Origin of the sequence: Cupriavidus sp. D39, from assembly GCF_026627925.1 — a bacterium.
Classification (GTDB): Bacteria; Pseudomonadota; Gammaproteobacteria; order Burkholderiales; family Burkholderiaceae; genus Cupriavidus; species Cupriavidus ulmosensis.
Window position 1 is genome coordinate 508,195 of sequence record NZ_JAPNLE010000009.1, and the last position, 57,246, is coordinate 565,440.

A 57,246-nucleotide genomic window follows, 5' to 3' on the forward strand; every position below is an offset into this window, starting at 1 on the left:
TATGAGCACGGCTACTGGGTTCCACCCACCGTCCTTGGCGATATCGTGCCGACGATGACGGTCGCCCAGGAAGAGATCTTTGGGCCTGTTGCATGCCTGATGCGCTTCAAGACCGAGGATGAAGCCATCGACATTGCAAATGGTACGGCCTATGGGCTGACCGCCGCGATTGTTACGACAGACGAGGATCGTGCATGGAAGCTCGCGCGTCGCCTCGAAGCCGGCATGATCTTCGTTAACAACTACATGCGCAGGGCTTTCCTTGGATCGCCATTCGGCGGCGTGAAAGGAAGCGGGTATGGTCGTGAAAACGCGACCGAAACGCTAAAGGAGTTTGTACGCTCCAAGAATGTTCGTTTCCCGTCCGGCAAGACGCCGATTCCGACGTGGCCGCCTAAAGACTAAGCCGCCTGCCAGCGGATGACTGATGTATTGAATGCCGGGGTCGCTCCTGGAGACAAACGCGACACCGGTGTCCGGACAAATACACCACGGAACACACCAATGAAGAAGATTCTCATTCAGAATGGGTACGTCGTAACCGTTAACGGAAGGCGCGAAGTTTTCGAGCGTGGCGCGGTTGCGATCGAAGGCAAGCGAATAGCTGGCGTCTACGCAAAAGAAAATACGCCGACCGGCGAGTTTGACGAAATCATCGATGCCAGCGGCTGCCTGGTCATTCCTGGCCTTATCAATCTGCATCAGCATCCGTGGTATTCGATGTTCAAAGGGATCGCGGACGGACTGCTGCTCGAGGACTGGATCAGCGACCTGGTCTTTCCGCTCGTCCGACATCTGTCAGAAGACGCGATGCGGCTCAGTGGCTACCAATGCGCCCTCGAGATGCTCGCCACTGGCACGACGACTTCATTCAACCACTCCGTATCGGTAAGCAACGACGCGATCGTCAAAGCGAGCGTCGAATCCCAGGCCGAAGTCGGTATCCGTCAATTCTTTGGCAAGGAACTGCGATGCCGTAACAGCCGGTTCCTCGACCATCCGCTTTCGCTGGATGAGTCGTTGGCTGCTGCTGAAGAAGATATCCGTCGCTGGGATGGCAAGCAGGATGGTTTGATCCGCATGGGCATGGTCATCGAGGCCAATGCCCATTGGACTTCATCTGGCATGAGCACGGAAGAGCTCATCATTCGGGGCACGGAACTGGCGCGAAAGCTGAACGTTCGCATCAGCAGCCACATTGCGGCAGGTACGTTCTCCACGGAAAAGGGGTTCCTGAAGCATCTGCGTGAAACCGGCCGTACGGACGTGCGCTACCTCATGCAGCTTGGTGTCCTGGACGAGCAATGGATGTTGATTCATGGCATCCACTGCACCGAGCTGGATCTCGAGCACATGGCGCATGTGGGTGCCGGCCTCGTACTACACACCCACCAGCGAAGCAATGCGCGGTGGCGGCATTGCGCCCGCGGCAAATGCGCTGCGGGCGGGGGTGGCGACGGCTCTTGGCACCGATGGCGCCATGGTCGATTACACGAACGACATGCTCGAACAGGTTAAGGCATGCGTGCTTTTTCAACACCAGCGTCATCTGGACCCGACACGCATGCCGTTTGAGCGTGCATTGGAAATGGCAACCATCAACGGTGCACGTGTCCTCGGCGTCGCAGACGAACTGGGTTCGCTCGACGCGGGAAAGGTGGCCGATATCGCGGTCTTCGACATGCGCGGCCCTCACGTCGGATCACTTCAACGCCCACTATCCGCATTTCTCGGTGCCGGTAAGGGAACGGATGCAAAGTATGTCGTGGTCAATGGCGATATCGTCTATCGCGAAGGGGAGTTCACGAAGTTCAGGGAGCGCAAGGAAGTGCTGCGCAACGTCGAACGGCTCGCGGCGGAGATCATCACGAAGGCCGGGCTTGCATCCAGGCTGAATGTCACCTGGTTGGAGAAAAGTCCTCCACTTTTTCCCCGCGTACCTCGGCCTAACCGGACACCAGCGATTTCAGCGTCATGGCATACGTGAAATTCATTCTCGCCTTCGCCTTCCTCTCGGCTGCGGTCGTCAACCTGGCAGGTCCAAAGGCCATCCGCGCCGAGTTCGCCAAATGGGGTTACCCGGATTGGTTCAGAGTAGCAATTTCGGCCGTCGAACTCGGCGGAGTGATTTTGCTTTGCATCACCGGAGCAGAGTGGATAGGGGCATCCATTCTGCTGGTCGTCACGCTGGGAATTTTGATGTCGTTCACCAGATCGAGAGAATGGATGCGAATGCAGTATCCGTTTGTGTTGTTCCTCCTTCTGGCGGCAGTTCTCCAGCAACCCCACGCTTGATGTCTTCGAGCGCCAAGGCGACGCCGAACTCGTCATGAAAATATGTCGGCGGTGGTAAACCCTCATCATCTTATGCAATCGATTGCATATATGATGACATCATCCGCTCCCTGATGAAGTTGTTATTGTCAGAAACACCCCGTTGCAACAGGAATTTGCGATGCTCTTCCGACCCATTAACGTCAGAACATTGATCAACGAACGACCGATGTCGCGGTTCCAGATCCGGACACTGGTCCTGTGTTTTCTCGTCCTGGTGACAGACGGATACGACACGGTCGTTCTCGGATTTATTGGCCCCTCGCTTAAGTCCCACTTTGGAGCAAGTCCGGCGCAACTCGCCCCCGTGTTTGGCGCCGGCTTCTTTGGTTTGGCGGTGGGGTCATTTCTATTCGGACCTTTGGCCGACCGCTTCGGAAGAAAGGCGGTGCTGTTGACAACCGTCGTCATGTTCGGGCTTCTGAGCTTGGTATCGGCGTGGGCGCCTTCGCTCGAAATACTGATTGTCCTTCGGTTCCTCACCGGATTGGGACTCGGCGGTGCGATGCCCAACGCCTACACACTGGCCGTGGAGTACTGCCCCGATCGTTTGCGATCGACGCTCGTGGCGCCGCTAGGCTGCGGAATCTCGGCGGGTGGGGTGCTGGGTGGCTTGATTGCGCCGCATATGATCAGCGCTTTTGGCTGGCAGTCCATGCTGGTCCTCGGCGGCGCATTGCCGATGCTCGTCGCCCTCATCCTTTGGGGGGGCTACCCGAATCGGTGCGTTACCTGGTTGCGAAAGGCCGCCAGGACGAGGCTCATGCGATTGTCAAACACATCGATCCGGCCGTTCCGAGGGAAAGGGCACTCGTTCTTGACGAGGATGCCGCCAAGGGGTTCCCGGTTTCCCAACTGCTGCATCCGAGCCTTCGGGGCGGAACGCTGCTCCTGTGGGTCACGGCATTCATGGCATTGCTCGTTGTCTACTTTCTGGGCAACTGGTTGACCATGCTCGTTCAGGAGGCCGGTGTGCCGTTCAGCCAGGCGTCGCGGATGACCGCGCTCTACCTGACCGGCAATGCGCTTGGTGCGGTCCTGCTGGGCTTCCTGATGGACCGGATGAACCCGCAGTATGTCGTGGCAAGCGCGTTCCTGTGCGCCGCCATTAGTCTTGCTTCGCTCGGCCATCTGGCAGGCGTGCCGGCCATTGCCGTGGTTGCGCTGCTGATCACGGGCGTTGGCACCGGCGGCGCCATGACCGGCACGAGTATCCTGTCGGCAGGCTTCTATCCCACCGTTTCGCGCGCCACCGGTGTGGCGTGGACGCTGGGCATGGGGCGCGTGGGCTCGATTGTGGGTTCGATGGTGGGCGGCGCAATGCTGGCAGCCCACTGGGCGCCAACTCTGATGTTTGTGGTCGTCGCGGTGCCAATTGCGGTGGCGTCAGTCAGCGTCTATAGCCTGGGGATCTTTCGCCGTCGCCATGCGCAACGGCCATTGCCGCCATCGACGCGAGAAGGCGCTTCAGGTCATGAGTCGGCATCCGAAGCATGAATACCTGTTTCATCGGAGACGCGACGGGCAGGGGCATCGATGGCCGGAAATCGTCGCTGCCGTCAGCCTACCGCAGGAAAGTTCGAGCGTTTCGATGTCTCGTACGCCAGTGTAGAGGCCGACCTGATGGTCAACCAGCAGCAGGACGGCGTTGTCGTGGGCCAGGCGGTCATACAGGTGGGGCGAGTTCATGGTGAGGGGTTCCTGAGGGGACTGGGACGTGGGTGCTGCCGCGGTAGCGGCGCCACTGGCGCCGATCGCAGTAACAGCGATTGCGGTGTTGGACTGGTTCAAAAACTGGCGGCGGTTCATTTTTGGCTCCTGGATCGCGTATCGGGGTGGAACGAAATCTAGTGTTGAGACAAACCGATAGAAATCCGGCCAAAGGGAAACAATCGTCCATCAAGTGGGACAATCCGCCGGCGCGTCGCGCCGCTACCATCAAGCACCTGGGTCCAGCGATGCTCGATCTGAACGACGTCTACTACTACGCCAAGGTGGTCGAGCACCGCGGTATCACGGCTGCGGCGCTGGCACTCGACAAGCCAAAATCCAGCATCAGCCGGCGCATCCTTGCGCTGGAGGCGTCGCTGGGCGCGCGCCTGATCCAGCGAACGTCGCGGAAGTTTGTTGTGACCGAAATTGGCGCCGAGTTTCATCGTCACGCCCTTGCCATGCTGATTGAGGCCGAGGCGGCGGAAAGCGTCGTGCGGTATCGCATGGCCGAGCCGAGTGGCACCATTCGATTCACTTGTTCGGTCGCCTTCGCCCAGTTGGCTCTGGCCGAACTTATGCCGCAGTTCATTGCGACCTATCCGCACGTACGCGTTGTGCAGCACGCGACGAATCGCCAGGTAGATCCAGTGCAGGAGAACTTCGACATCTGCGTGCGCGCACATGCCGAGCCGCTACCCAGTTCGTCGCTAGTCCAGCGTCACTTGGCTCACATTCCCTGGTATTTGTTCGCAGACCCAGGATATCTCGCGCGCAAGGGCATGCCCGGTGAGCCAAATGAACTCTGTGGGCATCACGGAGTTGCGCTCGGCGGTGCCCAGGAAAGCCACTCGTGGCGGCTAAGCCGAGTATGTGATCCCGATACTGTTGCCGTTCCCTTCACGCCGAGCCTTCTGAGCGACGACATGGTGACGCTGAAGGCGGCCGCTTGCGCAGGCCTGGGTATCGTTGCACTTCCCGGTTATGCAGGGCGCGGCGAGGTCGAGCGGGGGCATCTGGTTCGTGTCTTGCCTCAGTGGACCGCGGGAGTCGCCACATTGAGCTTGCTGATGCCTTCGCGCCGTGGTCTGCTTCCTTCCGTGCGTGCGTTCAGCGAGTTTCTGTCGGCGTACGTGCCCGCAGCCGTTCAATGAGTTGTGTCCAACCGAGGATCCGGCGCAATTGCGCAATGGCGGTCAGCCAGCACCTCCCATCGTGCCGTCCGCCAATGGCTTTCCAATGCTCGACAAGACGAAGTTCGCCGCATCTTTCGCGGGTGACGTGAAGGCCGACCGGGCTTCCTTCCTCGCGAATGCGCAGGTACCGTGGGGCGTCGACGCTTGGACGGGTGAAATCACATCGGCAGCGTGGCGGCAGAAGCCGAGCTGGTATCCGGTTGAGAAGGACGACAAGATGATTCCGCCTGACGTGCAGCGCGCGATGTCCAAACGTGCCGGTGCTACGGTAGTGGAATCGCAGGGCAGTCATGGCGGCCGTGGGCCTTTGCAACCGACCGCACCCTCGCTGGCGCGACTCGAAGGGGAGATCGGTCGGCAACCTCGGGTAACCGAAGGCGGTAGTGCGCTCGATCCGCTGGCATACGAAATCGATGAATGAGCGAACCTTGGGGGATACCGTCCTATGCTGAGGGAACACGGCATGAATGTCGTGGTTGCCGCGGCTCCACTGCGGTAGCACGTGCACCAGCGCGCCTGATTCGAGATCGGCCCGACAAAGATAGTCGGGAAGGCAACCGATGCCGGCGCCACTCAGTACTACGGTGCGGACGGTACCAGTATCGTTAGCGGAGAAAAGCATGTCGCCGTGGACAGTCTCCACTTCCGCGCCCTTATGCATGCGCCATTCTATTTTGCTCGCGCCGCAGTCCAGTAACTTGTGCCGGGCCAGGTCTGCCGGTATTTCCGGCGTGCCATTGGCCTGGAGATAGGATGGTGCTGCAACCAACTTCAAGGCCACGGCTGCCAACCGCCGTGCCGCGAGCCCGCTATCTTTCAACGTGCCTGTACGGATGACGACATCAATGTCTTCGCCCATTGGTTCAGCGTTGTGACTTGTTTTCAACGATGACGCCTTGGCGCCCGCCAGGGCCCGATTGCTCCAACTGTTGCTCCCTGACGATAGGGTAGATCTCGAGTGTGCAAACGATTGTATAAGCAATGCAATCGTTTGTAGAATGAAATCTCCCATGACAAAGAAGGAGAGCCATGCAGGCGATGGAGCGGCATGGCAGAGGAGAAATCAAATGAAAGCATGCAAGTGGGTAGCCGCCGCGCTGGCGACGGTCCCGGCCGTTGCCGCTGCACAGTCGGTCACGCTGTACGGCCTGATCGACACGGGCGTGGAGTATGTCAATCATATCGGCGCGGCCGGCAACGGCGTCGCGCGCATGCCGAATCTGACCGGCACCGTACCGTCGCGCTGGGGCCTGCGTGGCACGGAGGATCTCGGGGGCGGACTCAAGAGTGTATTCGTGCTCGAATCCGGTTTCGCACCTGACGCGGGTACTTCGGGGCAAGGTGGCCGATTGTTCGGCCGCCAGGCATTCGTAGGGCTTAGCGATGAGCGTTGGGGGCAGCTCACCTTCGGGCGGCAATTTACGATGCAGTTCTGGTCGACCCTTGACTCCGATATCCTGACGTCAAACATCTATGGCGGAAACGCCCTGGATAGCTTTCGCGCCAATCCCCGAGCCGACAACGTTATCGGGTACAAGGGAAAGTTCGGTGGGGTGACGATCGGCAGCACCTATAGCCTGGGTCGTGACACAGTCAATGCGCCAGCCGGGGCCAATTGCGCCGGCGAGAATCCGGCCGACAAGACCGCGTGCCGCGATTGGTCGGCGATGCTGGCGTATGACGCGAACACTTGGGGCGTTTCCACGGCATATGAATCGATGCGTGGCGGCGCGGGCGCCACTGGCGGCCTGACCAGCAGCAGCCGGAAGGACGATCGCTGGATCTTTGGTGGCTATATGGCGCTGTCCAACATGAAGATCGGTGTCGGGGGTACGATTCGCAACAACGAAGGCAGCGCCACGCCGCATAGCCAGCTCTACTACGGTGGGGTTTCCTACGACATCACGCCAGCATTCAACCTGGCCGGCGAGGTGTATTTCCTGCGCTTCAACAACAGTCCGAACAAGGCCTGGCTCGAGGCGATTCGCGGAACCTACTCGTTCTCCAAACGCACCGCGGTGTATCTGACTGCCGGCTTTATCGATAATCGTGGCAATCTCGCGTTGTCGGTCAGCAGTGGTGATACAAGCAGTGCCGCGCCGAAGCCGGGAGGCAATCAGTTTGGCGCAATGATGGGCGTAAAACACACATTCTGACGGGCAGGTTTCCCCGCTTCCATGGCGTTGCCAGAGCGGGGAAACCTGGATGCAACGAGGATTGGCCGTGTTCGCGTCAATCAGCTTGCTTGTGCGTCGTTAGAACGTCATGACGGCAAACTGATTATTCAAGTAACGCTGGGCGAGTTCGACGTAGCGTACGGCGGTCGCATTCAGGCCCTCCCGTTCCCCGTCTGTAAGCGATCGAAGGAGACGAGCAGGATTTCCCGCCCATAATTCTCCAGAACCGACCACCTTGCGCGGAGACAGTACCGCGCCCGCAGCTAGCATGCCTCCTGACTGGACGATGGCGCCATCCAGGACGCGCGCGCCGAAGCCGACGAAGGCGTTGTCTTCGAGCGTGCAAGCATGCAGGATTGCCCCGTGGCCGACGGTGACGTCATCGCCAACAATGCATGGCAGTCCGTTGGTGGTGCCGTGGATAATCGTGCCATCCTGAATATTGGTCCGATGGCCGATGGAGATCTGCTGCACGTCCCCGCGCAGGACGCAGTTGAACCAGATGGACGACTGAGTCCCGATGGTCACGTCCCCGATGATTTGCGTTCCCTGGGCAACAAAGGCGCTTCGATCGATGACAGGCAGGAGAGGCGAGGGGGGTGTAGGGTATTCAACTTGTCAGCTCTGAGCGTTGGCGCGCTTGCGCGCAGTTGCCCGCAGCGAAAGAGCGGGCGTTGAAAAGTCTGCTTATGAGCGGGGCATCATGCCCCGATTGAGTCTGTGCCCCGCCGCGTGCGGTTGCCTATTTGATCGGCGGCACCGGGCGTGTCGGAGTGCCTTCCGCTAGCACGAATTCGCAATGCAGGGTGTAGTACGGCGCCTGCTGCCCGGAACGAGGGCCGGATCTTGCCTCATGCCGCTCGAACTTGCCGATCAGATCTGGCGTGACACCGAACGTGACATCCGAGTCCAGGTACTCGGCATCATCGGCAAAGATCTGCGAGATCAGCGTGTCGTGACCTTCCGCGAAAACGACGAAATGCAGGTGTGCCGGGCGGTATGGGTGGCGATGCTGGATACGGAGCAGGTCTCCGACGGGGCCGTGCGTGGGTACCGGGTAACCGGCTGGCCTCAGGCTTCGGAAGTGGAAGTCGCCGTTCGCATCCGTAAAGAAATGGCCTCTCAGGTTCATCTCCGGTTGGCCCGGATCCTGATTCTCATAGAGGCCGACAGGCGAGGCCTGCCACACGTCCACCCTCGCACTCTGGATCGGTTCTCGGCGTGTATTGAGAACTCGCCCACTGACAAAGATCGGTGTTGCCGTCGTATCGTCCTGGACGATCGATGCGCCGAGTTCATAGTGCGGTGAGCCCTCACGAAAGAAGGGCCCAAGCAACGCTCCGCCAGTACGATCTTCATGCATGGAGTTGTTCAGCACCTTGACCACTGTGGAGTAGCCAAGTACATCCGCCAGGAGCACAACTTCGTTGTGGGAGTCGGTGCAAGTCAGACCAACCTTTCGCAGGAAATCCAGCCCCTGTTCATACTCATCATCGCTCAGCTTTACCTGATTCAGGAATGCATGGCCGTGCTCGACCAGTGCATTCAGGATCTCCTTGAGACGCGGGTTTTCGGTCCGGCTCATTGCGGCAAGCACGACGTCCGTTACCGACGCGGCATCACTGACAATGCTGCCTTGCTGCACAGATTTCGTCATTACATTTCTCCTTGCAATCGTTTGCATGCTAGCTCCTAAAAGCGCAGTTGTCAAAGTCAATGTTGAAGGCTGGGATACGTGTGTTTCGAATGCAGCGTCGCCCGTAACCCTCATGCGCACAACAGGTAATCCGCAGCCGCACCTTGACGCCAACGGCGCCGCGGAACTACTATGCAATCGATTGCTTTAAACTTGGAGGAGATTACATGAACAGGATAACCGTCCTCGGCTTCGAAGGCGCCTTCAACCTTCCGATCTGGGTAGGGCATCGGCAACGGCACTTCGAAAAGCACGGGCTGGAAGTCAGCCTGGAGTACGTCAAGGGATCGGTCGAGATGGTCAACCGCCTGACTTCGGGCACGGCACAAGTCGCCTTGACGAGCGTGGACAACGTCCTGGCGTATCGGAGCGGGCATGGCGAAACGGCAAACGGCAGCGCGCCTGACCTGGTGGCATTCATGGGAGGCGATCATGGATTTCTGTCGTTGATGTCGCAGCCAGAGATCACTGCTGTTTCGCAACTGCGAGGCAAAACGCTTTCGGTGGACGCGCTGACCACCGGCTTTGCGTTCCTGCTGCGGGAAATCCTTGTCGCGAACGGCATCGCGTCGACCGATGTGGCATTTGATGCAGCGGGCGGCACGGGCAACCGGTATCGTGCGCTGGTCGCCGGCAAGCACGACGGGACATTGGTGCGCACCCCTTTCGAGCGCCTGGCGGAACGCCAGGGATGCAATGTCCTGGTGAGCGGCAACTCGCTATTCGCGGACTACCTGGGAACGGTGGGTGCGGTCCTGCAGTCTTGGGCATCCCGAAACCGGGAGCAACTTGTCGGATTCTTACTGGCGTATCGGGAGGCGTTGAACTGGATCTTCGACGCGAGTAACGCCAATGCGATCGTCGAAATCCTGCGGACAGAGTTTGCCCAGCTCACGCGCGACGACGCGCGCGCCGTGCTCGATGACCTGGTGGACCCGGCACACGGACTCATCCGAGATATGGAAATTCCGGACGCGGGACTCGCTCTTGTCTCGCGTATTCGAGACAGCCATGCATTGGTGCCGACGACTCGGCCATTTGTGGATTGCGTGGACCGGCAATACCTTCGACTGGCACAGGAAGCAACCGGCTGGTCGCGCTAGCCGACGGGGTACCGCCAAAGCAATACGGGCGAGGATGCATTGGCATCCTCGCCCGGTGACGTGGCAACCGCGCTATGCGCGGATTTGCTCAGTCGCTCAGTCGACGACTGCAATGGCCTGCACTTCAACCAGCATCTCCGGCTTTGCCAGGCCAGTGACGGTGATCAGCGCACTCGCAGGAAAGTTGTCGCCGAACACTTCTTTGCGGATCTTGGTGAACTGATCGCCATAACGCCCGTCGGTGATCGATACCGTCATCGTGACAATGTCCGCGAGCGTTCCCCCGCCTCTTCGAGGGTTTCGGAAATCCGACGAAATACCTCACGCGCTTGTCCGTCGAAGTTTCCGGCGAGGGATTTACCCTGTCCGTCCTCGACCACGGTTTGGCCTGCCAGCCAGACGATCGTGCCGCCTTGCGTGATGACTGCGGGGGAGTACGCCCGCTGTTGCGTGGCATCGCGCTTGATATAGCGGCGGACTTGCTTGTGTTGCTGCTCATTTGCCATGTGAAACCTCGCTTTCGCTGAGTGGGTGAAAATTGAAGGTTGGTAAGTGTCTTGTGCAATCGATTGCAGATTAGTGTAAGAGGACCAAGTTGTCAAAGCTCACGTTCGGACTGACTAAACGATTTTGCCGTGTCGGGGAGGGGCGATGCAGGTCGGTGGTGCCGTCGAGCCACGAACGATCAACTTCGGCATCAGTTTTACCGTCACCGCTTTGCTACGTGGCGATTCGATCTGGCGAAGCAGTAGGGCTGACGCCTGTTCGCCCATGTCATGCACGGCCATTCGGATCGTGGTCAGCGGCGGGACGAGTGCGTCGACGAAAGGCATGTCATTGTGGCCGACCAGCGAGACATCTTCCGGACAGCGTATATCGGTGGCACGCAAGTAGTCATAGCAGCCCATCGCAACCAGATCGTTGCTGGCCGCGATGGCGGTCAGCCCTGGGAGGGCTCCGAACAACCGGGCACAGGCTTCTTGGCCGGCCTGACGGGAGTAGCTGGTCGCCTCGACGACGCACCATGCGTCTCGCCGCAGCCGATGGCGCCGCACAGCGTGCTCGAAGCCCTCGCGCCGCAAATGCCCGGTGGACAAGACTTCTGGGCCGGCGATATGGCCAATACGCCGATGGCCGAGCGCTACCAGGTGGTCCACTGTCATGCGCATGGCGAGCTGGTTGTCGTTGACCACGCAGGATGCACAGCCGGTGTCCTGCCCCCGGTTGACCAGGACCACCGGGACATGCCGGGCGAGGCAGTAATCGAGCAGCGGGTCGTCTCGCTCGGCAGTCGCCAGGATCAAACCTTCCACCTGGCGCGCAACAATCTGGTCTATCACGAAGCGCCGGCGGCTCTTGTCCGAACCTGCATTGATGACGATCGGGACATAGCCGTGGAGGGCCAGCATCGCCTCGATTCCAGCCAGGATGGGCGGAAACACTGGATTTGCGAGGTCGGGCAGTACAACGCCGACCAGGCCAGAGCGCTGCGTACGCAAGCCCGCGGCAATGCGGTTGGGGCGGAAACCCCATGCGTGGGCCACCTCCAGGACGCGTGCCACGACGTCCTGCGCCACAAGGTGCCGCGTGGCCGGATTCATCACGCGGGAAACGGTGGAGTAGTGGACCTCGATCTCGGCCGCGAGGTCTTTAAGCGTGACACGCTTGCGCTCGGACATGGAGAAGGCTTGTCGTGGCGTGGTGTTTTGCCTACTGCCCGCTTGTCGCGCCAGACTGCCGCACCACAGGCGCCAGCTTGCTGATTTGCGCCTGGATATAGGTGCGGAATTCCTGAGGGTAGAGGGCTTTGGTTCGGCGCCTTCCGTTGCCAGACGCTCGCGCACATCGGGAGCCGACAACGCTCGGGTGATTTGAATCATTGGTGTCCTCCTCACTTCGGATACTTCAAAAGTCAATTTGCGAATCAGCCTGCGGGTCTCTGCCCGCGATTTCAGTGGCATACCGGGGCCACGCAGGATGTTGCACGGCCCGGCTCGACGCTCAAGGTTTCTGGTATGGCATAGCCAGTAGCAGCAGGGCCGGTCTATTGTGCGGATTCGACACTTGGCGCGCCTCGTTGGGTGCCAGCCGCACGGAGTCGAACTGGTCAAGCTGCACGGATTCTTCCGGTGTGTGGATGCAGACCCGGCCTTCGAGCACCACGTAGTGTTTTTCCACCGGCGAGGCATCCATGGAAGTCTGTCCGCCTGGCAGCAGGACGGAAACGCCCAGCCACAGTGCTTCGGACGGCCCCGCCTCGTGCCCCTGCAGACGCAGGCAATGCATGCCATGATGATTAGGCGGAAAGTAAACCGGCGCTTCGTCAAAACGTGTGGTGTTCATGGCTTTAGCACCACGCGCTCGGTTGCGCCCTGCAGCACCGCCCGATAGGCCTGGTCGGCCCGCTCGAGGCCGTAGGTGTAGGTCGGCAGTACGGGGAAGGGCTGAAGCTTTCCCTGAGCGAACATCGGGGCCAATTCATCGAGAATGCGCGCACAGGCGGCACTGTCAAGCGCCAGTGTATCGACGCCGACGTAAGTGTGCTGACCACGGTAGAACGCAAAAATGTCGAAGGGCACCGCCTTCTCGATGGTCGAGATGAAGATTTGCTTGGCACCAATGGCCATGGCCTGATTGGCCTGCTCGAAATACGGGCTACCTACGGTGTTGTAGACGATGTCGGCACCGTGGCCATCCGTTTCGCCGCGCACCACCGCGGCAATGGCTTCGCTGCTGGCATCAATCATGCGCACGGGGCCATTGGCGTGGCCTCGGTACGCCTCGGCCGTGCGCTCAATGGCGAAAACGCGGGCGCCTAGGGCGGTGGCAATCTGAATCGTGGCCTGGCCGACTTTGCCGTTGCCACCGCAGACCAGCACGACGTCGCCGGCCGAAGGCATTCCAGCGCGACGCAGACCCTCATAAGCGGTGATGAAGGGTACGCCCACGGCGCCTGCTTCCAGCAGCGACAGGGCTGCGGGCTTGGCCCGCACTGATTGCGCATCGATGGTTAGATATCGGCCGTGAGTGCCGTCGCGGCGAATGCCTAGTTCGCCGCCGCTACCCCAGACCTCCAGGCCGACCATGTCGCTCGGGCCGTCCACGACGACGCCGGCATAGTCACGGCCCGGTGTGCGCGGCCACACCGCATGCGGCATCAGACCTAGGGTTGCCTTGACGTCGCTCGGATTCACGCCGGCGCTCACCACTTCAATCACGCACTGGCCGATGCCGGCTGTGGGGCGGGCCACGCCTGCCAGTTGGAGGCTAAGGGAGTCGATGTCCGAGGCTTTCTCGGTGATACGGATAGCGTTCACGTTATCTCTCATTGTCTGTTTGGGTTGCGATGAGTTGGGTGGATCGTTTCAGGCTTCGCGCAGGCCGAGGGCGCGTCGCGCCTCGGCGGCCGAGGCGATGTCTGCGCCAAGCGAGCGCACGATATTGGCCGCTTTGGTGACCAGCGCTGCGTTGTTCGGCGCAAGCACGCCTTTGTCGAGATAGATATTGTCTTCAAGTCCAACCCGGACATGACCGCCGGCCAGCCATGCTTGAGCCACGACGGGAAACTCCGTGCGGCCGATGCCGAAGGCCGACCAGTGCGCGCCAGCAGGCAGCATATTGCGCGCGTAGAAGATGGTTTCCGGCGTGGGCGCGAAGCCGTACTTGACGCCGAGGACGAAGGTCCAAAGACCGGGGCCGTCCAGCACGCCTTCGCGCATGAAGTCGAGTGCCATGTTGAGGTCTCCGGAATCGAAGATCTCAAGCTCGGGCATGACGCCGGCAGCACGAATCGCAGCGGCCATCTTGCGAACGTTGGCCGGCGTATTCATCACCACGTCGGCACCCGAGTTCATGGTGTTCAGGTCGAGGGAACACACGTCCGGACGTAGTGCCGTGATGTGTTCGACGCGCTTCAGCGGATGCAGCAAGGTCGTTCCCGCTGCCGCTACACGGGGATCATCCTCGCTCGGCACGAAGCGGCCGCCCGGGCCTGTCGTCAGGTTAATGATGAGCGTGCGGTTGCGCTGGCGGATGCGGTCGATGACGTCAGCGTAGTAGTCAAGCGACATCGAGGGGCAACCGGTCTCGGGGTCGCGTACGTGGATATGCGCGGCAGCAGCACCGGCTTCGGCCGCTTCCAGTGCCGCGTCGGCGATTTGCTCCGGGGTAACAGGCAGCCCGGGATGCTGCTCGGGGGTGACGATATTGCCGGTGACGGCGCAGGTAATGATGGTCTTGCGTGCGTGCATGGTCGGTCAGGGGAAGTATTACGATTCAGCCGAGCTGACGGCCGCCATCGACAACGATGGTGGTACCTGTGGCGAAACACAGTGAAGTTGCGCAGGCAACAATGGCGTCGGCCACGTCCTGTACCTGCCCAATACGCTTCAGTGGCGTGGAGTTCGCGGCGCGCTCATTGAAGTCGCTGCTGCGCCCGGGGACGAAGGCGGTATCCACGACGCCCGGGGAGACGTTGAGGACACGGATCTGGGGCGCCAGCGCCCGCCCGAGCGAGACCGCCATGACATCCAGCCCGGCCTTGGCCGCGCAGTACGCCACGTTGCTGCCCTGGCCAGTGCGGCCGGCAATGGAGCCGACGTTCACCACGAGCCCGTCGCCGTGTGCGCGCAGATATGGCGCGAAGGCGCGGATGGCGGCAAACTGGCCGCGCCAGTTGACGGCGAACAAGTCGTCAATCAACTCGTCGCTTAGCGCGTCGAGGTCCGCGTGCGGGATGGAACGCGTAAAGCCGGCCGCGTTCACAAGGATGTCCACGCGACCGTAGTGGTGTTGGACGTCATCAGCAAGCGCGCGCAGCGACGCACTGTCGCCGATCTCGGCAACCGCCGCGAGATGATTGCCGGCCGGCAGTGCCGCGGCCGAATGCGATGCAGTGTCGGCATTGCGGCCAGTCAGCACCACGCTCGCACCATTGATGGCAAGTGCATTGCCGGCGGCAAGGCCAATCCCGCCTGTGCCGCCAAGGATGACGGCAACCCTGCCAGATAAGGAGTTCATTGTCATATACGGTGGATGTAAGGTTAGCTTCTCAATCTCGTGCAATCGTTTGCAGCAATCGATTGCATTATGGACGGTGCGGTGAGACAGTCAAGAGATTTTTGACTTCAGGGCACTTCCAGATTGATTGGCTTCGGCGAAATGCAGGAGCGACGCCCAGCGAGCGAGCGCGTTTCCCGGCGCGGGGAGCGATACGCGCTTATTTCAGTTGGACTTTGGGGGGGCGTTGAATCGGGCTAGCGGCAGCGTTTTGCCGCGATTCGCCCGACCAGTTGGATTCCGGGATGGCGCCTGGTCAGCCTTGCTGGGGAAGGGGCAATCGCAGGTCAGCGCTTGCGAGGAGATGCGGTCGAGCCTCTGACGATGAGTTTCGGGGGCAGCACCACGTTACGTACCGGTTGGTCCCGAACGTCAATGGCCTGCTGAAGAAGATCAGCCACCTGGCGCCCCATTTCCTGATGGCTGATACGAATGGTCGTTAGAGGGGGCGACCATGTCGACCAGCGGCATATCGTTGTGCCCAACCACCGACAAGTCACGCGGACATTGCAACCCGCGTTCGCGCAATGCGTCGTATACGCCGAGCGCAATCAAGTCGTTGGCAGCGACGATCGCCGACACTTCCGTGTTCTGACTCAACAACCGGCTCGCTGCTTCCCTTCCATGTTCCCGTGTATAGGCCGCGGCCACCTCGCAAGGAGCTCCCTTGCTATCCAGACCATGTGATGCGAGTGCCTGCAAGAAGCCTTTGCGTCTGAGGAAACCGGTTGAATGATCGGGGGGCCGCCTATATGGCCGATCTTCACATGCCCCAGCTCAATGAGATGGTCAACGGCCAACTGGGCGCCGAGCATCTCGTCCGAAACGACAGCCGACAATCTTGCATCGTCTTCCGTTCGGTTTACCAGCACCGTGGGCACGCCTTTTTCGATACAAAACGATACCAGCGGATCGTGACGCGTCACTGTGGCGAGTATGAGCCCGTCAACGCGCCGCGCGATGAGGCCATGTACAAATTCAAGTTGGGCTTCGCACTCCGTCCCTATGTAAGCGACGATCGCGGAGTAGCCATGCGCGGCAAGACGTTCGGTTGCGCCGGCAAGGATTGGAGTGAACACGCTCGTCGCGATCTGGGGAATCAGAATGCCGATCAGTTTCGAACGTCCGGTTCGCAAACTTGCTGCTACGGGATCCAGTCGGTATCCGAGCTTGCTGGCGGCTTTCATGACTCTTGTTACGGCTTCGGGCAAGACGACCGAACGTGTTGCAGGATTCAGAGCGCGCGAAACCGTTGACACATGGACGCCGGCAAGTTCGGCGACTTGTTTCATGGTAACTGGCCGCTGACTGCCAGATTGAGGTGTTTTTCCCTTCATGACAGGTCTGCCCCGGTTCAGTATGGATGGTGGAGGGACTATCCGTTGCGCGGACAAACGACCGAAACGGACTTGGATTGTGGCAACGGTCGTCGTACACGGGCCCGGGAAGTCCCACGACGTCTGACAACCGATTGTATCAAGCCCATCCAAAAACGCAATCAGGCGAGGTTACAGAGCTGGCAACCCTCATCGCAGCTAGCAACCAACGCCAGTTGCGAAATACAATCGATTGCAGTACATTGCGAAACATTGCTGGTAGCAACGGGTGTGCAGCCGGATTGTGGTCTCCCTGCAAATAAGACGATCAGAAGAGAAGATGAACATGAATCACCTGAAGGTATCGACCCGATTGACGATGCTGGTTGGTGTGCTTTCAGGGTTCCTTGTTGTCATCGGCTTCCTTGGTCTGCGTTTCGTCACACTGCTGCAGGTGTTCATCGCCTGCATCAGTCCAGGCGTGGGCGTTGCCATGCTGTTCGGCCACCGGCCGGTGCGTTCCATCAGTTGGGAACTTGGCGCACAGGGTAATCAAGATCGGAGCCAGCGCACCGAAGAGCACGCCAGTGCGCTCGAACAGACCTCGGCTTCAATGGAGCAACTTGGCACGACCGTCAAACAGAATGCGGACAAGGCCGGGCTGGCCAATCAACTTGCGCTTGGCGCCTCGACGGTTGCCCTGGAAGGGGGCGGGTGGTGGGGCAGGTCGTGGAAACGATGACGGGCATCAACGACAGTTCCAACGAGATTGCCGACATCATCGGCGTCATCGACAGCATCGCGCTCCAGACCAATGCAAATCGCAAAGCCGAATGCGTTAGGAAAATCGCTATCTACGCATTTTCAACGACCACATTGATGGCAATTGCCGGTGGCAGTGCAATCGCCGTGGAATGGAGCGATACGTCCTGTGAGGGTTGGCACGAGAACGGAAGCCGCAGCGGGCAGTAGACACTCGAGCCGCCCAATGTGGAAGATCATCCTGCCGGGCCTTGTTTTGGCGCTATTCCAAGCCGCTATCATTTAACATAACGATAATTATGCGTTTTTTAGGGTGTAAAGGCCAAATCAGAATGTCCGCTTCCAGCCACATCAGAATGTCCTCTAGATAGACCTATACTGGTAGCGCCGGGGTTGGACGGGAGCGCGCCATGAAGGATCGAGGGTTGATCACCATGAGTCTGCGCGAAGTTGACCGCTTCAAGGTCATTCAGGCAACGGCCGAGGGCCTCCTGGCGCAATGGCGCGCCGCAGAGCGCCTGGATTTGACGGCGCGGCAAGTCCGGCGGCTGGTCCAGCGCTGGCGAGCCGATGGCCCTATGGGCTTGCTGTCGCGCCAGCGTGGGCAGCCAGGCCATCGCCAACTGCCACGGATGCTCGAAGCGCAGGCACGCGCGCTAATCCAGCAGCATTACGCCGATTACGGCCCCACGCTCGCCTGCGAGAAGCTGCGCGAGCGCCATGGCATCGCGCTGGCCAAGGAGACGGTGCGCCGGATCATGATTGACGCCGGCTTCTGGGTCCCCAGGAAGCTGCGCCCGCCCAAGATGCACCAGCCGCGCAAGCGCCGCGCCTGCCTGGGTGAACTGGTGCAGATCGATGGTAGCGAGCACGCGTGGTTCGAGGAGCGGGCGCCCATGTGCACGCTGCTGGTCTATGTCGACGATGCCACCAGCCGCCTGATGCAGTTGCTGTTCGTGCCGACCGAATCGACTTTCGCCTATTTTGCCGCGACGCGGGCCTATATTGAGCGCCATGGCAAGCCGGTGGCGTTCTACAGCGACAAGGCCAGTATCTTTCGGGTCAATGCCAAAGGTGTCACGACTGGGCGGGACTATACGCAGTTCGGGCGCGTGCTGTACGAGCTGAACATCGAGAGCCTGTGCGCCAACAGCAGTCAGGCCAAGGGCCGTGTGGAGCGAATGAATGGCACGCTGCAGGACCGGCTGGTCAAGGAGCTGCGCCAGCGCGGCATCTCGACGCTGGCCGAGGCCAATGCCTTTGCCCCGGTCTTCCTGGCGGACTTCAATGTGCGGTTCGCCAAGATGCCAAGAAGCGACTTCAACGCGCACCGTCCCGTGCGGCCCGACGAGGACCTCGAGCGCATCTATACCTGGCGTGAATGGCGCAAAGTCTCCAACCGACTGACGCTGCAATACGACCGCAAGCTGTACCTCATCACGGACCAACCCGAGCAGCGCTCCTTGATTCATCGCTACATCGAAGTGGCCGAGTATCCGGACGGCCGCATCGAGTTGTGGGCCGACGGGACTTCCCTGCCCTACGTCCTCTATGACCGGCTGTCCGAGATCAATCAGGGTGCGGTGGTGGAAAACAAGCGGCTGGGACATGTGCTGGAGATCGCCCAGCGCGTGCAGGCCCAGCGCGACAATCGTCGCATCCTAGCGACACCATCGCGCACGCTGACCGGTCTAAAACCGCGGCAACGGCCCGAACAGGCGACCCCGGGCACGAAACCACAACGGCAGCTGAATGCGGAAGACTTGCGTCGCGCCATCGATGAACTGGCGCAACCGCCCCACCCTGTAGATACCTTACCGCCTCAGGCCAGCTCGACTGCCTTACGGAAACAGCCAAGAAAAAGACGCAAAAGAACCAAAACCATCCTGCATTAAACCGGACATTCTGATCTAGCCACTGGGCGGACATTTGAATTTAGCCTGGACAAAACACTTGTAGCGGCTAAGCGGTAATGTCTGCTTTTGGCTAAGCTCAAATGTCCGAGTTTGGCCAGCGTAAGCTTGACGGCTTCCAGCGCCACGGAGCCCGTCATGCCAGCAGGAGCCATTACCATGACGATGCGGCAGATTGACCGGCTCAAGGTCATCCAGGCGCTGGCCGACGCCTATCTCAAGACCGGGATTGCGGCATCCAGACTCGGACTGACCCCTCGCCAGACCTTGCGCCTGCTGCGGCGGTACCAACAGGACGGCGCCGCCGGCTTGCTCAATCGCCACCAGGGTCAACTGGCGAACAACCGGACACCGCCGGGCCTTGCGGCGCGCGCGCTCGGCCTGATCCGCGACAACTATGCCGACTTCGGTCCAACCCTGGCCTGCGAGAAGCTGCGTGAACGCCATGGCATCGCGCTGGCCAAGGAGACCGTGCGGCGCCTCATGATTGACGCGGGTTTTTGGGTGCCGCGCCGGCTGCGCCCGCCCAAGGTCCACCAGTCAAGGAATCGGCGCGCCTGTTTGGGCGAACTGATCCAGATCGATGGCAGCGACCACGCCTGGTTCGAGGATCGCTCGTCGCCTCGCACGTTGCTGGTCTACGTCGACGACGCCACCAGCCAACTGATGGCGTTGCGCTTCGTGCCAACCGAATCGGCCTTTGCATATTTCGAGGCGACACGGGCTTACCTTGAGTGCCACGGCAAGCCGGTCGCGTTCTACAGCGACAAGGCCGGCATCTTCCGGGTCAATCAGCCGAATGCCACCGGGGGTGACGGCTACACGCAGTTTGGGCGCGCGCTGATCGAGCTGAACATCGACATCCTTTGCGCCAACAGCAGTCAGGCCAAGGGCCGCGTGGAACGGATGAATAGCACCCTGCAGGACCGGCTGGTCAAGGAACTGCGGCTGCGTGGTATCTCGTCTCAGGCGGACGCCAACGCCTTCGTACCAGCCTTCGTGGTCGACTTCAATGGGCGCTTTGCCAAGCCGCCCAGAAGCGACTTTGATGCGCATCGCGCAGTGCGAGCCGATGAGGACCTGGAGCGAATCTTTACCTGGCGCAAGTGGCGCAAGGTGTCACAGAGCCTGACGCTGCAGTACGATAAGACGCTATATTTGCTGGCAGACCAGCCCGACCATCGCCGCCTGATTCATCGCTATATCGAAGTGGCAGAGTACCCGGATGGGCGCATCGAGATCTGGGCCGATGGCGCTACCCGGCCCTACACCACCTATGACCGTCTGTCAGAGATTGTCCAAGGCGCGATCGTCGAGAACAAGCGTCTCGGTCACGAACTGCGCGTGGCGCAGGAGATGCAGGCCAAGCGGGATAGCCGGCGCAGCGCCGGCGCCCCCCCAGAACCAATGCAGGCACACCACCGCGGCCTCACAAGGCAGGCCCGGGCAAGAAGCCTCAGCGACAGCTCAGCGCCACCGACTTGCATGCTGTGCTCGGAACAGCCTTCAAAGCCGGATGGACGCGGGTGCAAAATCGGTTTATCGCTCGATCCCCCCGTGATCACCTTGGAGGGCTGCGTTGATCCCTGCTTTTGGCCACTCCCGCCGGCCCGGGACGCCGACGACGATTTGTGCTGCGCTGCGCTCTGTAGTCTTTGCCCTTCAACACGATCACGACGAGGTGTGGCGTCGGGCCGATCACTTGGCTTCTGCCGGACACACGTATAACGTCTGGAAGGACAACCGTTCGCTTCCATGCCGCGCCAAACTAGGTCTACCGCGCAGCGGCAAGCCCTATAATGAAAACCCTGCCACTCCGCGGCCGGCTCCATAACGCCGATGCGGCGCTATACCAACTAGCTCAAGCGCACGGGGCTGCCACCGCGCGCGTGGCTCGTTTTAGACACACGTTCACACAGGAGTGTCATCATGCTTCAATCCAGCGAAATCCAGAAGCGTTTCACTCATCTAGAGCAAACCATCGACAGCGCTTCGAAGGCCTGTCACGCCGACGCCACCCTCCCCACGGACCTCATAGAGTGTGTTGATCGACTTGATAAACAGTCGGCGTCGGCAAAAACAGTGATGGCGTCGAACGATCAGGATCGCATGCGCCAATTTGTAGACGATCTGGAGCAACTCGGCGATCGTGCAGAAAAAGCATGTGAACGCGCCGGGAATGTCGATGCCAAGGTCAAGAGCGCAGTAAGTTCGGTTCACACTGAACTGAGCGATCTAAAGAAACAGATGCATTAATTTTTTCGCTTGATGTTATTGGTCGCCGTTCGCGTGAGCGACCTCCGGCGGGGACGTCACTGGTGACCTGCCCCGCCGTGCTTGATGATCGATAATCTATGCAGTTTGCCATCGCCAGAAACACGGGCTGCCGATGGCGTTTGGGTTGCGCGAGCATGAGCGCTTCCATCAAGCCAGGTTCTCCCGCGGCTCTATCTGCCTTCCGCCGGACTGGCTTTGCGGGCGTAAAAGGCCGATACCTCTTCCATTTCCTGCGTGGTCATCCCACGCACCATGTTGCGCATCTGCGCTTCTGGATCGTTGTGGCGATTGCCTTGCGCGAAGGCCTTGAGTTGTCCTACCAGGTACTCCTTTGGCATGCCTTCCAGCCAGGGGGCGCCCAGTTTCTGGTCAACGCCGCCGTGGCAGGAAATGCACGGGGCGATATTGCGCATCGGGTCGCCCACGCGCACCAACGGCGGGAGCGACTCGTCGTAGGTGGTCGGGGCGGTTCTTGCCTTGGGCAGGGACGCAAAGTAAGCCGCGAGGTCTTCGATATCCTTGTCGGGCAGACGCGTTGCCAGAGCCTCCATGATCGAACTTGCGCGCTTGCCGCTCTTGTAGTCATGCAATTGCTTGATGACCACCTCGGGATATTGCCCGGCAAGATTGGGCGCGTTCGAGATACTTATGCCTTGCGCGCCATGGCACATGGTGCAGTTAAGCGCGAGCGTTGCGCCCCGGCCAATCGAGTCGCTGGCGCCAGCCCGCGCCATGTCTCGCTCGAGTACGACATTGGATGAGCCGGGCCCGGCCTTCACGGCTGCCCCGCTGCTCCAGGAGGCGGGTACGCCCGCCGCGCGGCAAATGCTGGCCCAGATTCCCTGGGCGGTGAAATCGCCATGGACGGACGGCAGCCATACGAACCCTACGAGTATCGACAGTACGGTAAAGATTGAAAGGGACAACAGGCTCCAACGGAACCACGGGTTGCGCCATGCATACATGCCGCCTTCGTGCATCATCGGCTCCCGATTGGTACGACCGGCACGGATGCTTCCTTCAAGGACGCCAACTGCACGATGGGGTATCCATAGTTGACGACGGTTAGACCAATCATCATTGCGACCCAAAGGCCAAGTCCATTCAAAGCCACCGGTGCCGGAGCACCTGCATGGACAGGCTCGCTGAAGGTATATGGCGCGGGAACTGCCGCGCCCTTGCGCGCTCGCGCCAGAACGAAGACAAAGAGAAATGCGGAAATGACAAGCAGCAGGCCGCCCGCTGCCGATGCTGTCACTGTCCACGCCTGCGGGTGGATAGCCGGATGCGTGTAGTCGTAGTAAGCCATGCGCCGCGGCATGCCAAGCAGCCCCACCAGGTGCCACGGCAGCGATAAAACCAGCATGCCAACGAACCATAGCCACAGTTGCAGCTTCATAATTCCTTTTGACAGCGGCTTGCATTGCATCAGTTGTGGCCATAGGTCGTACGCGACCACCATGTACATGATGACGATGGCCCCGGCAAAGATGAGGTGAAAGTGGCCGGTGACCCACTGCGTGTTGTGGATGGTCTCGTTGAGCTGGTAGCTCATGTTGATGAGTCCCCCTGCACCGCCGAAGCCCAGCATAATGAAGGAAAAGGTCACCGCCAGCATCACGGGGTTGTCCCAAGGCAGCGCCTTGACCCAACCGAACAACCCTTTGCCACCACGCAGCCGACCGGCAATCTCGACCGACGCGACGATGGTGAACACAGTCAGCAGCGTCGGCACGGACACCATGGCGGTCATCGCCGCGTGCACAAACTTGAACCCGGCACCCACCTGCGGGTCGGCGAACAGATGGTGGATGCCGATGGGCATCGAGAACACCAGGAAGAGGACGAATGCGACGCGCCCCATCGTATCGCTATACAGGCGTCCTCCAATCGCGCGCGGCACGATCGTATAGAACGCGATATACGCCGGCATCAGCCAGAAGTAGACGATGGCATGCAGCGTCCACGAAAAGAAGACTCGTGCCAGGCCCGCATTGATGGTGTCGGTCAGGCCCAGCGATGCGGGAAGGATAAGCACAAGCACTTCAATGGCGGCGCCCAGCGAAGTCCAGGCCCAAAGGTAGGCACCCGCAACGTTACCAAACATCGCCAGCGGAACGGTTGCGCCGGGATTGTCGTCTTTCCAAGACCTCAGGTTGATGGCCATCAGCGCCACCCAGATCCAGGAGCCCACGACCACCAGCACGACGCCAAGGTAGTAGAACGGGCTTCCGATCATGGGCGGGTAGAACGTGTACAGGATCGACGCCTTGCCAATTGCCATGGTGACGGCTGCCATGGCGGTGCCGCCCACCACCAGCCAAAAGCCGCCCCAGGCCCATCGCACGCCGATCAACGGCCTTTTCAGCGCAAGTTCCGTGATGGCGTAGCCGAAGCCCATGGCTACCAGCGTGGGCAGCACGTAAGCCATCACGGTGCCGTGTGCCGTCACCGATCGATAGTAGTGCTCCGGGTTGTTGACCCACGCATGCAGCGGACTGCGAATGTACATCTGCCATTCGCCAAGCAGGATCGCGCCGAGGAAGGCGACGAAGGCGACCCAGAAATGGGCCAGCACGAGTCTTCTAGCGAGGAACACAGGTCAGCCTTTCTTCTGTACGCGTCTTGGCGAGAAACTCGTCGCGCGGTAGCACTTGCACGCGACCCCACATGGCTTCATGTCCGGTGCCGCAGTATTCATGGCACGGCATCAATTGCTCGCCCGTAGTGCGAAACCTGGTGGTGAACGTCGACACGAAACCCGGGATCAGCATTGTGTTGGCATTGGTTGTTCCGACGATAAAACCGTGTACGACGTCGGTGCTGGTGGCGCGGAAGGTAATGGGCAGGTCCGCGGGTACGACGATGCATTGCGGCACGAAGGAGTACTGCTGGGCTACGACGCGGACAATCACCTTGCCGTCATTGTCCATCGCGGTGCCTAAGTTGCTTTCAACGAATTCGCCACGGATGTGCAAGGTTTTCACGTCGATGGTCTCTACCCTGGACGGCGGCATGGCCGCCCAGTGAAGGCTGGTGATGATCATCATCGCCACCAGGGAAGCGATGATGATCCCAACGATGATGGCCCAGCGGCGTTCTGCCGCGACGGCGACAAATTCCGCGTGGTGGCTGCCATCGGGCGCCGGGGAGTTGGTATCGGCTCTCACTGAACCGCGCCTCGTGGCAGATAGACAAACAGATAGAAGCCGAAATAGATGGCAATCACGATGGCGGTCGCGACGCCGGCTATCGCAAACGTTCCCGATGGGCCGCGGCTGACGATCCGGGCGACCTCCTCGTCCAGTCGTCTTGCTTCCTCACTCTCAATGGGATCGGCCATCTCTTTCCTCACTCAGGAAGCAGCGTACGAAGATCGTTGGCTTGGGCCGGTGTCACGGGCGTACCGCTATTGCCCCATGCAACACGGATATACGTGACTACGGCAGACACCTCTTGATCGTTCAGGATATGCGAGAAGGGGGCATGCCATGAGGCCGCGGGTTCTTCGCGGTACCGGGCGCATAGCCGCCGTTGAGCACCATGCGAATGGAATTGACGGGCGACAACATGGTGAGGGACTGATTGGCCGCCAGTGGAGGAAATGCCGGCGGCTGCCCTTTGCCTTCCGCGCCGTGGCAGACAGCGCATTGCAGTGCGTACACCTTGCGGCCCAGTTCCATCACAGCCGGATCGACCAGGCGCGCCTGGCTGGTGGGAGGCGTTTCGGCATCCCTTTGCGGCAGTGCCTTGAGATAGACTGCCGTCGCCTCGACGTCGGCATCGCTAAGATACTGAAGGCTGTTGTAGACCACCTCGGCCATCGGGCCGTACACCGTCGCCCGGTGCGAAACGCCTATTTGCAGGAGATCCGAGATGTCCTTGATGGCCCAGTTTCCTAGCCCGGCCTCCTGGTTGGAGGTGAGTGAAGGCGCATACCAGTTCTGGTTGGGGATCATGCCGCCTTCGAACGCCTTCGACTCGCTCGAACCGCCCAACATATTGATGGCCGTATGGCACATCGCGCAATGCCCCAGGCCCTGTACTAGGTACGCGCCGCGGTTCCATTGCGTGGATTGCTTGGGATCGGCGACGTACTCGCCCTCCTTGAAGTACAGCGTTCTCCAGCCGATCAACAGTTCGCGCTTGTTGAAGGGGAAACGCAGCTCGTGCGCGCGATTGGCCTGCTTTACCGGCGCAACGGACATGAGATAGGCAAAGATCGCATCCGAGTCGGCCCGCGTCACTTTGGTATAGGAAGCGAACGGCATGGCGGGATACAACAGCGCCCCGTCACGCGAGACGCCGGTGTGCATCATTCGGTAGAAGTCGTCGGCGGTCCATTGGCCAATGCCGGTTTCGTCGTCTGGCGTGATGTTAGGGACGAAGAGGCTGCCAAACGGCGTGGCCATCGCCCGGCCTCCCGCGAAGGGCTTGCCGTTCGGCGCCGTATGGCAGGCCACGCAGTCGCCGGCGCGGGCGAGATACTCTCCGCTGTCGATGATCCGTGTGGTCGCATTGACTGGCCGGACGTCCATTTTTTCAGGAAGCTTGCCGGGACGGAACCAGTACACGGCGACCACCGCGACCACGGCTGCGGCCAGCAGGACGGCGATTCCGATCCCAATACGCGCGCTCGTTCGCATACGGCTTATCGCTGGCTGCCGCATGCCAGAGGCATGCGCACAAGGTTGGACGACTCGGGCGACAGGTCCTTCGGCGCGGGCTGCAGCGACAACCAAGCCGCTACCGCCGTGACGTCGCTATCGGAAAGCCGCGTAGCGATGCGCTTCATGCAATCGGGCTCGGCGGCATGGCGGTCGCCGACCCGCCAGCGCGTCAGCTGGGCCACGATATAGGTCGGACGCAGCCCGATCAAACCTGGAATGCCCGGCTCCATGCCGGTCAGCCCGGCCCCATGGCATGTCGCGCACGCGGGGACATTCTTGCTGGCATCGCCGGCGCGTACCAGGGCCTGGCCTCGTGCCACCGTGGCGGGATCCGTGGTTCCGGCCTCCTGGGCCGCGAACGGCGGCCTTTGTTTGGCGAAGTGGTCGGCGATTTCCCGCAGGTAGGCGTCGGGCAAGTAGGCGACCAGGTAGTTCATGGGCGGGTACTTGCGCGTGCCGTCCCGGAAGGCCACCAGTTGATTGTAGAGATAGCCCGCGGGCTTTCCGGCGATGCGTGGGTAGTAGCCGTTGCTCGTGCCTTGTCCGCTCTGGCCGTGACAGGTCACGCATCCCTGCACCCTGGCCTCCAGCGAGTCGACCTGCTTGAACGCGGGGACAGCCTCGGCCGTAGCCTGTGCCAGCGCCCATCCGGGAGCGCCAAGCAGGCATGCGAGGAAAGCCGCCATTCTTGGTCTTCGCATTGGATTGTGACGTCGTCACCCTTTGGCGAAACCTCTGCCGCTGGCAGAGGCGGACGCCGGACGCCGGACGCCGCCAATATGCCGCCTGAGAGTTGCGCTGCGTTGTGTTTGCTGCGCTATCAGCGTAGGCGGTCACGACGGTTAAAGTCAATGTACGCTTGGCGGCCCATCGCGTGGAGCGCAGGATCGCTGGCGTACGTCGTCCTGGAACCGGGAGGCCTTATGGACCTCCTTTGCCCCGGGAGATCCACTCGTCACTCATTCAGCCCGCACCTTGACGTAGCGGCCGGGCGCCGCCTCGATCACGGCGTACTTCTTGCTTCCGAGCTGACTGCGCGCGTCGACGGGCTTGCCTGCCTTGGGCGCGAGCCACTTGATCCAGTGGGGCCACCAGCTACCCGGCGTCGCTTCGGCACTGGCAAGCCATTGATCGGCATCGTCGCCCAGCGTACCGCCGGTCCAGTAGCGGCGCTTGTTCTTGGACGCCGGATTGATAACGCCCGCGATGTGGCCGCTCGCGCCAAGCACAAACTGCGTCTTGCCCCCGACCAGTTGCGTCGTTCGGTAGGCGGACTTCCAGGGCACGATGTGGTCGTCCTGCGTCGCCAGCACATAGCTGGGCAGATCGATACGGCCCAGGTCCACGGGCGTGCCGCACATTGTCAGCCGGTCCGCCACGCACAGGTTGTTCTCGAGGTACATATTCCGCAGGTACCAGGCGTACATCGGCCCCGGCAGGTTGGTGCTGTCGGCGTTCCAGTAAAGCAGGTCGAATGCCTCGGGCGACTTGCCCTTCAGGTAGTGGTTGATGACGTTCGGCCAGATCAGGTCATTGGCGCGCAGCGTCTGGAACACGAAGCCGAGTTCGGCGCCGGGGTAGATGCCACCCTGCCCGATCGCCTGCTCGCGCGATGCCACGCCTTGCTCGTCGATGAATACGCCGAGGTCGCCGGGGTCCTGGAAGTCGAGCATGGTGGTCAGCAGGGTCAGGCTGGCCACGGAGGTGTCTGCGCGCGCACGCAGCACCGCGAGCGCGCAGGAGAGGATCGTGCCACCCACGCACCAGCCGAGCGCGTTGAGTTTGTCGGCGCCGCTGATGGCCAGCGCCACCTCGATCGCTTTCATGACGCCCTGGCTCAGGTAATCATCCCAGGTAATGTGGCCACAAGTGGCGTCGGGGTTGCGCCACGAGACCAGAAAGAGAGTGTGGCCTTGTTCGACGGCGAACCGCACAAACGAGTTCTCTGGCTGCAAGTCCAGGATGTAGAACTTGTTGATGGACGGCGGCACGATCAGCAGCGGGCGCGTTGCCACCCGTTCGGTCAGCGGCGCGTACTGGATCAGTTGAAAAAGCGCGTTCTCGAACACGACCGAGCCTTCGGACACTGCCACGTTCTTGCCGATCTCGAACGCAGTCTCGTCGGTGATCGACAGCCCGCCTTTGCGCATGTCCGCCAGCAGGTTCTTGAGGCCGGCCTGCAGGCTCTCGCCACGCGTCTCGAACGCGAGTTGCATCACCTCCGGATTGGTCGCGGCGAAGTTGGCCGGGCTCATCGAGTCGATGAACTGGCGCGTGTAGAAGCGCAGCCGTTGCTTGGTGGGCTCGTCAAGCGCCGCGGCCTCGACCATGTCGCCGGCTAGTCTGGCGTTGAGCAGGTAACTTTGCTTGAGCAGGCTGTAGGCGGGATTGTCGCGCCATTCGACGGCGCTGAAGCGGCGGTCGCCCCGCTCGGGCGCGACCACCGCGTCGGGCAGTTGACCGGCCAGGTTGGCTATCATCCGCGTCCATAGCGCGAACTGCTGCTGGAAATAGTTCAATTGCAGATCCGCGAACGGTCCGGCGCCGGACTGCGCAGATGGAGCGCCGGAGCCGGGGACCTGTGCGGCTGGGTTAAGCATCATGGCCTGCCACAGGCTCTGTCCCGACTTGATGAAACCCTGAATATATTCGTCAGGAACCTTGTGGGGCGATGCCATTGTTTTCTCCATGGTGTCGGGTGCCGTGGCGGCCCTCGGCCGGCGCGTCCATGCCTGGCCTACTTGGGCTGCATCAACTTCTTCATCTCCTCCATATGCTGCGTGGCCCGCTGCGTGATGGTAGCCAGCGCATCGACCTGCGACCTGCGTGCCATCTCCGCGAGATCCTTCATATCGGTCAGCGCCGTCTGGTAAGCCACGCCAATCATCTCCGCCTGCTTGGCAGGGTCGATCGAGCCAGCGCCGCCGGCCTGGGCCTTGGCAAAGTCCTGAATTCCCTGCATGGTCCGGGTCAGGATCTCGGTTTGCTTCTGTGCCATTGCCTGCATCGCCTCATAGGCGACCTTGTTGCTCTCGGCTAGCGCTTCCATGTCCTTGCGCCGCGACTCGATGATCGGCGACATGTCAAGCCCGGGGATCTTGAATTGCTGAATCATCTTGGTCACGTCGGCGAAGGGGTTGGTTTCGGTAGTCATGTTTGTCTCCCGTTGAATGGGATCGTTGCGGGTTCGCAGGCTGGCAGCGGCGATGATCGCCGCCGAGATCACGCTGGCGGTCAGCATGCCATGGGCAATCCGCCCCTTGAACTGGGTGGTCCGGGCGAATTCCTCGTTGATGTGCACCGCGTTGTTGTCGCCCGAGACGGCGGCGAACAGGACGATGTCCGCCTCCGTGATCGTCCTGGGGAAGGTGGCGGTCATGCCCGGTTCCAAAATCCTCATAGTCGTAGCCGTCGAGTACGTTCATGACTCCTGCGTTACGCGGCCTTGGGCAGGACGGGGATATCCGCCGCTTGCAACGCGCCCTTGCGTTGTCCCCCCGCGCCCTTCTCGATAAAGCCGAAAGGCTTCCCTAGCGGCAGGAGCACCCGGCCAAAGTAGGTGTTTAGGAACACGGCGCCGGCGCAGTACAAGCCCAGGAACGAAATGAGCAGTTCGGAATAGGCGGCAAGCTGGGAGAACAAGCCTCGGTGGATGTCCAGTATCGACAGCCCCAGCGAGGGCAGCAGAATATTGATCAGCACCAGGATGGCCGCGAACACCTTGTTCGCCTCGAACGCGGCGACCATGATAAACAGCGAGAAGATCGTATAGCCGAAGCAGGCGAAGGCAAGCTGCCTGGGATCCGCCTTGTCGCCGACAGCGCCGAACCAACCTAGGCTGATCGCCCAGTGCATTGCGACTGCAATCCAGAACAAACCGTACGCGCCCAGCACAATCGCGCCGAAATAGTTGTTCTTCTTGAAATCAACGAACGATGCCCAGATCTGCGCGACGGATCCCAGGAACAATGCCCAAGGGATGAGATAGGTGACGCCGGTAGTCCATCCCATCTTCTGGGACGCCGCCACGAAGGTCACCATGGCCAATCCGAAGACACCCAGCGCGGTGGGGTCGGACATCAGAATTTTCGTCTCTGTGACGTTTGGCGAGGCATGCATTTCAGATACTCCCCAGACACTTCTGCGGTCAGCGCGACCGGCCATCGATTGAGAGGTCTTCGGTGTCATAGCCGTTGACCTCGTTCCTTCCTTCTGCCTCCCGTGAACAGGTCGAGGTCAGAACAGCGTTTCGTCCAGCGCGAGTACCGAACTGGCACCGTTGACAATCGCCTCGCGGTAAGCCTGTGCCAGCGGCAATACGTGCTCCGCATAGAAATGTGCCGTGACCATCTTGGCCCGGTAGGATCCTGCGTCGGGCTCCGCCAGCTTCGCCTTGGCGATCAATGCGGCGCGGGCCATCAGCCAGCCTCCCACGACCGTGCCGAATAGCATCAGGTAAGGCACCGCGCCGGCTGCCGCACGGGCGGGCTCGCGATCGTAGGTCGCGAGCAGCCAGTCGGTTGCCTTCTCCAGCGCTACCGTGCCGCGCTGCAAGGATGCCGCGATGCCATGGAGTTCCTTGCCGCCCGCAGCTTCGAGCGCAGCCAAGGTCTCGTTCATCTCGCCGAGCAGGACGTTCAGCGTGGCACCCCGCTCGCGCGCCACCTTGCGCCCGATCAGGTCGTTGGCCTGGATGCCAGTCGTACCCTCGTAGATGGTAGTGATGCGCGCATCGCGCATATGCTGGCAGGCGCCGGTCTCTTCGATGAATCCGACCCCGCCGTGCACTTGAATGCCGAGCGACGTGATGTCGAGCGCGTTTTCCGTGCACCAGCCTTTGACCACGGGTGTCAGGAGATCCGTCAGCGCCTGGCACTTCTGGCGTTCGGTCGCATCCGGATGGGAATGCGCCTTATCCATCTGGGCGGCGGTGAAATAGGCCAGTGCCCGCATCGCCTCGATGCGGGCTTTCATGCTCATCAGCATGCGGCGCACATCGGGATGCCGGATGATGGGTACGGGCGGGCCGGATGTCGCCCCGATGGGGCGGCTTTGCACGCGTTCCCGTGCGTAGCCCAACGCCTGCTGGTAGGCACGCTCAGAAATGGCCACGCCTTCCAGGCCGACGTTGAGGCGGGCGTGGTTCATCATCGTGAACATGTATCCAATGCCGCGGTTCGCCTCTCCCACAAGGTAACCGATGGCGCCCTCGTTCTCCCCAAAAACCATGACCGCGGTGGGACTGGCGTGGATGCCCATCTTGTGCTCGATGGACGCGCACGTCAGGTCGTTGCGCTGGCCCAGGCTGCCATCCGGTTTCACCAGGAACTTGGGGACGACAAACAGCGAAATCCCCTTCGTGCCCTCGGGCGCGTCGGGCAGGCGTGCAAGCACCATGTGGATGATGTTCTCCGCCATGTCATGCTCGCCCCAGGTGATGAAGATCTTCGTGCCGGTGATGCGGTAGTGGTCACCCTCGGGTTCGGCCTTGGTGCGGATCGCGGAGAGGTCCGAGCCAGCCTGCGGCTCGGTGAGATTCATGGTGCCGGTCCATTCGCCCGAGACCATCTTCGGCAGGTAGCGTTGCTGGTCCCGCGCAGAGCCATGATGCGCGATCGCCGCCACGGCGCCCAGCGTCAGCATCTGGCACAAAGAGAAGGCCATGTTGGAAGCCTTCCACATCTCAAGCACCGGGGTGGACACCAGCGAAGGAAGGCCCATGCCACCGAAGTCGGGACTCGCGGGCATGGCGTTCCAGCCGTTCTCGATGAACTGGCCGTAGGCCGCCTTGAATCCGTCCGCTGTCGTTACCACTCCATCCGTGCACGCACTGCCCTGGCGACCGCCCTGGGCGTTTATGGGCGCGAGCACCTCCGTCGCAAATTTCGCCGCCTCGAGGAGGATCGATTCCACAACCTCGGGTGTGGCTTCCTCGTTGCCCGGCAGCGCGGTGATCTCGGCCAGACCCGCCAATTCGTTCATCGCGAAAAGCATGTCGCGTATGGGTGCCACGTACGTGGTCATCTTGGTGTCCTTCATATGCCAGGTTCAACGCTCGAGTGCCTTTACCTGTTCGCGCAAAATGAACTTCTGAATCTTGCCGGTCGCGCTCTTTGCCAATGGGCCGAAGATAACCGTCTTCGGTACTTTGAAACGCGCCATCCGTTCGCGGCAGAAGTCGATGATCTCGCGCTCCGTGGCCTGTCCGCCCTCCTTGAGTTCGATAAAGGCGCATGCAACCTCTCCCCATTTCTCGTCGGGGCGCGCCACCACCGCAGCGCCTATCACGGCGGCATGGCGGTAGAGGACATCCTCCACTTCGAGCGAGGAAATGTTTTCACCGCCCGAAATGATCACATCCTTCGAGCGGTCCTTGATCTTGACGTAGCCATCGGCGTGGACCACCGCCAGATCGCCGCTATGGAACCAGCCGCCGGCAAACTCCTTCTCCGTCGCATGGGGGTTCTTGAGATAGCCCTTCATGGTCAAGTTGCCGCGGAACATGATCTCGCCCATGGTCTCGCCATCCCATGGTACGGGCTTCATGCTTGTCGGATCCATGACCGTCATGCCTTCCTGCATCGGCGCCCGCACGCCCTGGCGGCCATTGAGCTCGGCACGCTGCTCCAGAGGCAGTGCGCTCCAGCTTTCTTGCTTGGCACATACCGAGGCGGGGCCGTAGGTCTCGGTCAACCCGTAGACGTGCGTAATGTCGAAGCCGATCCGCTCCATGCCCTCGATGACCGAGGCCGGTGGCGCGGCGCCGGCGATAAAGGCGTAAACCTTTTGCTCGATGCCGCTGCGCATCTCTTCCGGCGCATTGATCAGCATGCTGTGCACGATGGGCGCGGCACAGAAGTGCGTGACCTTGTGACGCTTGATCGCATCGAATATCGCCTTTGTATCCACCCGCCGCAGGCACACATTGACGCCGGCGTTGGCCGCCATGGTCCAGGGAAAGCACCAGCCATTGCAGTGAAACATGGGAAGCGTTCACAGATACACCGCATGGTGCGGCATGCCCCAGGACAGGATGTTCGATATCGCGTTGAGATAGGCGCCGCGATGGTGGTAGACCACACCTTTCGGGTTGCCGGTGGTGCCGGATGTGTAGTTCAGCGCTATGGCATCCCATTCATCCGCGGGGAGCGACCACGCGAAGTCCGCGTCCCCTTCGAGGAGGAACGCTTCATAATCCATTTCGCCGAGTAGCTTCCCACCTTGATATTCAGGGTCATCGATGTCGATGACCAGCGGCCGCTCCTCGAGCATTGGAAGCACGTGCTCGATGGTTGCCGAGTACTCGCGGTCGGTGATCAGGACCTTCGCCTCGCCATGCTGCAGCATAAACCCAATGGCTTCCGCGTCGAGGCGAAGATTCAGGGTATTCAATACAGCACCGATCATCGGTACCGCGAAGTGCGCTTCGTACATGGCCGGCACGTTGGGTGCCATCAGCGCCACCGTATCGCCAACTCCGACACCGCGCTTGTTGAGCGCGGAGGCCAGGCGCCGGCAGCGGCGGTAGCATTCTTTCCACGTGATGCGCCATTCCCCGTGAATCATGGCGATGCGGTCCGGGTAAACGAAGGCAGCCCGTTCCAGGAAGCTAAGGGGGGACAGCGGAACATAGTTCGCGCTGTCCTTCTCGAGTCCGAAGTTGAAAGGGTCGATGTGCGTCACAACGGTCTCCATTCGATTTCCGGCTGAGTCACCGTCCTGTACTTCTGCAAGTACATCCGAAATGATCAACCCTCGCTTCTGCAATTGGTCTGATTGATCCATCTCTATTTCCGGCTTGACGACTCTCTTGAATCACCTTAATCCATTTTCATCAAGGCGATTTCGCACGCCAGGACACAGAAACATCTTGCGTGAAACAGCCATGGAAATCGGTACGGTCGCGTACCCCGACCTAGAAGATCGCTGTGCCTGCCGTACCGGTTCTCATGAAAACCGGTACGGCAGCGTACCGACTTCCATCTCCGTTGCAGGCAAGTTGCAGGCACCGTGTCGGCTGTGCCCGAACCGTCGGTTCGCTGGTGCTCGCAAAGGTCGCGCGCGGAACCATCCCCGTCGGCCGTCCGCGCCAGGACCAACATGATCAGGATCGAAGAATGAAAGCACTTGTCTATCTCGGCCCGGCGAAGAAAGCGCTGGAGGATCGGCCGAAGCCCACCATCATGGCGCCCACCGACGCGGTGGTCCGGATCAGCAAGACGACAATCTGCGGCACGGACTTGCACATTCTCAAGGGCGACGTTCCAAGCTGTCTGCCGGGCCGCGTCCTGGGTCATGAGGGCGTGGGCGTGGTCGAGGAGGCCGGCCCGGCCGTCGAAGCATTCAAGGTCGGAGACCGGGTCTTGATCTCCTGCATCAGCGCCTGCGGCAAGTGCACCTATTGCCGCAAGCTCATGTACTCGCATTGCACCAGCGGCGGCTGGATCCTCGGAAATACCATCGACGGCACGCAGGCTGAATTCGTCCGCATCCCCTATGCGGATACGAGCCTATATCGCATCCCGGACAACGCGGACGAAGAGGCCCTCGTAATGCTGAGCGACATCCTGCCCACTGGCTTCGAGTGCGGCGTTCTCAATGGGAAGGTCCAGCCCGGAAGTACCGTGGCCATCATTGGTGCCGGGCCAATCGGGTTGGCCGCCCTGCTCACCGCCCAGTTCTACTCGCCGGCCGAGATCATCATGATCGATCTCGACGAACACCGCCTGGAGGTGGCGAAGCGCTTCGGCGCGTCAGCCGTGGTCAACGGCACCGGCGGCAAGGCCAGGGAAATGGTGAGGAAGCTAACGGGCGAGCGTGGCGTGGACACCGCTATCGAGGCTGTCGGCATTCCAGCGACCTTCGAACTGTGCGAAGACATAATCGCGCCGGGTGGCACCATCGCCAATATCGGCGTGCACGGGAAGAAGGTGGATCTCCATCTGGAACACTTGTGGGATCGCAACATCACCATCACTACGCGGCTTGTCGACACCATCAGCACGCCAATGCTGCTAAGCACCGTGCGGTCCCACAAGATTGACCCGAAGCTCCTGATCACGCATCGCTTCAAGCTCGATCAAATCTTGGATGCCTACGAGACTTTCGGAAACGCCGCGGACACACGAGCGCTCAAGGTAATCATCGAGGCCTGGCGGCCGTGAACGGGCTCTCCATTCGACAATGCTTCGTACCCGGCCGTCACATCGAACAGTTCCTCGTCGATCGAACCTTGACGCTGGCGTTGAAACCTGCCGCGAAGGCTGGCGAGCAGCTCGTCGATGTTCTTGTCGGCACGTTCCATCGCCGCCAGGCGGCTGGCGTTCTCGCTCGCCAGCGATTCGGCGCAAGCACGGAACAGGGAGATGAAGAGGTGCTCGCGGATCAGTGCGCGCAGCGCCGTGGTGCCGCGGCCCATCACTTCGGGCGGGTTCGGCGTTGGCCAGCGCGGCGCCACCAGGTCCGCTTCCCATTGCGCGTCAAGCGGCAGCAGGCGCTGGTCCCCCGGCTGGTAGAGGCCTCCTGGCTTCGGCCGGTTATAGAAGACGTGGATACGTGGTTGCGACCCCTGGCTTCGGTGCGTTTCCGTATCGACCTGGAGCCGGTCGACGAGCGGGGCGATGGCCTCGATCGAATTCGGTACCGCATAGGTGCCCGTCACGGCGACGCCCGCCTCCACCAGACGTGCACGAACCCGCTCGCCGACAGCCCAGACCGCTCGCTTGCCAGGCAGTGGCAGCAGCGTCTTGAGCACGTGATCGACGATCACCTCGTTGAACTGACCCACCAGACCCTGGTCGGAGCCGAACACGATGGCACCGACGGCTCCCGTGGCTGCGGGCCGGCCGTCCAGCCGTGTCGATGTGGTGGATTCAACCAGCCGAAGGCATGCACCCAGGCCCAGGTTCACCGCAAGGCGGTAATCGGCCAGCGCCAGCACGGACCGCTCGTACTGGCTGATGCTGGAAGCCGCCAGCGCGCGCATGGTCCGCACGACGGATTGCAGGTCCGAGGCGCTGCCGATCTGATGCTGCAGCATGGCCGTCGATTCACTCATGTCTGAGCCCCCGATGCGGCGGGATTCGCAGCGTTCACCGCTGCGATGCGTTGAGCTGGTGGCTCGATTGCAATGTCAGCCTGCGCGCCGGCCTGTAACTGCGCGAGGGCGGCGCGCGCAAGCGCGATGACCGCCTGCCCGTCCTCCTCGCTCGGCTTGCCCGCGTCCTCGAAGCGGGCAGCTACCGCGAGTAGGATGCTGCCCGCCGCTGCTCGAACGGCACGCTCGGCCTCCGGCATCCGCTCCAGCGGCACGGTATCGAAGAGGCCCGCCGTCAATGCCCGCAGGATGGCAATTTGCGCGGGCACCGGGACCGGATCCGATTGCGGCTGCTGAAGGCAGGCACGGATGCGCTGTCCGTGCGCAATGGATTGGCGGCTGTCGTCATCGAGCCGGGCACCGAACCTGGAGAACGTCTCGAGTTCCTCGAATTGCGCGTAGGCAAGCTTGAGGTCTGCCGCCACGGCACGAAAGCTGCCGCGCTGCGCCTTGCCGCCGACGCGTGACACGGACTTGCCGACGTCCACGGCGGGCAGCACACCCAGTTCGAACAGCGTGGGCGACAGATAGACCTGCCCGTCGGTGATGGAAATCAGGTTGGTCGGGATATAGGCCGACATATCCTGCGCCTCGGTCTCGATGATCGGCAGCGCGGTCAGCGATCCGCCTCCACGCTCGGCGCTCAGATGCGTGGCCCGCTCCAGCAGGCGCGAATGGATGTAGAAGATGTCGCCCGGAAAGGCTTCGCGGCCCGGCGGCCGACGCAGCAGCAGCGAAAGCTCCCGGTAAGCGCGGGCGTGCTGGGTGAGATCGTCGTAGACGATCAGCACGTCCCGTCCGCCTTCCATGAAGTACTCCGCGATGCTGGTGGCCGCATACGGCGCGATGTAGGCCAGCCCGGGCGGTTGATTGCCTTCGGTAACGACCACGATAGTGTACGCCATCGCGCCCTGGGCGCGCAGGGTCGCCACGGCCTTCGCGACAGCGGAGGCACGTTGGCCGATTGCGCAATACACGCATACGACGCCCTGGCCACGCTGGTTCAGGATGGTGTCGATGGCGATGGCGGTCTTGCCGGTCTGGCGATCGCCGAGGATCAGTTCACGCTGGCCGCGCCCGATCGGGAGCAGCGCGTCGATGACCTTCACGCCGGTTTGCAGCGGCACCCTGACGGCAGCGCGCTCCATGATGGCCGCGGCCGGCCGCTCGATCGGCAGCCGCGCGCTGGACGCCGGTGGCCCCAGGCCATCGAGCGGGCGGCCAAGCGGGTCGACCACGCGCCCCAGGAGACCCTCTCCAACGGCCACATCCATGACACGGCCAGTGCGCCGAACCTGATCGCCCGCGCTCAGCCGCCAATAGTCATCAAGCAGCACGACACCGACCTGGTCCTGGTCGACGTTGAACGCGATGCCGAACACGTCTCCCGGGAAGCGCACCAGTTCGTCAAAGCCGACACCTGGAATGCCCGAGACCTGGGCGACACCGGTCGCCACGCTGATGATCGTGCCCACTTCCTCCGGTAGCAGTGCCGGCGCGAACTTGCACCGCGCCTCGCGCATCGCGGCAAACGCGCGCTCGATAGCGGCTTGAGAGGGCGTGGGAGCAGCGCTCATGGTTCGGTCGCCGTGCGCTTCGGCCCGGCCTCGGCGTGCTCTGCTTGCAAAACCGCGTCCTCCGGGTTCAGCAACTCGCTCACGGCGTGCTCCAGCGAGCTGAGATAGTGATCGATGCTCCAGGCGACCTTCTGGCCGCCCGCGACGAGTTCGATTCCGCCCACGAGTTCGGAGGCGGTGTCGAACCGCACCGGGAGGCTGGCCCCCAGGATTTCGTCTAGCGCCGACTGGATGGCCGCGCGCTGTGCGTCCGGTAACGCGAACGCGCTGCGCACCACGGCGTGCGCAGCCGGCATCCTGATTACGGCGGCTAGGCTGGCTTTCACCGGCGCATCGAGCGCGTGCAAGCGCCGTACGAAGACGTCTGCCATGCGCTCCTCAAGGCTCCCTGAGGCGAGATCCGCGAGCGCCCGGCGCGCGATGGCAAACACCTCGCGCCGGGCCTGGTCGCCGAGAGCCCGGTCCAGTCGCACAGCCTCGCTGCGCAGCGCATCCCGCCGCTTCGCGCTGAGGTCGTCCGCCGCCTTGCGCGCGGCATCGAGCAGGCGCTGCCGTTCGGCCTCGGCATCGCTGGTGGCTTGCTCCATCAGTGCGGCGCGCTCGCGGTCGAACGCTTCGCTGCGCTGCTGGAACGCATCGCGCTGCGCTTGCGCGCCGGCCTCTTTCGCATTGGCGTCGGCGATCTGCCTGGCGATCCGGCCCTCCCGTGCGTCGATGGCATCGAGCACCGGCTGGTAGAGAAACCGCTTCAGCAGCCAGACCAGGATGACGAAGTTAAGCGCCTGCGCGCCAACGGTGAACCAGTCGATCAGCATGATTCACCTGGCCGCGGCGCGGGCGATGGCGGCGTTCCAGAACGGATTGGCGAAGATCACGATCATCGAGACGACGAAGCAGTAGATCGCAGTCGACTCGATCATCGCCAGGCCGACAAAGAGCGTGCGCGTAATCGTGGCGGACGCATCTGGCTGCTGCGCCAGCGCCGTCAACGCGGTCGCAACCGCACGGCCTTCCGCCAGCGCCGGCCCCATGCAACCGAAGCCGGTGGTGAGACCGGCGATGGCAATCGATGCCACCGCGATGATTGTCAGGCTGTCCATGGCTGCGTCCTTGGTGGGTTCAGGTTGCTGTTTCCGATGGTGGGCCTGGCTGCGTCTCGATGGTATGCGTCGCCGCCGCCAGATAGACCGCGGCCAGGATGCTGAAGATGTAGGCCTGCACCATGCCGGTGAGCAGGCCGAGCGCGGTCATCACGATGGGGAAGAGGAACGGCGTGATGGTCAGCAGGATGGCCAGGATCATCGCCCCGCTCATCATGTTGCCGAACAGCCGCACGGCAAGGGCCAGCGTGCGCGAGAGCTCGCTGATAATGTTGAACGGCAGCATCATCACGGTCGGCTCCAGATAGGACTTCAGGTAGCCGCGCAGCCCCTGGTCACGGATGCCGTATAGCGGCACCGCCACGAACACGCACAGCGCGAGCGCCAGCGTCGTGGACAGCGAGCCAGTCGGCGGTTCAAAGCCGGGGACGATGGTGAACAAGCTTGCCGCGGCGACGAACAGGAACAGCGTGCCCAGGAAAACAAGGTACCTGCGGGGTTGGCGCAGGCCGACCTGCGCGATCTGCTGCTCGATGCCGGTCACGACGATCTCGAGCAGGTTCTGCCAGCGCGAACGAACGTGGCCCGACGAGAGGTGGCGCGTGATCAGCCACGCGCCGAGCGACAGCACGACCATCAGCACCCAAGTGAACAAAATGGTGCCGTTGAGCTTGACGAAGCCATGCTGCCAGAGGATCCACTCGTCAGGGCTGAGGCGCATGGCCGGCCTCCTTGACCGTTGGCGCACGGCGATCCGCCCACTCGCGTGCCATCCACATCACGACCATGCGTGCCATGACGAAGCCAGCCAGGCATGCGGCCAGACGCTCCCATCGCCCCGCGCCGATGGCATAAAAGCCGATCAGCGCGACGCCCATGCGCAGCAGCAGGCTGCCCAGGTGCCACAGCGCCGAGCGCCCGGACGATAGGGTCAGGGTCTGCCGCACCGTCCACCACAGGCTGCCGAAGAAAAAGCCGCCGAGCGCACAGCCCGCCAGTCCTGCAAGCAGCAACGCCGCCGCGTCATTCATCTGCATGTTCATGTTCCTCCGCGTCCCGATGCATGGCCCGATCCTCCTTGGCGACCCAGTGCCATGCGTTGAAGCAGCCGATCACAAGGCCGGCCACCAATAGAGCCAGCGTCCACGAATGCCCGCCCGGATGGTGCTTGTCCAGCCAGATCCCCAACGCCGCGCCGAGCAGCGTCGGCACCACCACCGACCAGCCGACCAGCCCCATCATGCCCAGCCCGAACCATACGCCCGGCGTACCCTGGCGCCGGGCCCTGAGCTTGCGCCGCGCCTTGGCCTCCACCTCACTGGCGAGCGTGGCCGCAGGCTTTGGAGGCGGGACGCGGGGTGGCTCAGTCATGGCGAAGTCTGGCGAAGCGGGCCAGGAAGCCCGTCTCCAGCTTGGTCATGACCGCGCGCAGGCTGCGTGCCTGCTCGTCCTGAGCCAGGAACTCGCTCTGCACGGTGTCGCGCAGCCGGGCCAGGTCGGCGCCGGCCATCGCGCGGCGCACCGACACGCGCACATCGAGGCCGGTCTTGACCAGCACGCCTTGGTCGACCGCGATGAACACCTCGCCATCCGCCGTCGTCTCGAAGATCAGGATGCCGGGTGTGAGCGACGCGACGCAGTCGAGGCGGTTAGGCAGCAAACCGAACGAGCCCTCGGCGGTCTCTGCCACGATGCGCGAGACGTCCATCTTCCGCATGAAGATCCGATAGGGCAGCAGGACCTCAAGATGCATGCGATTTGGCAGCATGGGCCACCTCCGGAGGTGCAGGCGCGGCCGGCGCCGGCTTGCCTTTCGCTTCGGCAATCGGCCCGATCAGGTACAGCGCGCTTTCTGGATAGTCCTTGAACTCGTCGCGCAGGATGCACTCGCAACCGTCAAGCGAATCCGCCAGGCTGACGGTTTTGCCCTTGATGCCGGTGAACTGTTCGGTCGTGAAGAACGGCTGCGTCAGGAAGCGTTCCAGCCGGCGCGCGCGGGCGACCACGTTACGGTCGGCTGGCGAGAGTTGTTCGAGCCCCAGCATCGCGATGATGTCCTTGAGTTCCGCGTACTGCGCCAGCGTACGCCGGATGTCCTGCGCCAGCTGGTAGTGGTGCGTGCCGACGATGCCCGGCGTGGCCATCTTCGAGTTCGATTGGAGCGGATCCACGGCCGGGTAGAGGCCTTCGCTCGCGCGCTTGCGCGACAGGACGATGGACGCCGACAGGTGCGAAAAGGTGTGCACCGCCGCCGGGTCAGTGAAGTCATCCGCCGGCACATAGACAGCCTGGATCGACGTGATGGCACCGGTATCGGTGTTAGCGATGCGCTCTTCCAGCCCCGACAGCTCCGTGCCCATCGTCGGCTGATAGCCCAGCCGCGAAGGCATCTGCCCCATCAGGCCCGACACCTCCGAGCCGGCCTGGATAAAACGAAAGATGTTGTCGATCAGCAGCAGCACGTCGCGATGCTCGTCGTCGCGGAAGTACTCGGCCATCGTCAGCGCCGCGTGGCCAGCGCGGAAGCGCGCACCTGGCGGTTCGTTCATCTGGCCGAAAACCATCACCATGTCCGGCAGGACGCCCGCTTCCCGCATGTCTTGGTAGAGCTCCTGCGCCTCGCGGCAACGCTCACCGATGCCGCAGAAGAGGCTCACGCCCTGGTGGTGCCCGACCATGTTGTGGATCAACTCGGTGAGCAGCACCGTCTTGCCGACACCCGCGCCACCGAACAGACCCGCCTTGCCTCCGGTTTCCAGCGGCAGCAGGACGTCGATGGCCTTGATGCCGGTCTCGAAGACCACCGACTGCGTGGAGCGCCGGGCTAGCGGCGGCGGCGTCCGGTGCACCGAGCGCCATTGAACATTGCGCGGCACTGGCAGTTGGTCAATGGGATTGCCGAATACATCGAACATGCGCGACAAAATGCTCGCGCCGACTGGTGCTTGCAAGGGCGCGCCCGTGTCCTGCACGGCCATGCCTCGCGCCAGCCCCTGGGTGGAGGTCAGCGCAATACAGCGCACGTGTTGGCCATCGAGTTGCGCCAGGACTTCCATGGCGATCCGACCATCGGGCCCGGCACGGAGCAACGTGCGTATCGGCGGCAATCGTGCCGCGAAGCGCACGTCGACGACGCTGCCTCGAACCGCGACGACCGCGGCGACCGCGCCCCGGTTCGTCGTCATCGGCAGCCCCTTCGTCAATCTGTGGATATCGCCCGCCCCACAATCCGGGGGTAGAAACTGGCGGGGCGCAACGCCGGACATCTTCCGAAAAATCCCGTGCCGACTTTGGTCTGTTGCGGCGTGCGCGCCTCGTACATTCGTTTTATAGCCTGTTCCGGGCACAAATGCTGTCCGCAAGCGTACCGTCTGGCGGAATTATCTGAGCGACGCACCAGTTGTCCAGTCGAAGGCACCAATCAAGCCAGGTTCGCGCGCCGCAGTCTCGCCCGGAGCGAATCGATCTCGTCCAGCAGATCGAGTACCAGGGCAACGCCAACGGCGCCCAGTTCCAGGTCGCGTGTCAGCCGCTGTGCTCGGCGCAGGACCGATACGAGCGGGAGACGCGGCTCCAAGTCCGCGAGTCCCGTCGTCAGGCGTCGCATGACACGGCATGCGGCTCCGCTTCGGCTCAGCGGAGCTGCTCGAGAATCGCTGGATTCTCAAGCGTCGACACATCTTGCGTGATCTCCTCGCCCTTCGCTAGCGAGCGCAGCGGCCGGCGCATGATCTTGCCCGAACGCGTCTTCGGCAAGTTGTCACCAAATCGAATGTCCTTCGGTTTCGCAATCGGTCCGATCTCCTTGCTCACCCACGCCCGCAACTCGTTTGCGATCTTCTCCGCTCCTTCGCCCTCGGGGCGCGGCCCCTTCAGCACCACGAACGCGATAACGGTTTCGCCGGTGACCTCGTCCGGCCGACCGACCACGGCAGCCTCGGCCACAAGCACATTCGCAGCCAGCGCCGACTCGATCTCCATGGTGCCGAGCCGGTGGCCAGACACATTGAGCACATCGTCGATGCGCCCCATGATCGTGAAATAGCCCGTCTCAGGGTCACAGACGGCGCCATCGCCGGCAAGGTACAGCTTGCCGCCAAGCTCATCCGGGAAGTAGCTCGACTTATAGCGCTCGGGGTCGCCCCAGATGGTGCGCAGCATCGCGGGCCACGGGCGCTTGATCACCAGGATCCCGCCCTGGCCGGCAGGCACGTCCTGCCCGGTTTCATCGACGACCGCCGCCATGATGCCCGGCAGCGGCAGCGTGCACGAGCCCGGCACAAGCGGCGTCGCGCCGGGCAGCGGCGAGATCATGTGCCCGCCCGTCTCGGTCTGCCACCAGGTATCGAGAATCGGGCAGCGCGCGCCGCCGATGTTCGTGTAGTACCACATCCACCCTTCCGGATTGATCGGCTCGCCGACGGTGCCAAGGATGCGCAGCGACGACAGGTCATAGTTCGACGGATGCACATTTTTGTCGACAGCCGCTGCCTTGATGAGCGAACGGATGGCGGTTGGCGCGGTATAGAAGACCGTGACCTTGTGCTTCGCGATCATGTCCCAGAAGCGGCCCGCGTTCGGGTAAGTCGGCACGCCCTCGAACATCACCTGGGTGCCCCCGACCGCGAGCGGGCCATAGGCGATATAGCTGTGGCCGGTGATCCAACCGATGTCGGCGGTACACCAGAACACATCCGCCGGCTTCCAGTCGAAGGTCCATTTCATGGTCTGCGCGGCCCACAGCAAAAAGCCGCCGGTGCTGTGCTGGACCCCTTTCGGCCTGCCGGTCGAACCGGAGGTGTACAGGATAAAGAGCGGATGCTCGGCGCCAACCCATTCCGGTTCACAGGTGCCGGCCTCGGCTTGCGCCAGTTCATGCATCCACAGGTCGCGATCCGCGTTCCACTGTATCTTGCCGCCCGTGCGCTGGTACACGATCACGCTCTTCACGGCTTCGCAGCCGCCCAGCGCGAGGGCCTCGTCCGCGATGTTCTTCAGCGGCAGGGCCTTCCCGCCGCGCATCTGTTCATCCGCGGTGACAAGCGCAACGGCACCCACATCCACAAGCCGTTCGTGCAGCGATTTCGCCGAGAAGCCGCCGAACACAATCGAATGCGTCGCGCCGATTCGCGCGCACGCCTGCATGGCGACCACGCCCTCCACCGACATCGGCAGGTAGATCACGACGCGGTCGCCCTTCTTCACGCCACGCTTCCTGAGCGCGTTCGCGAAGCGGCACACGCGTTGCAGGAGATCCTGGTAGGTGACGGTGGCCACGGTGCCATCGTCGGCTTCGAAGACGATGGCAACGCGCTTGCCGTTGCCGGCCTCGACATGGCGATCGAGACAGTTGTATGAGGCGTTCAGCTCGCCATCCTCGAACCACGTGTAGAAGGGCGCGTTCGACTCGTCCAGGACTTTGGAGAAAGGCGCCTTCCATGTCAGCGTCTCGCGCGCGAGACGCCCCCAGAAGCCGTTGTAGTCGCCTTCAGCTTCGGCGACGAGCGTCTTGTACGCATCCATGCCGGAGATAGACGCATGTGCCGCAAGATCTGCGGGCGGCGGGAACAGGCGGTGTTCGTGGAGAACCGATTCAATGGATTGCATATCATACTCCTGCGTGCATATTGCGCATGGGGCCACGCCGCGCCATCCGCTGCCTCACTCATTGAGACAAGAGGCTCAAGGCATTCACCAAACGGTGCACGCAATCGCCTTTGAAGTCGGTACGCTGCCGTACCCGGTGCCGGCACCGGCGGGATCAGATGCCCTGGCGGGAGTCCAGGTAATCCAGTGCCAGGTGCTTTTGCAATGCACGGGCCTGGCGCAAGGCGTCGAGCAATGCGCGCCGCTCGCCCGCCTCCAGTTCGTTCGGGGCCACATGATTGTGCATGGCCATGCCGCGCTCGAAGCAGCGCTGCTGTGTCTTCAGGCGCAACATCTGGATGCAATCGAAAGCGAGGATCCACGCTTGCACATCCTGCGGCTCCAGGCGTCCCGCCTCGCCGGCCCGCCTGAGGCGATCGGCCGTATTGCTGGCGCGGGCGCCGCAAGCCAGACCGTAGATGCGGGCCGCATCGATGAACAGCGTGGCGGCGTCCAGCTTCAAATCGATCGTTCCGGCGAACTCGCCGCTCTTCGGCACCACGAAGTCGCGCAGCAAGCCAAGCGGTACTTTGCGCCGCAGTGCATTCGTGGTCATCTGGAACAGGAAGCGCGGGTTGTCCGGCGCCATCTGCGCGAGCCAACCCGTCAACGCCTGTGCCAGATCGTCGGCGCCGTAAAGCGGCCGCAAGTCGAAGAAGATAGTGGCGTTAAGCAACGCCAGCGGATCACCTTCGATGATCCAGCTCGCGAAGCGCTCCCGCCATTCATGAAGGTCGAGGCACCACTGCGGATTGCTCGCCATGATCTGGCCGGTGCACAGCGGGAACCCGCAAGCATCGAGCGCTTCGTTAATGCGCAGCGCCAGCGGCAGCATCCGGTCGCGCATTGCCTCTGCCCCGCCGCTGCCCGCCAGGATCATCCCGTTGTCCTGGTCGCTCGACAGCGTCTGTTCCTGACGGCCTTCGCTGCCGAGGGCGATCCAGCACCAGCGCATACTCTCCATATCCTCCCCGGCACAAGCGAGATCGATCACGCGCCGCGTCAACGCATCGTTGAGCGTCGAGATGAACCGGGTGAGCGGCTCGGCTGCCGCCTGGCCCGCCATGCGATGCCATAGCGATCGAATCTCCGCGGCTGCCCGCTGCAGGCCACCCTCGTCCTGCGCGCCGGCGATGCGGAGCCTGGCCCCCTCGATGTCGCGCGTGAACGCGCCGGCCTCGACGCCGGTCGGGTCGAATGCGGCGTCGGGATGGATCGTGGGCGGATCACTCATGGACGATTCCTCAGTACCGGATCCGCGCATAGTGGGTCTGTTGCGCGGCATCGCGTGCCTCCTTCAGGGTGCAGATGCCTATTTCCGCGAGCAAGGGGGTCATCTTGAGAAAGACCTCGCCGGTGACGATCGCGTCGCCCAGCGCGGTATGGCGGCCGATAATCGCCACGCCGAGACGGCCGGCGATCGCCTCCAGCGTGTGCTCAGCCTGATGGGGGTGGATCACTTGCGATAGCAGCAGCGTATCGAGGACCGGCTGCGTGAAGGCCGTGCCGGTTCTTGCCTCCAGCATTTGCAGGAACTTCATGTCGAACGCGGCGTTATGCGCGACAAGCACGGTGTCAGCGGCGAAACGGTGGAACTGCGGCAGCACGGTTTCGATCGGTGGCTGGCCATTGAGCATGGCGTGCGTGATGCCGTGAATCGCAATCGACCCGGCGCTCAATGCGCCACGCGGCTGGATCAGCTGGTCGAAGCTCTCCCGCTGCAGCAGACGGCCATTGACGATGCGCAAGGCGCCGATGGAGATGATCTCATCGCCGGCGGCAGGATCCAGCCCTGTGGTCTCGGTATCGAACACCGTGTAGTTGAGTTTCGAGAGCTGGCATTGGTCGATCTCGGCGCTCTGTCCCGGCCGGTGGAACAAGTCGAAATCGTAGAATTCCGGGCGGCCTTCCTGTGCCGGCGGGATGTCCAGCGCCGACCCGGGCTCGGAGACCGGCAGCATCAGACGGTAGCGAGCAACATCAGGCGACTCCCCGGCGGAACACACTGCCTCGCCGCCTTGGCGCGCGATAAGGGCGCTCAGCGAAAGCGCTGCGCCGGCCGCGTTGATCGGCAACGGCGCGTTCTCCCACACCCGCAGCGTGTCGGCGGTCAGCGGCGTGCCGCGCCAAGTGAGATCGAGATAGGCCAGCCGGCCGGCACGATATAGCCCGAAGTGCAACTCGGTGACGCTGGCTTCGGTGGCGAGCCGCTGCGCAAGATAGGCCAGCGCCTGGGTCAATGCGTAGCTGTCCACCTTGAGCCACAACGTGGCGTCGACCGTATCGCTGGTGGCGACGCTGAGCGAGGGGCTGCCGATTCGTCGCAGCAGCAGCGCGAGCAGATCGGCGCCGCGCATCTCTTCGAGTTCCTGATGGCTGTCCATCCCGGCGCCGCGCTGATCCACGGCACGGCCGATCTGGTGCACCAGGCGCTGCGATTCGTCGTCGATGATGCCGGTGAGCTGGGTTCGCTTCGCAGCGCTCATTTCCGGGTACGCCTGGATGGCTTCCACCGCCGTACGGATATTCGCCAGCGTGGCGCGCGCATCTTGCGTGAGCGACTGCAGCAACGCGTCGCGGCGGCTGTCGGCCTCAACGTTGCGGGTGATGTCTTCCAACGTGAGCACGAAGCCATTGAGGGCGTGCGCGCTGTCGAACACGGGCGCCATGTGCGCGCGCACGATCTGGCCCTGCGCGAGCGTGGCGACAAATCCGGATACGGGTCTCGCCGCGCCGTCCCCGCTGTCCCGGAGTTGTTGCTGGATCTGCTCCAGCGCATGCAGGATGAGCCCACGCTCGATCGCGCCGAACACAGAACGGCCCAGCCCGATTGCCGCCATGCCAGCCGCAGGCGCGCCGCCCCGGCCGGTTTCGAGCAACTGCCTGGCGCTGTCGTTGTAGAGCAGTATTCGCCCTTCGATATTGCAGACCAGCACGCTCAAGGCAAGCTCCGCCATGAGCGCGGCGAGGCGGTTCTTTTCTTCGGCCAGCGCGCGGTTCGCCAGCTCGATTTTCTGCTGCACGCCGTCGTGCAGCGTCTGATGGGAAGCTGCCAGCAGGTTGAGCTTCTTGACGAGGATGCGCACGCCGCGCGCGCCTGTGGCGCGATGCGATGGCCAGGGTTGGCCGCAAGCAGCGCGGCGTCTTCGGCCAGGCGCGCGACCGGCGTCAGGTAAGCGTCGAACAACACTTTCAGGCCAAAGCCCAACGCTAGCAGCAGCAGCGCCGCGAGCACAATCCATAGCGCACCGCGCTGCAACACCAGCGCGCTCAACCACGCGCGCTGCGCCTCCGGCAGATCGATTGCAAGCGGTAAGAGAATCGCGCCGACGACAAGTAGCTGCAGCAGGAAGAGCAGCGCCAATGTCACGCCAAAGCGGTATCGCGCGATCCACTTTTGAATCATTCGAGGTCTCTCTGACAGCTCGCGAGCAATGCGCTCACCTGCTCGACCAGCGCCCTGGTGGAAAACGGCTTGGTGATATACGCATCGGCGCCCAGCGCGAGGCCCTTGGTCACCTCCAGGTCTCGTCCCTTCGCCGACAGCATGATCACCTTGACCCGATCCCACGCTTTGTTCTCCCGGATCTTCTGGCAGACCTCGAAGCCGCTACGCAGCGGGAGCATGATGTCGAGCAGGACAAGATCGGGCTGGAACGCGGTCATCTGCGCCAAGGCTGCCTCCCCATCGCGTGCGATGCCTACTTCATAGCCGCTTTGCTGCATCAGGAATTCCAAGGAGATGACGATGTTCGGTTCGTCGTCGACGATGAGGACTTTGTGGGTCATGACGTTGTCTCCGGTGCCTTCGGCAGCGGCAGCGTGAATACGAACACCGCGCCGCTATCTGGCGTCGTTTCCAGCCACAGCTTACCGCCGAAATGACGGATGATTTCCCGGCTGATCGGCAATCCTAGCCCGGTGCCCTGGGGCTTGCCCGCCAGCCTGTCGCCGCCCTGGCGGAACTTGTCGAAGATAAGCTCCCGGTCCTGCGGACGCACGCCGCAACCGTTGTCTCGCACCGCAACACGCAAATCGCCGCCCACCGCCTCCAGGCTCACCGCGACGCGGCCGTCCACCCGGTCGCAGAACTTCACCGCATTCGACAGCAGGTTGAGCATCACCTGCATCAGCCGGTCGGGGTCGGCCAGTAGCCGGGGGACCTGCGGGGGCAACTGCAACTCAAGCTGAATGCGTTGATCCAGGAACAGTTGCCGGGTAGCGTCCACCGCATCCTGGATCACCTGTTTCAAGTCTAGCGGTACGGTGTGCCATTCGGTGCTACCGGATTCGATCTTGGCTAGGTCGAGCACGTTGTTGATGAGGCGTGTGAGGCGCTCGCTTTCCTTGATCACAATGTCGAGGTATGCGCTGCGTTTGGCCGCGGCAAGATCGGGATGGTCGCGCAGGATTTCCGAGAACGCACGGATTGACGTCAGTGGCGTGCGCAGCTCGTGGGTCACGGTGGAAATAAAGTCGTCCTTCATGCGGTCGAGTTCGGTGAGCCGCACGTTGGCTGCCCTGAGTCCGGCCGACACTGTCTCGAGCTCAAGCGATTTCTGTTCCAGCTGCCGGCTGTAGGCGACCGCTTGCGAGGTCTCATCCAGTATCGCCATGACCTCGTCCAGGCCGAGCGGTTCCTCATTCACGGCAGAGGCGATCATTGCCCGCGCCGATGCGGTGCCAATTGCGCCGGCCAACTGGATCTCCGCGAAATGCACCAGGTCCGCGTCGGCGGATAGCGCGTTCGCCCTGCCCTGCTCACGGAATCGCGCGTAGGCTTCATCGGCACGCGCGGCGCCAAGGAAGCGCCGCAGCAACGCGAGTACCGTAGCGGCCGAAGCGCTGCCGCGCCACACATGGGATCCCAGCGGGCTGCCGCTGTGCGCGTAGGCATCGACGAACAGGACGGCCTGCACCCCTCCCCCGCGCTTTGCGTAGTCGTGAGCGACACACCGACATAGCCGCCGACGTTCGCCAGCATGCTCCAGAACAGCGCATGCGAGACTGGGTCCAGGCCGCCCAGGCCAAACAGCTGCCGCGGCCTTAGCCACCCTATGCCGAACGGCCCGTATTCGACAAAGCTGGCCGGCAGCCAGCCGGACTGCGCGAACGATGGCAGCAGGAGCGTGTATGCCCAGAGCAGGAAGCCGGCGCCCAGCCCGACCAGCGCGCCTTGCCGCGTGCCGTTTTTCCAGTAGATGGCGCCCAGCATCGCCGGCGCGAACTGCGCGACGGCCGCGAACGAAATCAAGCCGATCGAAACCAACGCGTAGGCTTCGCCGGCCACGCGGAAGTAGGCGTAGCCAAGCATCATCAATAGCACGATTGCCGCGCGCCTGATGGTGAGCAGCAGCGCGCTGATATCTGCGCGATGGCCAAACCGCAGCGGCTTAAGGCGCAGCAGCAACGGCATCACCAGATCATTGCAGACCATGGTGCTGAGTGCGATGGTCTCGACAATGACCATGCCGGTGGCCGCCGACAGCCCGCCGATAAACACCAGGAGCGTGAGCGCCGGGGACCGTTCCCGCATGGGCAGGGCTAGCACGAACATATCCGGGTCGACTTCGCCACCCGGGAAGTGCAGGATCCCCGCGAAGGCGATGGGCAGGACAAAGACATTGATGGCCAGGAGATACAAAGGCAATAGCCAGATGGCCTTCTTCAGGTGGTTCTCGTCGATGTTCTCGACCACCGCGATCTGGAACTGGCGCGGCAGGAGCAGCATCGAGAACATCGACAGCACGATCAGCGAGGCCCATGAGCCAAAGGTTACGTTGCCGGCACCCGCCGCATTGCCATTCAACGTCAGGAGCGCTTTCAGGGCTGGCACCGCCTCGGCACGCCCGAACAGATCCCCGAAGCCGTCGTAGATGCCAAAGGTGACAAATGCCCCCACGGCAAGGAACGCCACCAGCTTTACCAGCGATTCGAAGGCGATCGCGGCGACCATGCCCTCATGGCGTTCTGCCGCATCGAGGTGGCGGGTGCCAAACAGGATGGTGAACATCGCCAGCATCAGCGCGAGGTACAGCGTCGTGTCCGACCAGATCGGCCCTGTTTCGCCGCCCCGCATGCCGACGCCGGGGGAATGCACCAGCACCGCGACACTTGCCGAGACGGCCTTCAGCTGCAGCGCGATATAGGGCACGATGCCTACCACCGACACCAAGGTGACAAGGCCGCCGAGCAGCGCGCTCTTGCCGTACCGGGAGGCAAGGAAGTCGGCAATCGAGGTGATGCGGTTGTTCTTGCTAATGCGAATGATCTTGCGCAGCAGGGTCCACCAGAGTGCCGCCATCAGCGTGGGACCGAGGTAGATGGGCAGGAAGCCGATGCCGCTGACGGCAGCCCGGCCGACGCTGCCATAGTATGTCCACGAGGTTGCGTAGACGGCCAGTGACAACGCATACAGGTATGGGCTATTGATGATGCTGGCACCGGCATCTGCGCGCCTGTCGCCGTAGAACGCAATCGCAAACAACATGCCGAGATAGGCGAACGACGCCAGCGCGATGACCCAGCCGTCCAGCATTTCAGTCCTCCGGCACGGGTGCCGAGGGTCAGGCTGCGAGCGTCCTCTCCGCGGCGCTTTCTGTTCTGCCGTGAACGCCAGCAGGCCGATGAGCAACGTCCATGCGGCAAACAGGTAGCAGTACAACCGCGGGATGCCGAACCAGGTGAGCGTGTCGTTGAAGAGCGCCAGCAATGGGTAGTTGAACATCAGCCAGCCCAGGGCAAACAGCGCGATCAGACGGTGCCCGAGAAGGGAACGGCGCAACATGAAACGTTCCTCAGTGACTTCAATGGCTTCAGTGGCTTCAGTGGCCGGAAGCACCCGATGCGCCGATGCCGGTTTCAGAGCGGACCTTCTGCGCCGGGTACCCTTCCCGGTCGATGCGGGCACGATCGCTGTGGTCCAGTATCGAGAACAGCCAGATGCCGACAAAACCCACGGTCATGGAAAACAGGGCGGGCGATGTGTAGGGAAAGATGGCATCCCTGTAGCCGAACACATCGACCCAGACCGACTTGGAGACAATGGTCAGGCCGACCGCGGTAATCAGGCCGAGAAAGCCGCCGATGGTCGCGCCGCGCGTCGTGCAGTCTTTCCACAGCACAGCCATGAACAACACGGGGAAGGTCGCCGATGCCGCCACCGCGAAGGCCAGCGACACCATGAAGGCAATGTTCTGTTTCTCGAACGCGATCCCCAGAATCACCGCCACGATACCCAGCGCGACTGTCGTCACGCGCGATACGCGCAGTTCCTTGTCGCTGGCGGCCTTGCCTTTCTTGAACACGGTCGCGTAGAGATCATGCGACACCGCCGTAGCACCGGACAACGTCAGCCCCGCGACCACGGCAAGAATCGTAGCGAAGGCCACCGCAGAAATAAAGCCGAGGAAGACATTGCCTCCGACGGCATTCGCGAGGTGGATAGCCGCCATGTTGTTACCGCCCAGCAAGGCGCCAAGCGCGTCCTTGTACACCGGGTTGGTGCTGACCAGGACGATGGCGCCAAAGCCGATGATGAATGTGAGCAGGTAGAAGTAGGCGATCCAGGTCGTCGCCCAGAACACGGACTTGCGTGCTTCCTTGGCGCTTGGCACGGTGAAAAACCGCATCAGGATGTGCGGCAGGCCAGCAGTGCCAAACATCAGCGCCATGCCGAATGAAATGGCAGAGATCGGATCCTTGATGAAGGTGCCCGGGCCCATGATGGCGTCCTTCTTGGCGTGAATCTCAACCGCTTTGGCGAATAGCGCTTCGGGATTGAAATGGAACTGCGCCAGCACCATGATTGCCATGAAGCTCGCACCGGCAAGCAGCAGGCCAGCCTTGATGATCTGGACCCAGGTGGTCGCCGTCATGCCCCCAAACAGCACGTACACCATCATCAGGGTGCCGACGATCACCACCGCAATCCAGTACTCCAGGCCGAACAGCAGCTTGATCAACTGTCCGGCACCGACCATCTGGGCGATCAGGTAAAAGGCCACTACCACCAGCGTGCCCGAGGCCGCGAACACGCGGATCGGGGTCTGCTTGAAGCGATAGGCAGCCACGTCGGCAAAGGTAAAGCGACCGAGGTTGCGCAGGCGCTCGGCCATCAGGAAGGTGATAACGGGCCAGCCGACCAGGAAGCCGATCGAATAGATCAGGCCGTCATAGCCGTTCAGGTAGACCGCTGCCGATATCCCGAGAAAGGATGCCGCGGACATGTAGTCGCCTGCAATTGCCAGTCCGTTCTGGAATCCGGTGATGCCGCCGCCGGCCGTGTAGAAATCCGCCGCGGACTTTGTTTTGGCGGCAGCCCATTTCGTGATGAACAGGGTAAACACCACAAAGACAGCGAACATGGATATCGCCGTCCAGTTGGTTGGCTGCTTTTGCAATTGACCAAGATCGCCACCGGCTCCCCAGGCCGCGCCACCAAGGGCAAGCAGCATCAATGCGCATAGGATATGGTTCCGGGTCGACATTACAACACCTCCTTGCGAATCTGAGCCGTCAGGTCATCGAATTCGCCGTTGGCGCGCCGGACGTAGATGCCGGTGACGACCACAGTAAATACGATCACAAAGAGTCCGATCGGGATACCCCAGGTCATCACGCCAGCGCCGATCCTGGTGGAAAGCAAGGTCTTGCCGAAGGCAACCAGAAGGATGTAGCCGTAGTACACGACCATCATCATTGCAGTGAGCACCCATCCGTAGGTGGAGCGGGTTGAAACCAGCCGCTGGTAGTTGGGATTGGACTGTATCCGTTGAACGAGATCTTCTTCCATGTCTTATCTCCTGCTCTTCGGATAAGAGGCCCTATCCGTAGCCAGTCTTGGTGTCTCAAGTCTTATGTCTTTTGGTCTTATGTGGAACAGCGGCAACCATCAATGGCGATGTGCACGCGGCCCAAAGGCAAGTGCCTTAAGACGTATTTGCCTGGCAATCTCGCCCGCTGCATCTGGCAGGGTGCGAGTGATCGAAGGGCAATCGTCGAAACGGTGCTCGCAATCGAGTGAGAAATCGGTACGGTTCCGTACCTGTTCGTCTACGCGTGGAAGGTTCCATGCGCCCGGCGTCTCAAGCTTCTGCACAACAGGCAATGCGACGAAGGCCCACCACGCATTTTCCGCATCGTCCGGTGAGAGAAGACGCTATCGCAGGCGTCCATGCCCGGTAGCGTACCGACGCGATGACGGTGTTCAAGTCGCCTCGTGGACGTTTCCCGCGGCGGCGCGCGAAGGCTGCTTGCCGATCCCCTCCCCAGGGAGAACTGGAAATAGCACCGAGAAAAGACGTGAAACCAAAGATCGCGTACTGCGATTCAAACGCTTGAGGATCCGGCAGTGACCGCCGGCCAAGCTCGGCTCGCTCGCCTGGTACTGCCTGCAGGCGTCCATGCCAGCGCCTTGCCACTTCTCGTCGGCCGCGCCCTACGCGGCTTCTGTGACGGGTTCATCGCGGTCCCGCTGCCAGCGTACCTGCTCTCGCTCGGTTTCGCGCAATTGGCAGTGGGATTGTTCAGCAATGCAACCCTGATAGGCTCGGCATTGGCGACGATGCTGGTGGGAGTCCTCGGCCATCGCTACCCGGAGCGCCGCCTGCTCGTGTTGGCGGCTGCATTGATGGCCGCGACCGGTATCGGATTCGCCGGGCATTGGAGGAACGGCGACTCGTCCTGCTTTCTGCCTTGATGGAGGGGACAGATCTATTTCCTGGAAAATGAGGCCGCCTTTCCGCCGGACTGATGGCAGGCACATGCTCTCGACGGCCACTTGCGCCCGCCCAGTGCATCCGTTCCTCTCAACGTGACAAAGCCCTCCAGTGACGTCTGTCAGCTGACAGCTTGATCTGTCAACTGGAGACACGCCAAGCGACAGACCATGGAATAGTGATTTCTCGCTGATTGCATTACCGCAATTATCCAGTCAGTTTTCCTTCAACCTGAAAACCCTTTATTCTGACTCCCGGCACCGGACGAAAAAAACCACCCCGAAGGGTGGCTGAAAGCAATCTTCCTGCAAGCAGGAAGTGCCGATATGATCGTAATTACGCCTTAAATCGAAAATTTCAGAACTTGTGGCGAATGCCCATGACAGCGCCAGTCTGATTATCTCCGGGCTGGACGCTGCCGGCCGGGCCGGACAGGGCGTTATACCCGTTCATGCCGAGCTGGGATCCCTTGCGGTTGGCGACGTAGCCCACAGTCAAATACACGTCCGTGCGCCTCGACAACGTATAGTCAGCCGACGCCACCAGCATCAGCGGGTCAGCGCCGGAGTTCTTGACGTCCGTGTAGTAGGCGGCGCCGGTCAGCGTCAGCGCCGGCGTAGCGGTGTATTTCAGGCCGGCCCAGTAGAGGTTGGAGCGGTCGACCGACAGGGTCCCTGCATTGCCATTGAACCAGCGCATGCCGGCGAAGGCCTTGGCCGGGCCAAAGGCATAGGTGCCGCCGACCAGGAAGCGCCGGTCCTTCAGGGCCTGCGTGGCCAGGCTCGAGCCCTGCAGTTCGTCATACACCGCGCCGACCGAGAACGGGCCGGTCTCATACAACAGCGACAAGCCTATGTTGCGGTCGATGCGGAAGTTTCCCGGCACCTCGCCATTGTTGGTACGGCCGAAACTGTACAGCGCTGAGGTCGTCAGCCCGCCGAAGCGGCCGCTATACTTGACGGCGTTGTCAGCGCGGCCGGCCAGGATGGCGTCGCTGAGGAACAACGAATACCTGTTCGCAATGGCCATCGGGTCCAGTTGCGCCGACATGTCATAAATGGGCGTGGTCTGCCGGCCCAGCGTCAGGGTGCCGTACTGGCTGCTGAGGCCCACAAACGAGGCGCGGTCGAACAGCTTGGATGTGTTGTTGTTGGCGCCGGTGTCAAGAGAAATGCCGCTCTCCAGGTTGAACAAGGCCTTCAGGCCACCGCCGAGATCCTCGACGCCGCGGATGCCCCAGCGGGAGGTCGACAAGTTGCCGGAACTCATGCGTACCAGGTTCTTGCCGCCGGAGGCCGACGGCGCATGGCTCAGGTATTCAATGCCGACGTCCGCCACACCGTACAGCGTGACGCTCGATTGCGCGTGCGCTGCCGACGCCGCCATCATGAACATCGCGGCCAGGGATAGGCCATGATTACGCTTCATTACTTCTCCTCTAGTTAAAGCAAACAACTTGCCAAAAACGAAGATGCCAGTATATGACCCTCAAGATTTCGGCTAGATTACGGTCGCATTACGGCGCGAATTTGTGTTGCGTTTTTACAAGTTACGAACAAATCCGCACGTTGCCATGCGACGAAGCAAAATGACAGTTTTGTAATAAATATATTGGAAAACAAACAATGACCACTCGACCGATCCGCGTGACCGGTAGAAAGAAAAAAGGGGACCAACGGGCCACCACTTGTTTCGGATTTCGGAGAAGGTGATCAGTCGTTTCGGTGAGCGTGATCAGGAAAGGAAGGTGGTCATGCGCGCAGGTGATGATGGTCGCCGCGTCGCTGCCGGTGCGGTGTATGTGACAAACTCGCACCCTGAGGACCCCGCGGCACGGTAGGGTGCGGCAGATTGCAATCTCGTAATCGAATAGCCATCTAGCCGTTACCGTTGTCTGAATACACTGCTCTCCACGTCGACGCCAACCTGTTCATCGTTCTGGAGAACGCCATGCGATACCTCAACAAAGCAATTCTAATCACTGGAATCACAATCATGTTCTCCGGCATCTCCAGCGCCGCTACTGGAGATACCGCTAGCGCGGATGCACCACAAGATGGCGGCAGTCGCGTAACCCGTAAGCGAGATCCATTCACGGACGGTGCGCATAACGGTTCACGCGGGTCGTCCATCGACCGCCCGCGATTGACTTCGTCTGGCTCGTATTCAAGTGGACGATAAGTGCGACATGTTCCTGGCCTTCAGGCAGAGCGTCAACCATGGGAAGGCGACGGCTGCGCTGCCGCTGGAGCGGGTTCTTTCAGGACACCCCAGATCATCTGGGACCGGAGAGAAATCACGGCCGCAACCCGTCAAGTACGCGAAGGTGCGTCGCTTTAGAGAGAAGTTGAGGGGGTGGCCAGATCTGGGGGCGCCTTCTATGACGCAGGGATTGAAGCCGCAAATCCCTCGATTCGCCTGTCAGGCGCGTACCAACGCTTGAAATTGCGTACGTCCTGGCCGTTAAGAACGGCGCATCTCACCCGCGGCAAGGCATCGGCGCCCGGTATCGTCCGGCGCATGTGTCCGTTCCTCTTCATGCGCTGGCCAATGACATCGTCGACCACGGATCCCGCCCCTGCTCTTGAGCAGCCCTTTCGCTCGTCGTTGCTGATAGTTGGCGAGATAGCGCGAGCAACCTCGCAGATAGCGGATCAGGCGCCCTAGTGGATTGCGAGCGCCGACCCAACCCTAAGCCGGATGCAGGTGCGAAATCGGCTTTGCGCTCGGGCACCCCGACCGTGATGACCTTGGAGGGCTGTTCCCTCCCCATAGATCAGCATGGAGGTTCTTCGATAGTCTCAGTACGCATTGCTGGTTCACACTGAACTGAGCGATCTAAAGAAACTGATGCATTAATTCTTTCGCTTGATGTTATTGGTCGCCGTTCGCGTGA

Annotated in this window: 50 protein-coding genes and 10 pseudogenes (1 of these 60 only partly in view); 16 read left to right on the forward strand and 44 right to left on the reverse strand. The window is 61.9% G+C overall.

Annotated features, from left to right (window positions below; genetic code table 11):
• The 6 genes and pseudogenes from OMK73_RS13885 to OMK73_RS13910 all read left to right on the forward strand — a co-directional run.
• Window positions 1-405, forward strand: partial view of an aldehyde dehydrogenase family protein gene (locus tag OMK73_RS13885; protein ID WP_267602567.1) — the final stretch only. 1,104 nt of this gene lie to the left of the window's left edge; only the last 405 of its 1,509 coding nucleotides appear in the window; its start codon lies off the left edge, out of view; the stop codon is at window positions 403-405.
• A 99-nt stretch (window positions 406-504) separates the two neighbouring features.
• The gene (locus OMK73_RS13890) at window positions 505-1,518 is read left to right on the forward strand and encodes an amidohydrolase family protein (RefSeq protein ID WP_267602568.1); all 1,014 of its coding nucleotides are present in this window, start codon (window positions 505-507) and stop codon (window positions 1,516-1,518) included.
• On the forward strand, window positions 1,403-1,987 hold the full coding sequence (locus OMK73_RS13895; protein WP_267602569.1) for an amidohydrolase family protein: 585 nt from the start codon (window positions 1,403-1,405) through the stop codon (window positions 1,985-1,987). The genes OMK73_RS13890 and OMK73_RS13895 overlap by 116 nt, the downstream gene beginning before the upstream one ends.
• Window positions 1,984-2,295, forward strand: a complete 312-nt coding sequence (locus OMK73_RS13900) for a DoxX family protein (RefSeq protein WP_267602570.1) — start codon at window positions 1,984-1,986, stop codon at window positions 2,293-2,295. The genes OMK73_RS13895 and OMK73_RS13900 overlap by 4 nt, the downstream gene beginning before the upstream one ends.
• 208 nt (window positions 2,296-2,503) lie before the next feature.
• Window positions 2,504-2,983, forward strand: a pseudogene (locus OMK73_RS13905) (MFS transporter); the annotation flags it as partial.
• 74 nt (window positions 2,984-3,057) lie between these two features.
• Window positions 3,058-3,831, forward strand: a complete 774-nt coding sequence (locus OMK73_RS13910; RefSeq protein ID WP_267602571.1) for an MFS transporter — start codon at window positions 3,058-3,060, stop codon at window positions 3,829-3,831.
• 9 nt (window positions 3,832-3,840) lie between these two features.
• Here the strand turns inward: OMK73_RS13910 and OMK73_RS13915 are convergent, their stop codons facing one another.
• Window positions 3,841-4,143, reverse strand: coding sequence for a hypothetical protein (locus tag OMK73_RS13915; protein ID WP_267602572.1), 303 nt, complete (start codon window positions 4,141-4,143; stop codon window positions 3,841-3,843).
• A gap of 149 nt (window positions 4,144-4,292) precedes the next feature.
• On the opposite strand from OMK73_RS13915, the gene OMK73_RS13920 reads away from it, so the two are divergent.
• On the forward strand, window positions 4,293-5,198 hold the full coding sequence (locus OMK73_RS13920; protein ID WP_267602573.1) for a LysR substrate-binding domain-containing protein: 906 nt from the start codon (window positions 4,293-4,295) through the stop codon (window positions 5,196-5,198).
• Between the two features lie 85 nt (window positions 5,199-5,283).
• Window positions 5,284-5,661, forward strand: a complete 378-nt coding sequence (locus tag OMK73_RS13925) for a hypothetical protein (protein WP_267602574.1) — start codon at window positions 5,284-5,286, stop codon at window positions 5,659-5,661.
• A gap of 42 nt (window positions 5,662-5,703) precedes the next feature.
• On the opposite strand, the pseudogene OMK73_RS39145 reads toward OMK73_RS13925, so the two are convergent.
• A pseudogene (locus OMK73_RS39145) lies at window positions 5,704-6,252 on the reverse strand (LysR substrate-binding domain-containing protein); the annotation flags it as partial.
• A 55-nt stretch (window positions 6,253-6,307) separates the two neighbouring features.
• On the opposite strand from OMK73_RS39145, the gene OMK73_RS13930 reads away from it, so the two are divergent.
• Entirely contained in the window at window positions 6,308-7,396 is a 1,089-nt protein-coding gene (locus OMK73_RS13930; protein ID WP_267602575.1) for a porin, read from the forward strand.
• 99 nt (window positions 7,397-7,495) lie between these two features.
• Here OMK73_RS13930 and OMK73_RS13935 read toward each other — a convergent pair whose 3' ends face one another.
• Entirely contained in the window at window positions 7,496-7,945 is a 450-nt protein-coding gene (locus OMK73_RS13935) for a gamma carbonic anhydrase family protein (RefSeq protein ID WP_267602576.1), read from the reverse strand.
• Window positions 7,946-8,159: 214 nt separating this feature from the next.
• Window positions 8,160-9,101: a dioxygenase gene (locus OMK73_RS13940; RefSeq protein ID WP_267602577.1), complete on the reverse strand. Its 942-nt coding sequence runs from the start codon at window positions 9,099-9,101 to the stop codon at window positions 8,160-8,162.
• Window positions 9,102-9,280: 179 nt separating this feature from the next.
• On the opposite strand from OMK73_RS13940, the gene OMK73_RS13945 reads away from it, so the two are divergent.
• The gene (locus tag OMK73_RS13945; RefSeq protein ID WP_267602578.1) at window positions 9,281-10,216 is read left to right on the forward strand and encodes an ABC transporter substrate-binding protein; all 936 of its coding nucleotides are present in this window, start codon (window positions 9,281-9,283) and stop codon (window positions 10,214-10,216) included.
• A 96-nt stretch (window positions 10,217-10,312) separates the two neighbouring features.
• Here the strand turns inward: OMK73_RS13945 and OMK73_RS39150 are convergent.
• The 8 genes and pseudogenes from OMK73_RS39150 to OMK73_RS13995 all read right to left on the reverse strand — a co-directional run bounded on the left by OMK73_RS39150 (window position 10,313) and on the right by OMK73_RS13995 (window position 16,566).
• Window positions 10,313-10,722 (reverse strand): annotated as a pseudogene (locus tag OMK73_RS39150) (RidA family protein).
• A gap of 114 nt (window positions 10,723-10,836) precedes the next feature.
• A complete protein-coding gene (locus OMK73_RS13960; RefSeq protein ID WP_267606369.1) occupies window positions 10,837-11,895 on the reverse strand; it encodes a LacI family DNA-binding transcriptional regulator in 1,059 nt (352 codons plus the stop codon).
• 322 nt (window positions 11,896-12,217) lie between these two features.
• Window positions 12,218-12,559, reverse strand: coding sequence for a cupin domain-containing protein (locus OMK73_RS13965; protein WP_267602581.1), 342 nt, complete (start codon window positions 12,557-12,559; stop codon window positions 12,218-12,220).
• Window positions 12,556-13,545, reverse strand: a complete 990-nt coding sequence (locus OMK73_RS13970) for a quinone oxidoreductase family protein (protein ID WP_420715532.1) — start codon at window positions 13,543-13,545, stop codon at window positions 12,556-12,558. The genes OMK73_RS13965 and OMK73_RS13970 overlap by 4 nt, the downstream gene beginning before the upstream one ends.
• A gap of 36 nt (window positions 13,546-13,581) precedes the next feature.
• A complete protein-coding gene (locus OMK73_RS13975; RefSeq protein WP_267602583.1) occupies window positions 13,582-14,466 on the reverse strand; it encodes a 3-keto-5-aminohexanoate cleavage protein in 885 nt (294 codons plus the stop codon).
• A gap of 25 nt (window positions 14,467-14,491) precedes the next feature.
• Complete coding sequence (locus OMK73_RS13980; protein WP_267602584.1) at window positions 14,492-15,241, reverse strand: SDR family NAD(P)-dependent oxidoreductase; 750 nt, start codon at window positions 15,239-15,241, stop codon at window positions 14,492-14,494.
• Window positions 15,242-15,561: 320 nt separating this feature from the next.
• Window positions 15,562-15,976, reverse strand: a pseudogene (locus tag OMK73_RS13990) (LacI family DNA-binding transcriptional regulator).
• Window positions 15,871-16,566, reverse strand: a complete 696-nt coding sequence (locus OMK73_RS13995) for a LacI family DNA-binding transcriptional regulator (protein ID WP_267602587.1) — start codon at window positions 16,564-16,566, stop codon at window positions 15,871-15,873. Before OMK73_RS13995 ends, OMK73_RS13990 begins: the two are co-directional and overlap by 106 nt.
• A 565-nt stretch (window positions 16,567-17,131) precedes the next feature.
• On the opposite strand from OMK73_RS13995, the pseudogene OMK73_RS14000 reads away from it, so the two are divergent.
• The 4 genes and pseudogenes from OMK73_RS14000 to OMK73_RS14015 all read left to right on the forward strand — a co-directional run.
• A pseudogene (locus OMK73_RS14000) lies at window positions 17,132-17,406 on the forward strand (methyl-accepting chemotaxis protein); the annotation flags it as partial.
• 356 nt (window positions 17,407-17,762) lie between these two features.
• Window positions 17,763-19,247, forward strand: coding sequence for an ISNCY family transposase (locus OMK73_RS14005; protein ID WP_267602588.1), 1,485 nt, complete (start codon window positions 17,763-17,765; stop codon window positions 19,245-19,247).
• A gap of 156 nt (window positions 19,248-19,403) precedes the next feature.
• A pseudogene (locus tag OMK73_RS14010) lies at window positions 19,404-20,848 on the forward strand (ISNCY family transposase).
• 346 nt (window positions 20,849-21,194) lie between these two features.
• Window positions 21,195-21,521 carry a hypothetical protein gene (locus OMK73_RS14015; protein ID WP_267602589.1) on the forward strand — a complete coding sequence of 109 codons (327 nt, stop codon included), beginning with the start codon at window positions 21,195-21,197 and terminating at the stop codon, window positions 21,519-21,521.
• Between the two features lie 191 nt (window positions 21,522-21,712).
• On the opposite strand, the gene OMK73_RS14020 is transcribed toward OMK73_RS14015, so the two are convergent.
• The 12 genes and pseudogenes from OMK73_RS14020 to OMK73_RS14075 form a co-directional block, all read right to left on the reverse strand.
• Entirely contained in the window at window positions 21,713-22,525 is an 813-nt protein-coding gene (locus OMK73_RS14020) for a c-type cytochrome (protein WP_324291729.1), read from the reverse strand.
• Complete coding sequence (locus OMK73_RS14025; RefSeq protein WP_267602590.1) at window positions 22,522-24,141, reverse strand: cbb3-type cytochrome c oxidase subunit I; 1,620 nt, start codon at window positions 24,139-24,141, stop codon at window positions 22,522-22,524. Before OMK73_RS14025 ends, OMK73_RS14020 begins: the two co-directional genes overlap by 4 nt.
• A complete protein-coding gene (locus OMK73_RS14030) occupies window positions 24,128-24,712 on the reverse strand; it encodes a cytochrome C oxidase subunit II (RefSeq protein WP_267602591.1) in 585 nt (194 codons plus the stop codon). The genes OMK73_RS14025 and OMK73_RS14030 overlap by 14 nt, the downstream gene beginning before the upstream one ends.
• Entirely contained in the window at window positions 24,709-24,885 is a 177-nt protein-coding gene (locus OMK73_RS14035; RefSeq protein ID WP_267602592.1) for a hypothetical protein, read from the reverse strand. The genes OMK73_RS14030 and OMK73_RS14035 overlap by 4 nt, the downstream gene beginning before the upstream one ends.
• Before the next feature lie 8 nt (window positions 24,886-24,893).
• Window positions 24,894-26,188, reverse strand: a pseudogene (locus OMK73_RS14040) (c-type cytochrome).
• Window positions 26,189-26,193: 5 nt separating this feature from the next.
• Window positions 26,194-26,898, reverse strand: a complete 705-nt coding sequence (locus OMK73_RS14045) for a c-type cytochrome (protein ID WP_267602593.1) — start codon at window positions 26,896-26,898, stop codon at window positions 26,194-26,196.
• Window positions 26,899-27,171: 273 nt separating this feature from the next.
• Entirely contained in the window at window positions 27,172-28,890 is a 1,719-nt protein-coding gene (locus OMK73_RS14050) for a PHA/PHB synthase family protein (protein WP_267602594.1), read from the reverse strand.
• A gap of 59 nt (window positions 28,891-28,949) precedes the next feature.
• On the reverse strand, window positions 28,950-29,366 hold the full coding sequence (locus tag OMK73_RS14055) for a phasin family protein (protein ID WP_267606371.1): 417 nt from the start codon (window positions 29,364-29,366) through the stop codon (window positions 28,950-28,952).
• 54 nt (window positions 29,367-29,420) lie between these two features.
• Window positions 29,421-29,637 (reverse strand): annotated as a pseudogene (locus tag OMK73_RS14060) (MaoC/PaaZ C-terminal domain-containing protein); the annotation flags it as partial.
• 10 nt (window positions 29,638-29,647) lie between these two features.
• Window positions 29,648-30,400: an acetate uptake transporter gene (locus tag OMK73_RS14065; protein WP_267602595.1), complete on the reverse strand. Its 753-nt coding sequence runs from the start codon at window positions 30,398-30,400 to the stop codon at window positions 29,648-29,650.
• A 48-nt stretch (window positions 30,401-30,448) separates the two neighbouring features.
• A complete protein-coding gene (locus OMK73_RS14070; RefSeq protein ID WP_267602596.1) occupies window positions 30,449-32,236 on the reverse strand; it encodes an acyl-CoA dehydrogenase in 1,788 nt (595 codons plus the stop codon).
• Between the two features lie 24 nt (window positions 32,237-32,260).
• Window positions 32,261-33,907, reverse strand: a pseudogene (locus OMK73_RS14075) (acyl-CoA synthetase).
• 422 nt (window positions 33,908-34,329) lie between these two features.
• Between OMK73_RS14075 and OMK73_RS14080 the strand changes: the two are divergent.
• Window positions 34,330-35,376: a zinc-dependent alcohol dehydrogenase family protein gene (locus tag OMK73_RS14080; protein WP_267602597.1), complete on the forward strand. Its 1,047-nt coding sequence runs from the start codon at window positions 34,330-34,332 to the stop codon at window positions 35,374-35,376.
• On the opposite strand, the gene OMK73_RS14085 is transcribed toward OMK73_RS14080, so the two are convergent.
• The 19 genes from OMK73_RS14085 to OMK73_RS14175 all read right to left on the reverse strand — a co-directional run bounded on the left by OMK73_RS14085 (window position 35,307) and on the right by OMK73_RS14175 (window position 53,425).
• Window positions 35,307-36,269, reverse strand: coding sequence for a F0F1 ATP synthase subunit gamma (locus OMK73_RS14085; protein ID WP_267602598.1), 963 nt, complete (start codon window positions 36,267-36,269; stop codon window positions 35,307-35,309). The two genes, OMK73_RS14080 and OMK73_RS14085, sit on opposite strands and share 70 nt — an antisense overlap.
• Complete coding sequence (locus OMK73_RS14090) at window positions 36,266-37,885, reverse strand: alternate F1F0 ATPase, F1 subunit alpha (protein WP_267602599.1); 1,620 nt, start codon at window positions 37,883-37,885, stop codon at window positions 36,266-36,268. Before OMK73_RS14090 ends, OMK73_RS14085 begins: the two co-directional genes overlap by 4 nt.
• Entirely contained in the window at window positions 37,882-38,700 is an 819-nt protein-coding gene (locus tag OMK73_RS14095) for a F0F1 ATP synthase subunit delta (RefSeq protein ID WP_267602600.1), read from the reverse strand. Before OMK73_RS14095 ends, OMK73_RS14090 begins: the two co-directional genes overlap by 4 nt.
• A 3-nt stretch (window positions 38,701-38,703) precedes the next feature.
• A complete protein-coding gene (locus OMK73_RS14100; protein ID WP_267602601.1) occupies window positions 38,704-38,985 on the reverse strand; it encodes a F0F1 ATP synthase subunit C in 282 nt (93 codons plus the stop codon).
• Window positions 38,986-39,004: 19 nt separating this feature from the next.
• Window positions 39,005-39,706, reverse strand: coding sequence for a F0F1 ATP synthase subunit A (locus OMK73_RS14105; RefSeq protein WP_267602602.1), 702 nt, complete (start codon window positions 39,704-39,706; stop codon window positions 39,005-39,007).
• Window positions 39,690-40,022, reverse strand: coding sequence for an ATP synthase subunit I (locus tag OMK73_RS14110; protein WP_267602603.1), 333 nt, complete (start codon window positions 40,020-40,022; stop codon window positions 39,690-39,692). The genes OMK73_RS14105 and OMK73_RS14110 overlap by 17 nt, the downstream gene beginning before the upstream one ends.
• Window positions 40,009-40,356, reverse strand: a complete 348-nt coding sequence (locus OMK73_RS14115) for an AtpZ/AtpI family protein (protein ID WP_267602604.1) — start codon at window positions 40,354-40,356, stop codon at window positions 40,009-40,011. Before OMK73_RS14115 ends, OMK73_RS14110 begins: the two co-directional genes overlap by 14 nt.
• A complete protein-coding gene (locus OMK73_RS14120) occupies window positions 40,349-40,753 on the reverse strand; it encodes a F0F1 ATP synthase subunit epsilon (protein WP_267602605.1) in 405 nt (134 codons plus the stop codon). Before OMK73_RS14120 ends, OMK73_RS14115 begins: the two co-directional genes overlap by 8 nt.
• Entirely contained in the window at window positions 40,728-42,170 is a 1,443-nt protein-coding gene (atpD, locus tag OMK73_RS14125) for a F0F1 ATP synthase subunit beta (RefSeq protein ID WP_267602606.1), read from the reverse strand. The genes OMK73_RS14120 and atpD overlap by 26 nt, the downstream gene beginning before the upstream one ends.
• A gap of 236 nt (window positions 42,171-42,406) precedes the next feature.
• Window positions 42,407-42,562 (reverse strand): chaperone modulator CbpM, encoded by a 156-nt coding sequence (locus tag OMK73_RS14130; RefSeq protein WP_267602607.1) that lies wholly within the window; start codon window positions 42,560-42,562, stop codon window positions 42,407-42,409.
• 56 nt (window positions 42,563-42,618) lie between these two features.
• Window positions 42,619-44,592, reverse strand: a complete 1,974-nt coding sequence (gene acs / locus OMK73_RS14135; protein WP_267602608.1) for an acetate--CoA ligase — start codon at window positions 44,590-44,592, stop codon at window positions 42,619-42,621.
• Window positions 44,593-44,746: 154 nt separating this feature from the next.
• Window positions 44,747-45,865, reverse strand: a complete 1,119-nt coding sequence (locus OMK73_RS14140) for a DUF294 nucleotidyltransferase-like domain-containing protein (RefSeq protein ID WP_267602609.1) — start codon at window positions 45,863-45,865, stop codon at window positions 44,747-44,749.
• 10 nt (window positions 45,866-45,875) lie between these two features.
• On the reverse strand, window positions 45,876-47,588 hold the full coding sequence (locus OMK73_RS38320; RefSeq protein WP_324291810.1) for an exonuclease domain-containing protein: 1,713 nt from the start codon (window positions 47,586-47,588) through the stop codon (window positions 45,876-45,878).
• Window positions 47,570-48,037 carry a hypothetical protein gene (locus tag OMK73_RS14150; protein ID WP_267602610.1) on the reverse strand — a complete coding sequence of 156 codons (468 nt, stop codon included), beginning with the start codon at window positions 48,035-48,037 and terminating at the stop codon, window positions 47,570-47,572. Before OMK73_RS14150 ends, OMK73_RS38320 begins: the two co-directional genes overlap by 19 nt.
• The gene (locus tag OMK73_RS14155) at window positions 48,034-48,420 is read right to left on the reverse strand and encodes a response regulator transcription factor (RefSeq protein WP_267602611.1); all 387 of its coding nucleotides are present in this window, start codon (window positions 48,418-48,420) and stop codon (window positions 48,034-48,036) included. The genes OMK73_RS14150 and OMK73_RS14155 overlap by 4 nt, the downstream gene beginning before the upstream one ends.
• Window positions 48,417-49,331, reverse strand: a complete 915-nt coding sequence (locus OMK73_RS14160) for a sensor histidine kinase (protein WP_267602612.1) — start codon at window positions 49,329-49,331, stop codon at window positions 48,417-48,419. The genes OMK73_RS14155 and OMK73_RS14160 overlap by 4 nt, the downstream gene beginning before the upstream one ends.
• Complete coding sequence (locus OMK73_RS14165; RefSeq protein WP_267602613.1) at window positions 49,292-51,418, reverse strand: sodium:solute symporter family protein; 2,127 nt, start codon at window positions 51,416-51,418, stop codon at window positions 49,292-49,294. Before OMK73_RS14165 ends, OMK73_RS14160 begins: the two co-directional genes overlap by 40 nt.
• A 37-nt stretch (window positions 51,419-51,455) precedes the next feature.
• Window positions 51,456-53,120: a cation acetate symporter gene (locus tag OMK73_RS14170; RefSeq protein ID WP_267602614.1), complete on the reverse strand. Its 1,665-nt coding sequence runs from the start codon at window positions 53,118-53,120 to the stop codon at window positions 51,456-51,458.
• Window positions 53,120-53,425, reverse strand: coding sequence for a DUF485 domain-containing protein (locus OMK73_RS14175; protein WP_267602615.1), 306 nt, complete (start codon window positions 53,423-53,425; stop codon window positions 53,120-53,122). Before OMK73_RS14175 ends, OMK73_RS14170 begins: the two co-directional genes overlap by 1 nt.
• 534 nt (window positions 53,426-53,959) lie before the next feature.
• Between OMK73_RS14175 and OMK73_RS14180 the strand changes: the two are divergent.
• Window positions 53,960-54,292: pseudogene (locus OMK73_RS14180) on the forward strand (MFS transporter); the annotation flags it as partial.
• A 415-nt stretch (window positions 54,293-54,707) separates the two neighbouring features.
• Here OMK73_RS14180 and OMK73_RS14185 read toward each other — a convergent pair.
• Window positions 54,708-55,778: a porin gene (locus OMK73_RS14185; protein WP_267602616.1), complete on the reverse strand. Its 1,071-nt coding sequence runs from the start codon at window positions 55,776-55,778 to the stop codon at window positions 54,708-54,710.
• Window positions 55,779-57,246: the final 1,468 nt, after the last annotated feature.

Bases quoted from the DNA above. Each gene is read 5' to 3' on its own strand.
- OMK73_RS13890 (WP_267602568.1), top strand. From the start codon at position 505: ATGAAGAAGATTCTCATTCAGAATGGGTACGTCGTAACCGTTAACGGA.
- OMK73_RS13895 (WP_267602569.1), top strand. From the start codon at position 1,403: ATGCGCGGTGGCGGCATTGCGCCCGCGGCAAATGCGCTGCGGGCGGGG.
- OMK73_RS13915 (WP_267602572.1), bottom strand. From the start codon at position 4,143: ATGAACCGCCGCCAGTTTTTGAACCAGTCCAACACCGCAATCGCTGTT.
- OMK73_RS13920 (WP_267602573.1), top strand. From the start codon at position 4,293: ATGCTCGATCTGAACGACGTCTACTACTACGCCAAGGTGGTCGAGCAC.
- OMK73_RS13925 (WP_267602574.1), top strand. From the start codon at position 5,284: ATGCTCGACAAGACGAAGTTCGCCGCATCTTTCGCGGGTGACGTGAAG.
- OMK73_RS13930 (WP_267602575.1), top strand. From the start codon at position 6,308: ATGAAAGCATGCAAGTGGGTAGCCGCCGCGCTGGCGACGGTCCCGGCC.
- OMK73_RS13940 (WP_267602577.1), bottom strand. From the start codon at position 9,101: ATGCAAACGATTGCAAGGAGAAATGTAATGACGAAATCTGTGCAGCAA.
- OMK73_RS13945 (WP_267602578.1), top strand. From the start codon at position 9,281: ATGAACAGGATAACCGTCCTCGGCTTCGAAGGCGCCTTCAACCTTCCG.
- OMK73_RS13960 (WP_267606369.1), bottom strand. From the start codon at position 11,895: ATGTCCGAGCGCAAGCGTGTCACGCTTAAAGACCTCGCGGCCGAGATC.
- OMK73_RS13965 (WP_267602581.1), bottom strand. From the start codon at position 12,559: ATGAACACCACACGTTTTGACGAAGCGCCGGTTTACTTTCCGCCTAAT.
- OMK73_RS13970 (WP_420715532.1), bottom strand. From the start codon at position 13,545: ATGAGAGATAACGTGAACGCTATCCGTATCACCGAGAAAGCCTCGGAC.
- OMK73_RS13975 (WP_267602583.1), bottom strand. From the start codon at position 14,466: ATGCACGCACGCAAGACCATCATTACCTGCGCCGTCACCGGCAATATC.
- OMK73_RS13980 (WP_267602584.1), bottom strand. From the start codon at position 15,241: ATGACAATGAACTCCTTATCTGGCAGGGTTGCCGTCATCCTTGGCGGC.
- OMK73_RS13995 (WP_267602587.1), bottom strand. From the start codon at position 16,566: ATGAAACAAGTCGCCGAACTTGCCGGCGTCCATGTGTCAACGGTTTCG.
- OMK73_RS14005 (WP_267602588.1), top strand. From the start codon at position 17,763: ATGAAGGATCGAGGGTTGATCACCATGAGTCTGCGCGAAGTTGACCGC.
- OMK73_RS14015 (WP_267602589.1), top strand. From the start codon at position 21,195: ATGCTTCAATCCAGCGAAATCCAGAAGCGTTTCACTCATCTAGAGCAA.
- OMK73_RS14020 (WP_324291729.1), bottom strand. From the start codon at position 22,525: ATGATGCACGAAGGCGGCATGTATGCATGGCGCAACCCGTGGTTCCGT.
- OMK73_RS14035 (WP_267602592.1), bottom strand. From the start codon at position 24,885: ATGGCCGATCCCATTGAGAGTGAGGAAGCAAGACGACTGGACGAGGAG.
- OMK73_RS14045 (WP_267602593.1), bottom strand. From the start codon at position 26,898: ATGGCGGCTTTCCTCGCATGCCTGCTTGGCGCTCCCGGATGGGCGCTG.
- OMK73_RS14050 (WP_267602594.1), bottom strand. From the start codon at position 28,890: ATGGCATCGCCCCACAAGGTTCCTGACGAATATATTCAGGGTTTCATC.
- OMK73_RS14055 (WP_267606371.1), bottom strand. From the start codon at position 29,366: ATGACTACCGAAACCAACCCCTTCGCCGACGTGACCAAGATGATTCAG.
- OMK73_RS14065 (WP_267602595.1), bottom strand. From the start codon at position 30,400: ATGACACCGAAGACCTCTCAATCGATGGCCGGTCGCGCTGACCGCAGA.
- OMK73_RS14070 (WP_267602596.1), bottom strand. From the start codon at position 32,236: ATGACCACGTACGTGGCACCCATACGCGACATGCTTTTCGCGATGAAC.
- OMK73_RS14080 (WP_267602597.1), top strand. From the start codon at position 34,330: ATGAAAGCACTTGTCTATCTCGGCCCGGCGAAGAAAGCGCTGGAGGAT.
- OMK73_RS14085 (WP_267602598.1), bottom strand. From the start codon at position 36,269: ATGAGTGAATCGACGGCCATGCTGCAGCATCAGATCGGCAGCGCCTCG.
- OMK73_RS14090 (WP_267602599.1), bottom strand. From the start codon at position 37,885: ATGAGCGCTGCTCCCACGCCCTCTCAAGCCGCTATCGAGCGCGCGTTT.
- OMK73_RS14095 (WP_267602600.1), bottom strand. From the start codon at position 38,700: ATGCTGATCGACTGGTTCACCGTTGGCGCGCAGGCGCTTAACTTCGTC.
- OMK73_RS14100 (WP_267602601.1), bottom strand. From the start codon at position 38,985: ATGGACAGCCTGACAATCATCGCGGTGGCATCGATTGCCATCGCCGGT.
- OMK73_RS14105 (WP_267602602.1), bottom strand. From the start codon at position 39,706: ATGCGCCTCAGCCCTGACGAGTGGATCCTCTGGCAGCATGGCTTCGTC.
- OMK73_RS14110 (WP_267602603.1), bottom strand. From the start codon at position 40,022: ATGCAGATGAATGACGCGGCGGCGTTGCTGCTTGCAGGACTGGCGGGC.
- OMK73_RS14115 (WP_267602604.1), bottom strand. From the start codon at position 40,356: ATGACTGAGCCACCCCGCGTCCCGCCTCCAAAGCCTGCGGCCACGCTC.
- OMK73_RS14120 (WP_267602605.1), bottom strand. From the start codon at position 40,753: ATGCTGCCAAATCGCATGCATCTTGAGGTCCTGCTGCCCTATCGGATC.
- atpD (WP_267602606.1), bottom strand. From the start codon at position 42,170: ATGACGACGAACCGGGGCGCGGTCGCCGCGGTCGTCGCGGTTCGAGGC.
- acs (WP_267602608.1), bottom strand. From the start codon at position 44,592: ATGCAATCCATTGAATCGGTTCTCCACGAACACCGCCTGTTCCCGCCG.
- OMK73_RS14140 (WP_267602609.1), bottom strand. From the start codon at position 45,865: ATGAGTGATCCGCCCACGATCCATCCCGACGCCGCATTCGACCCGACC.
- OMK73_RS38320 (WP_324291810.1), bottom strand. From the start codon at position 47,588: ATGGCGGAGCTTGCCTTGAGCGTGCTGGTCTGCAATATCGAAGGGCGA.
- OMK73_RS14150 (WP_267602610.1), bottom strand. From the start codon at position 48,037: ATGATTCAAAAGTGGATCGCGCGATACCGCTTTGGCGTGACATTGGCG.
- OMK73_RS14155 (WP_267602611.1), bottom strand. From the start codon at position 48,420: ATGACCCACAAAGTCCTCATCGTCGACGACGAACCGAACATCGTCATC.
- OMK73_RS14165 (WP_267602613.1), bottom strand. From the start codon at position 51,418: ATGTTGCGCCGTTCCCTTCTCGGGCACCGTCTGATCGCGCTGTTTGCC.
- OMK73_RS14170 (WP_267602614.1), bottom strand. From the start codon at position 53,120: ATGTCGACCCGGAACCATATCCTATGCGCATTGATGCTGCTTGCCCTT.
- OMK73_RS14175 (WP_267602615.1), bottom strand. From the start codon at position 53,425: ATGGAAGAAGATCTCGTTCAACGGATACAGTCCAATCCCAACTACCAG.
- OMK73_RS14185 (WP_267602616.1), bottom strand. From the start codon at position 55,778: ATGAAGCGTAATCATGGCCTATCCCTGGCCGCGATGTTCATGATGGCG.